Genomic DNA, 56297 nt, shown 5'->3' with positions numbered 1-56297 from the left:
TCCTTCGGTCTGGTCACCATTCCCGTCAAGGTCTTCAGCGCCACCGAGAACCACTCGGTCTCCTTCCGGCAGATCCACACCGCCGACGAGGGCCGCATCCGCTACCGCAAGGTCTGCGAGCTCGACGGCGAGGAGGTGCCGGGCGAGGAGATCGGCAAGGGGTACGTGACGGCCGACGGCGCGCTGGTCCAGGTCACCGACGAGGACCTGGACGCCCTGCCGCTGCCGAGCGCGCGGACCGTGGAGATCCTCGGCTTCCTGCCCATCGGCAGCATCGACCCCTACCAGCTCGACCGCTCCTACTACCTCGCCCCCGAGACCGGCGCCGCCAAGCCCTACGTGCTGCTCCGGGAGGCGCTGCGGCGCGCGGACAAGGGGGCGATCGCCAAGCTGGCGATGCGTGGCCGCGAGACGCTCGCCCTGATCAGGGCGCTGCCGGGGGAGCGCCGCGGCGGCGAGGCCGGCGAGGACCGCGGGGACGGGGGCGAGGAGGTGCTGGGCATGCACACCCTGCTGTGGCCGGACGAGATCAGGCCCGCGGCCGGCGTCGCGCCCACCGAGCGGGTCACCGTCCGGGAGGCCGAACTCGACCTCGCGGACACCCTGATGGAGACGCTGGGCCCGGTGGACATGTCCGAGCTGCACGACGAGTACCGCAACGCCGTCGAGGCCCTGGTCGACGCGAAGCTCTCCGGCGCCGCACCCGCGCGGCCGGGGCGGGAGCCGGCCGGGGGCCGCGTGGTCGACCTGATGGCGGCCCTGGAGGACAGCGTGCGCGGGGCCAGGCGCGGGCGCGGCGAGGAGGGCGAGCCGGGGGAGGAGGCGACCGTGACCCCCTTCAAGAAGAGCGGGCCGCAGGCCGGAAAGCGGCCGGCGCGCAAGGAGGCGGCCAAGAAGACGCAGCCGCGGAAGGCGGCGAAGAAGACCACCGGGGCGCGGGGGGACGAGACCGCGCGCAAGGCCACCGGGAAGACCGCAGGGAAGCAGGCGGCGAAGAAGGCCGCCCAGAAGAAAACCGCCCAGAAGAAAACCGCCCAGAAGAAGGCCGCCCAGAAGAAGGCGGTGGGGCGCAAACGTGCCTCATGAGGCGTACCGGTAGAACCCCGCGCCGGTCTTGCGCCCCAGGTGCCCCGCGGACACCATCCGCGAGAGCAGGGGAGGGGGCGCGTACAGCGGCTCCTTGTACTCCTGGTACATCGACTCCGCGATCGAGGCGAGCGTGTCGAGCCCGATCAGGTCGGCCAGCCGCAGCGGGCCGAGCGGATGGGCGCAGCCCAGCTCCATCCCCTTGTCGATGTCGTCCAGGCCCGCCGCCCCCGACTCCAGCATCCGGATCGCGGACAGCAGGTAGGGCACGAGCAGGGCGTTCACCACGAAGCCGGAACGATCGGGGGCGCGGATCGCGTGCTTGCCCAGCACCCCGGTGACCAGCGCCTCGACCCGCGCGATCGTCTCATCCGCGGTGGTCAGCGCGGGCACCAGCTCGACGAGCCGCTGCACCTGGGCCGGGTTGAAGAAGTGGATGCCGATCACCTGGCCGGGGCGTGAGGTGGCCACGGCCAGGTTGACCAGCGGGATCGCGGAGGTGTTGGAGGCCAGGACCGCGTCGGCCCGGGCGACCACCTGGTCGAGCACCTGGAAGATCTCGGTCTTCACCTGCTCGTTCTCGACCACCGCCTCGATCACCAGGTCGCGGTCGGCGAACTCCCCGAGGTCCGTGGTGAACCGCAGCCGGTCGAGGGCCGCGTCGCGCTCCTCCTCGGTGATCTTGCCGCGCTCGGCGGCCACCCCCAGCGAGTTCGCCAGGCGGGTCCGGCCGAGTTCCAGGGCCTCGCCCGTGGTCTCGGCGACCACCACGTCCAGGCCGGCCCGGGCACACACCTCGGCGATGCCGGCGCCCATCTGCCCGCAGCCCACCACGCCCACGCGCTCCACGCCCGCCGCGTGGACCGCCGCGGGACCCGTCACACGGTCGGTCACCGGCCGCCCCTTCCCTGCTCGTGCCTGTGCCCCGACGTTACCCCGGCCCAGGCGGCCGCAGGCGGCCGGGGAGGACCGGGCGGCGCGGCCCTCCCCGGCCGTGGCTCAGCCCGTCCCGCAGGCCGAGCCGTTCACCGTGAAGCCGCCGGGCGTGCCGCTGCCGGGACCGGTGGCCAGGAAGCCCACGGAGACCGAGGAGCCGGGCGGGATCGACGCATTCCAGGCGGCCGGGGTGACGGTGACCGCGGCGCCGCTCTGCGTGAAGCTCCCGTTCCACATCTGGCTGATGTGCTGGGCCCCGGGGAACGTCCAGGCCAGCTGCCAGTCGCCGAGCGTCGCGGTCCCGGTGTTGCGCACCGTCACCTCGCCCTGGAAGCCGTCCTGCCACTGGTTGGTGACCCGGTAGTCGACCGCGCAGGCACCCTGGGCCGGCGGATCGCCGTCATCGCCGCCGTCGTCGCCTCCGTCACCTCCGTCACCGTCGTCCCCGCCGTCGTCGCCCCCGTCACCTCCGCCGGTCTCGCTGGTGTCGCCGTAGATCACGCCGCGGCCGTTGGTGCTGACGTACACCCGGCCGAACACCCGCGGGTCGCCGGTGATGGCCGCCCCGGTCCACGCCCACTGGTGCTCGTCGTCGTTGATCCGCACCCAGGTGCCGCCCGCGTCCACGGAGCGGTAGATCCCGCGGGTGCCGTCGACCACGCCGCTGCTGTAGAGGGTCTGGTACGAGGAGCCGGAGGCCGCCTTGCCGAAGCCGATGGTGTCGGCCTCGATCCCCTCCACCTCGGCGAACGTCGCGCCGCCGTCCGTGGAGTGCCACAGGCCGCCGCCCGCGAGCCACACGTCGCCCTCCGCGCCGGGGACGGCGGCGAACCGCACGTCGCCGGTCGGCAGCCCGCCGGCCGAGGAGGCGCGGAACGTCGCGCCGCCGTCGGTGCTGACGTAGAAGGTGCCCTGATGGAAGCCGTAGAAGGTGTTCGGGTCCACCCGGTCCGCCTCGACCCTGGCCCCCTGCGGGATGCCCTGGGACGCCGTCCATGAGCTGCCGAAGCCGACCGAGTAGTACACGCCGGTGTTCTCCGGCGCCCACACGTAGCGGCTGCCGTCGGCCGCGGCCGCCACCGTGCCGCCGTGCGCCCCGCCGGGCGGGGTGCTGCTGAACCAGTTGGCGCCGTTGTCGGTGGAGAAGGTGATCGTCGGCTCGGTGCTGTCGCCGACCTGGTTACCGACGCGGACCACGTCGTTCGGCGCGAGTTCCGCGAAGTCCAGGCTCGTGGTGCTGCCGAAGGTCGGGAAGTTGCTCTCCGGCACCTCGGCGAGGTCGGTGTGCCGGAAGCCGCCGATGTCGCCGAGGCCGCTGAGCAGCGAGGCCCCGCTCGGCGGACTGGCCAGGTCGAGGACCGCCGTCTCCTCCAGGCCGTCGACGAACGGGCGGATGGTGAAGGTCTGGTCGCTGTCCCAGTTCGTCAGCTCGGTGGTGCCGTACAGGGTGGCGCCGGTGCCGTACAGCAGCCGGTCGGAGTCGAAGGGGTCGATCTCCATCGCCTCGGTCATCCAGCCGAGCTTGGGGGCCTGCTCCGGCGGCTGTGGATTGGCGCCGAGGTCGAGCCAGGGCACCGAGGAGATGTCCATCGTGAAGCGGTTGTCGCGGTTGGGATAGCCGGCCCAGTCCCAGCTCCTGGTCCAGGTCTCGCCGCTGTCGGTGGAGCGGAAGATCTGCGTGTCCGGCCACCAGGAGCTGTAGCCGGTGACCATCACCGTCCCCGGGTGCTGCCGGTCGACCGTCAGGCCGCTGAAGCCGAAGTACCGGTCGCTGCCCGAGGGGACCGGGGAGATGTCCGTCCAGGTCCCGGTCCCGGTGTCAAGCCGCCAGACCTCGCCGTCCGTGCCGTCGTACGGGCCCTCGTTGTCGCTCGTGGCCACGTACAGGTCGCCGGTCTCCTCGTCGAGGACACCCTTGTGCGGCAGGAAGCCCGTCGGCTGCCCCGGCACCGCCTCCCAGGTCGCGCCGCCGTCGGTCGAGCGGTAGATGCCCTCGCCGAGGTCGGCCACGCCCGCGTAGAGCGTCCGCGTGGGGCTGCCCGGCGTTCCCGAGTCCGGGTCGAAGGTCACCCAGGAGACGCCGATGATGTCGCTCTGGTAGCCCGTCGAGTCCGAGGGGTCGGGCACGTAGTCGCCCGGGTTGGGGAAGGAGGCGACCTCCGACCAGGTCGCGCCCGCGTCGGTGCTGCGCCACAGGCCGTGGCCGCTCGGGGCGCCGAAGTACAGCACGTCGTTGTCGTTGGGGTCCACGACGAGGCGCTCGCCCATGCCGCGGCCCGGCATGTTTCCGCCGAGCTTGAAGGGCAGTTCGGTGGTCTGCCAGGTCTCGCCGCGGTCGGAGGAGCGCAGGATCGCGCCGTTCTCCGGGTCCCAGTCGTTGGTGTAACTGCCCACGGCGGCATAGACGTTGTCCGGGTCGACCGGGTCCGTGGCGATCGAGGCGACGCCGGTGTGGCCCCAGTCGTCCCAGCCGACGTGGTCGAGGATCGGTATCCAGCGCCCGCCGGACTCGTCCCAGCGGTAGGCGCCGCCGATGTCCGTCCTGGCGTAGATCAGGCCGGGCTCCGTCCGGTTGAAGACGATGCCGGGTATGAAGCCGCCGCCGCCGATGGCGGCGTTCTGCCATGTGTAGTCCTCGGCGGCCGTGGTGGCGGCCGTGGCCGCGGCGCGCACCGCCGGCGGGTCGGCCTGGGCGGCGGACACGCTCGCGGTGAGCAGGCCGCCCGTCAGTGCCAAGCCCGCCAGCAAGGCGGTGGCAGGTCTCCCTCTGCGCACGCTGGCGCTCCTCTCCGTACTCGACCGCCGGCAAGGGCGGTTGGGGGTGGCGAAACGGTGGAACACGGGTGGGAGCGCTCCCAATTCGCGCGTGCCGATGATGCTAACTGTCGAATGTTGTTCGCATAAGGGTGTGTCACGAGGGGTATTGCCGCAGAGATTTGGCCACCCTTGACCGCAATCGGTCGGGGAATCGGCCGGGTCATGCCTGTGTGGCGGGGCCGCCGGTCCTCGCCGAAGACGCCGCCTCCCGCCCGGGAGGCGGCGGCGCGATCGCCGTGCCCGCCTGCCGGGCGCGGCGGGAGCCGGGCCCACAGTCGGACTGCAAGGGGGCAGTACATGGGACGAATCACGCGGCGGGACCTGGGCGTCGGGACGGTGGGCTCGCTCGCCGGCCTGCTGACGCTGCGTCAGGCGAGCGTGGCGGCCGCGGACCAGCGGCGCGCCGGGCCGCACCCCGGCGCGCACGCGGGCGGCCGGGCGCGCACGCAGGTGCGCGGCATGTGGATCGCCACGGTGGCGAACGTCGACTGGCCGAGCGCGCCCGGCCGTTCCCCCGCCGATGCGAAGGCGGAGCTGAGGGCCCTGTTCGACGCGGCGGCCGGCTGGCGGCTGAACACCGTGTTCTTCCAGGTGCGCCCGACGGCCGACGCGCTGTGGCCCTCGCGCTTCGAGCCCTGGTCGCAGTGGCTGACCGGAACCCAGGGGCGCGACCCCGGCTGGGACCCGCTGGACTTCGCCGTGCGGGAGGCACACGCGCGCGGCCTGCGGCTGCACGCGTGGTTCAACCCGTACCGGATCTCGCTCCAGGACGATCCGGAACTGCTGGCCCAGGGGCATCCGGCGCGCCGGCACCCGGAGTGGGTGGTGCCCTACGGCGGCAAGCTGTACTACAACCCGGGCATTCCCGAGGTGCGCGCCTTCGTGCAGGACGCGATGGCCGACGCGGTGGCGCGCTACGAGATCGACGGCGTGCACTGGGACGACTACTTCTACCCGTACCCGGTGGCGGGCCAGGAGTTCGACGATGCGGCGGCCTTCGCCGAGTGGGGCGGGGAGTTCGCCGACCGGGCCGCCTGGCGGCGCAACAACGTGGACCTGCTGGTGCGCGAGATGGCGGGCCGGGTGCGCGGGGAACGGCCGGGAATCCCCTTCGGGATCAGCCCGTTCGCCGTCTGGCGCAACCGGGCCACCGATCCGCTCGGCTCGGACACGCGGGCGGGCGTGCAGACCTACGACGACCTGTACGCCGACACCAGGAAGTGGGTCAGGCGCGGCTGGATCGACTACGTCCTGCCGCAGGTCTACTGGAACATCGGCTTCGAGGCGGCCGACTACGCCGAACTCGTCCGGTGGTGGTCGGACGTCGCCAGGGGCACGGGCGTCGAGGTGTACATCGGGGAGGCGATGTACAAGGTGGGGGACCCGGCGCAGCCCGAGGCGTGGCAGGACCCGGCCGAGCTCTCGCGCCACCTCACGCTGTGCGCCGGGTACCCGGAGGTCCGCGGGAACGTCTTCTACTCGGCGACGCAGGTCGTCGCCGACCCGCTCGGCGCGATGAGCCGCGTGTACGAGGACCACTACCGGCGCGGCGCGTAGCCGGCCCCGCGGAGGCCCGTGCGCCGTCGTGCGCCGTCGTGCGCCGCCTGCCCGCGGCCTGCGGCGGACGGCGCACGCCGCGATGGTGCGGCGTGCGCCGGCGCGCGCTGGCTCTGTGCTGTTTCTGTGCTGGTTCTGTGCTGGTCTGCGCTGGTCTGGGGCTGCGCGTGCCGCGGGCGGGTGGAGTGCCGGGCCGGTCAGGTGCGTTGCCCGGCGCGGGCGCGGCGGCCGAGGACCACCAGGCCGCCGGCCAGCGCGAGGGCCGCGAGCACCCCGGCGAACGTGGTGGCGCCGGCGGTCAGCCCGGTCGCGTCGCTGAGGTAGCCGGCCGCCACCGGCAGGGTTCCGGCCGGCAGGTAGCCGCCGACGTTGAGGGCGGCGTTGGCCTCGGCCAGGCGGGCCCGCGGCACCGTGGAGTTGAGCAGCGAAAGGCCGCCGAGCTGCCCCATGCCCTGGCCGGCCCCCGCGAGGGCCGCGGCGGCCAGGAGCGCGGCGACCGAGGAGGCGCACACCGCCCAGACCAGCGCGGCGGCGCCCGCGAGGGTGCTCGCCGCCCCGGCGAGGAGGATGGCGTGCGGGCGCAGCCGCCGCACCAGGAACTGGGCGGCGGTGGCGACGAGGAACATCAGGAAGGCCATGCCGCCGGCGAGGGCCCGGCTGTCCGAGTGGAGCAGGCCGGACAGCAGCGAGGGGCCGAGCGAGAGAACGAACGAGGTGGCGGTGATGCCCGGGCCGAACACCGCGATTCCCAGGGCGAGTTCGGTGCGGTTCTCGCGTGGTGCCCGGGGCGGCCGCAGCCAGGGCCCGCGCCGTGGCCCCGCCGGCCGGCCGATCGGCAGGCGCAGCACGACGACCACGGCCGTGGCCAGCGCGACGGCCTCGACGGCGAAGACCGGGACGATCGGCGCGGACAGGGTCTCGGAGAGCACCCCGGACAGGAGGGGCCCGAGGCCGGCGCCTAGGACCATCGCGCAGGAGGCGAGCAGGGCGCCGAGGCGCGCCCGGCTCGCCCCCGCGCCTCCCGCACCGTCCGCCGTGCCGGTCGCGGCGGCCACGTCCGTCACGGCGGCCATGCCCGCGGAAACCGCGGCGCCCACGGCGAGGCCGGTGAAGAAGCGGGCGATTATCAGTGCGGTCACCGACTCCGCGGTGGCGAAGATCAGGCAGGCCGCCAGCGCGAGGCCGAGCGCGGGCAGCAGCACCGGCTTGCGGCCGAGCCGGTCGGAGACGACGCCGGAGACCAGCAGCGAGCCCAGCAGGCCCAGGATGTAGCAGGCGAAGATCACCGTCAGCGTGCCCCGGGAGAAGCCGATGTCCTCCTGCCACAGCACGTAGAGCGGGGTGGGGGAGTTCGACAGCACGAAGACCGCGGTCACCGGCCATGCGGCGAGCCACACCCACCAGAGGGGAGGGGCCTGCTTCCGTGGCGCGCCGGGCGCCGGTGCGGGGGACTGCGCGCGGGGGCGTGCGCCGGCCGGCGCGAGGCCGCCGGCCCGCCCTCCCTGCGCGGGGGGCGGGGAGCCTGGGGTGGTTCGGGTGCGATGCACGGGCGTTCCCTTCGCCGCTCTAATACGAGAAAAGTCGAACTAGGTTCGAGGGGAACATAGCATGCTGTACGATAGAACTCGTACTAGCGGGGGTCGAGGTGAAGGAGCCGCCTGTCATGCCGTCGATCGCGCGCACCGAGCCGGCCGTCGTGGAGCTGCCCGAGCCGCCTGGGCTCCCCGGGCCGCTTCCGGAGCCGCGGGTGGAGGACCTGAGGCTGGAGATCGTCCTCGGCGCCCTGAGTGATCCGCTGCGGCTGACCGTCGTGCGGAAACTGCTGCTGGAGCGCGAGGAGTTCGACCACCCCTGCGGCTGGTTCGGGTTCGACCGCCCGAAGTCGACGCTCACCCACCACTTCAAGGCCCTGCGCGAGGCGGGCCTCATCAGGCAGCGGCAGTACGGCCTCGAACGCCGCAGCCACGTGCGCGTCGACGACCTGGAGGCCCGCTTCCCCGGCCTGCTCGCCCTCGTCGCGGCCTGGACGCCGCGGGAGGGCTGAGCCGGGGGGCGACGGCGCACCTGGTTCCTGTGTCCTCGCGGCGGCGCGGCGCGGCGTGGTGCGGTGTGGCGGCATGTGGGGGCCCGGCGCCGGGGTCCCGCGGGTCCTCGCCGGCCGTCTCGATCCGGTCCTCGTCCGGGCTTCGGCCGGTCCTCGTCCGGTCCTCGGCCGGGCTTCGCTGCCGAGGCGCGGGCGGGGCGTGGAGCGGCGGCGCGTTCCCCGCGCCGGGTGACGTCGGGTGACGTCGAGTCGCGGCGGGTGACGGCGGGTCGGGGCGGGCGGGGGTGGCCGCCGGGCTCATCAGCGCGGGCCGCGCAGGCCGTTCAGCAGCAGCGAGGTCAGGGTGTCCACGATCTCCTCGTCGGGCGCGGCGGGCGTCTTCGAGGTGAGGACCGCGTAGGCCAGCATCGACAGCATCCCGCCTATCGCCGCCGCCACCAGCTCGGGCTCGCCCGGCAGCTGCCTGCCCTCCTCGCGCAGGTACTCCAGGTGGTCGCGGATCATGCTCGTGTTCTCCGCCAGGCTGCGCCAGGCCGCCCCGGTGCCAGGGCCGCGGGCCACCGCCGACTCGAACAGGGCGATCGTCACCGGGAGGTTCTCCCGCATGACCTGCCAGGCGATCTCCAGGTGCGTGTGCAGCTGTGCCTCGTCGGTCAGGTCGTGTTCGCGGGGGTGATCCCGCTCGTGGATGTGCTCGTGCGCCTGTCCGTGCATGTCGCCGAGCAGCTCGGCCAGCAGGGCCTCCTTGTCCGTGAAGTGGTCGTAGAAGGAGCCCGTCGCGCGGCCCGCCGCCCGCGTGATGTCGGTGATCTTCGTGTTCAGGTAGCCGCGCTCCACGAACGTGCGGCGCGCCGCCTCCATGAGGGCGGCCCTCGTCTCGGCGGCCTTCTCCTTCCGCACGCCCATCCGCAGAACCTCCCTTGACGCCCGGCTTCGGGAGTCAGCATACTGAGGGAGATTCGGTGAATGCAGATTCAGTGAGCTATGATTCGGTGAAAGCGGGTTCGGTGGTGGGCCGGACCGGAGGGGAAGGGCGTGGACATGAGGGTCGTCGTGGTGGGTGGCGGAGTCGCGGGTGCCGCGAGCGCGGTGGCGCTGCGCAGGATCGGCGCCGAGGTGACGGTGTACGAGGCCTACGAGGACCCGGCGGGCCCCGTCGGCTCCTTCGTGAGCCTCGCGGTGAACGCGCTGCGCGGCCTTGACGCCCTCGGCTGCCTGCCCGCCGTCCAGCGGGCCGGGTTCCCCGTGGAGCGGCAGCGCATGTGGTCCGGCGGGGGCAAGCTGCTCGGCGACGTGCCCCGCGGCCGCCCGGAGGGGGAGCCGCTGCGCAGCGTCACCCTGCTGCGGGCCGATCTCGTCCGGGTGCTGCGGGCCGAGGCGCGGCGTGCGGGCGCGCGGATCGTCACCGGCAGGCGCCTGACCTCCTTCACCGGGGAGCCCACGGCCGGGGCCGACCTGCTGATCGGGGCCGACGGCCTGTGGTCCGCGGTGCGGCGTGCCGTCGACCCGGCGGCCCCCGAGCCGGCCTACGCCGGCCTGTACGGCGTGGCAGGCGTCTCCCGGGAGGCCCCGGGGCAGGCGCCCGCCGAGAGCGCGTTCCACATGATCTTCGGCAGGCGTGGGGCGTTCATCCACCTGCCCCGGCCCGACGGGACGGTCTGGTGGTCGGCGCAGATCGCCGCCGCGGCCCCGCCGCCGGACCTCGCCGAGGTGGACGCGGCGAGACTGGCGGCCCTCTTCCGCACCGAGGAGCGCGCCGTCGAGGTGCTGCGGGCCGCCGAGGGGAAGCTGACCTCCACGCTCTTCCACGTGCTGCCCCGGCTGCCGCGGCGGTACCGCGGGCGGATGGTGCTGATAGGCGACGCCGCGCACCCCGTGGGCGCGGGGCAGGGCGCGGCGATGGCGATCGAGGACGCCGTGGTGCTGGCCCGGCAGCTGCACCGCACGGGCGAGGTGGCGGCGGCCCTGGCCGCCTGGGACCAGGAGCGCGAGGCGCGCCTGGGCAAGATGGCGAGGGCCGCCGCCAGAAACCGGGAGGCGAAGACGGCCGGGCCCCTCGCCTCCCGCCTGCGGAATCTCGTGATGCCCGTCGTCTTCCCACGCGTCTACCCGCGCGCCACCGGCTGGCTCTACGCGCACGAGCTCGGCGAGCTGCCCGCCGCGGACGCGGAGGGGGCGCGGGGATGACCGCCGGCGCGGGGCCGGCCGAGGGGGAGGCTACCGGCGCGGCCAACGCCGCTTGCCGCGCTCCACCACCGAGTCGGGGCCGGGGGAGAGGACCTTCTCGGTTCCGTCGGAGGAGCGCACCCGGTAGGGCGGCTCCCCGTCGCGTCCGAGGACCTCCACGATCTCGCTGACCTGGTCGTTCTGTCCCACGGTCCTGCCGTGGGTCACCACGCGGTCGCCCGTCTTGGCCTGCATCAGGAGTGCCCTCCTGTCCCTCTCGCCGTTGTGTCCTGCCCGCCTCGGGTACCCGTTTTTCCCCGCCTGCCTCGCGCCGGGCCGCCGCGTTTCCGGGGACCTCGGGGACTTCCGGGAAGGGGTCCTGGGCGCAGGCGGGAGTGCCGGGAGGGAGGGATGGGGCGCCGGGGCCTTGGGTCCGGGGTTTCCCCCGGACGTCCGCAGGGCGTGCGGTGGGGCCGGGAAACCCACGCGGGTTTTACGTCCGTGTAGTGGTGTGGCAATTCGAGTCCTCGTACGATCCCGCCATGCTGGTCACGCTCGTCGCCGCCGCACGGAGTTCCACGCTCCTCGACGCACGTTTCGGTGATGACCGCCCCCTCGACACCGCGGGCTGGCAGGCCCTCGAACGCGCGATCCCGGCCTTGTTGCCGCTCGCCGCGGCCGATCTGCGGTACTGCTCGCCCACGCCCTGCAGCCGGCAGACCGGCGACGCGATCGGCCTGTCCCCGCTGTCCCAACTGGCCCTGCGCGACTGTGACATGGGCCGCTGGCGGGGCCTGACCCTGCAGGAGGTGGCGGCCAGGGAGCCCGCCGCGGTGGACGCCTGGCTGGCCGACCCGCGTTCGGCGCCGCACGGCGGGGAGCCGCTGCTGTCCTTCGTGACACGGGTCGGGGGCTGGCTGGACACCAGGCCCATCGAGGGGGACGGCCGGGTGGTCGCCGTCACCGAGCCCTCGGTGATCCGCGCGGCCATGCTGTACGCCCTCAAGGCGCCGCCGCAGTCGTACTGGCGGACGGAGGTGTACCCGCTGTCCGTGGTCACCCTCAGCGGCGGCCCCGGACGCTGGAGCCTGCGGCTCGGCTGAGCGCGGCGGAGGCCGCGGCTATCGTGGGCGGATGACCGGATCAGCTGTCGACGGTGGGCGCGAGCGGCGCGGCGTCGACGACCAGGGGCACGCCGGCCCCGGGGACGAGGGGTGCCCGGGGGACGCCGGGGTGGCGAGGGCTGCGGCCCTGGCCGGTGCGGAGGTGGTGCGCGCCGGATACGGTCAGCGGCTCGGCCGTGTCGACAAGGGCGCGGGGGACTTCGCCACCACCGCGGACGTCGAGGCCGAGCGGGCGATCCTCGCCGTCCTTCGCGCCGCCAGGCCCGACGACGCCGTGCTCGGCGAGGAGGGCGGGCGGCGTGGCCCCGCAGGTGCCGTCCGCGAATGGCTGGTGGACCCCCTGTGCGGGACGCTGAACTACGCGGCAGGCACCCCGCTGGTGGCCGTCAACGTGGCACTGCGCGGCGGGGCGGCGGCCGTGGCGGACCCGTTCGCCGGCGAGGTCTTCCTCACCGACGGCGCGACCGCGCAGGTGCGGGGTGCGGGGGGCGGCGCGCGGCTGGTGCCCAGCGCCGCGACCGGCCTCGTGGACCTCAATCTGGACCCCCCGTTCCCGAGCGCGCCGGGTTTTCGGGCGGCGGACCTCGCGGCCCGTCCCGGGTTCGCCGAGCGGTTCCGGCCGCGGGTCCTCTCCACGACGCTGGCCCTGGCCTGGGTCGCGGCCGGGCGGCGCGCCGCATACGTCACCGACGGGGACGGCCTGAGCGAGAGCGTGCACTTCGCCGCGGGCGTCGCCCTGTGCCGGGCCGCCGGCTGTGTGGTCACCGGGCTCGACGGCGCCCCCGCCGGGCCGGGCTCCCGCGGGCTCGTCGCCGCCGCCGACGCGCAGACCCACCGGCTGCTGATGTCGCTGATTCGCGGTCCCGGCCGAGCCTGAGGGCCCAGGACCCGCCCCGGACCCCGTGCCACTGCCCCTGTCGCCGTCCCCGTGCCCCTCTCCCGTCCGCCGGGCCGTGGCCGCGTGCGTGGGTGGCCCGGCCCGCGGGTACGGTGCGCCCGCCCGCCGCGTTCTTCCACGGGTGCCGGGGGAGGGGGCGCGGGCCTGCGGGCGCGGTCAGGGTTCGCGGGGGGTGGGGGAAGGGGCGGCGGGTTCGGGCGCCGGCGCTCCGGCGTCCCCGGCGCTGCCGGCGTAGAGGGCGGCGATCGCGGCGGCGGCCGCGGCGAGTTCGGCGCGGGCCCAGGCCGGTTCCAGCACCTCCACGGCGGTTCCGAACTGGAGCAGCTGGCGCAGCGCCCCCGGCGCCTCGTAGGCGAGTGCGACCTCGGCCCACTCGCCCTCCCCGGCCGCCCCCTCCGGACCCGCGGTACGCCCGGCGTCCGTCTGCCCGGCGTCCGTCTGCCCGGCGTCCGTCTGCCCGGCGTCCGTCTGCCCGGCGTCCGTCTGCCCGGCGTCCGTCTGCCCGGCGTCCGTCTGCCCGGCGTCCGCCTGCCCGGCGTCCGCCTGGACGGCGCTTCCGCTGATCCGCAGGAACATGCCGAGCCGCTCGCGCCGCACCCGCACGGTGACCCGCACCGGCAGGGGCCGTTCCTCGACCTCCCGGCGCACCACCTCCCAAGCGTCGGCCAGTTCGACGCCCGGCCGGCGCCGCGCCGGTTCCGCGGTGAGGGTGGCCTGGGCCACCCGGTCCGCGCGGAACAGCCGCGGCGTGCCGCGCAGGTCGGCGACGAGGTACCACACCCCGGCCTTGGCCACCAGCCCGTACGGATCGACGGTGTACGTCCGGGGCCGGCCGATGCCGCCGTGCCGGTAGCGCAGGCGCAGTCGCCGGTCGCCGAGGGCCGCCTCGTGCAGCGCGCCGAGTTCCGCCGCGGCGACCGGCGGGGACAGCCAGCGACCCGGGTCCACGAGGATGCGCCTGCTGGTCAGCTCCGCCGTCGGCCGGTGGGCCGCGGGCAGCGCCGCCATCACCTTGCGCAGCGCCGAGCCGAACGCTCCCTCAAGGCCGAGGGCCGCGTGTGCGCCCTGGGCGGCCAGCACGAACAGCGCCCGCGCCTCGTCCGAGGTGAGCCCGGTGACATCGGTCCTGAAGCCGGGCAGCAGCGCGATCCCGCCGTGCCGCCCGCGTTCCGCGTACACCGGCACACCCGCCGCGGACAGCGAGTCGACATCGCGATAAATCGTCCGGACCGAGACCTCCAGGCGTTCGGCCAGCTCCGCCGCGCGCACCCGCCCCCGCGCCTGCAGGAGCAGGAGGATCGACAGCAGCCGGTCCGACTTCACGAGGTACCCGCCCCCCTCCTCCTTGTCTCTCCCGCTGTCTCTCCCGCTGTCTCTCCCGCTCTGTCGCGGGCCGCTCCGCGCAGCCGCCCCGGGGTTTCCGGTCTCGCCGCAGATAACGTGACGGCGCCTGTCATGTTAAGGCGGCAGGCTTCTCTCGCTCCCCGCCGGGGAGGCCGCCCCGCCGGACCGTGGCCGGGCGGGCCACGGCGGCGCGGGGCCGAAACGAGAAGAAGCAGCGAAAGGGCCAGCAGATGAACGACGCCGTGAACGCCCTGCGCACCAAGGTGCGCGGCGCCGTCCTCCTCCCCGGCGAGGAGGGCTACGACCGGGAGCGGGCCGCGTTCAACACGGCACTCGACCACCGCCCCGCCCTGATCGTCGGGGCCGCAGAGGCCGCGGACGTCCGCGAGGCCGTGGCCTTCGCCGGGTGCTGCGGCCTGCCCGTCGCCGTCCGCGGCACCGGGCACGGCGCCTCGGTGCCCGCCGACGGCGGCCTGCTGATCACCACCGCGCGCCTGAAGGGAGTGCGGGTCGACGCGCGGAAGGCGACCGCCCACGTCGCCGCGGGAAGCCGCTGGGAGGAGGTGACCGCGGCCGCCGCCGCGGCGGGGCTGGCCCCGCTCAGCGGCTCCGCCCCCTTCGTCGGCGTCACCGGCTACCTGCTGGGCGGCGGGCTCCCGCTGCTCGGGCGCACCTTCGGCTGGGCCGCCGACCGGATCAGGGCGATCGAGGTGGTCACCGCCGACGGGGTGCTGCGCCGGGTCTCCGCCCACGAGGAGCCGGAACTGTTCTGGGCGCTGCGCGGCGGGCGCGACAACTTCGGCGTGGTCACCGCCCTGGAGATCGAGCTTCTTCGGCTGCGCGAAGTCTGGGGCGGCGGCCTGTACTTCGACGCCGAACGCCCCGGGGAGGCCGCCCGCCTGCTCACCGCCTACCTGCGCTGGACCAGGACCGTCCCCGAGGAGATGAACTCCTCCCTCGCCCTGGTGCCCTTCCCCGCCGCACCCGCCGTGCCGGAACCGCTGCGCGGCAGGTACGCCGCGCACCTCCGCATCGCCTGCGTCTCGGACGCGCGGACGGCCGAGCGGCTGGTGGCCCCGCTGCGCGCGCTGGGCGAGCCGCTGCTCGGCGGCCTGGGACCCGTGCCCGTCACCGAAACCGGCCGCATCCACGCCGAGCCCTCGCGCCCGATGCCGTGGCACGGCGACAACGCCATGCTGGACGACCTCGACGAGGAGGACGCGCGCCTCCTGGCCGAGACGGCAGGCCCGGCCGCACCGGCCCGGTGCGTTGTCGAGATCCGCCACCTCGGCGGGGCCCTCGCCCGCAGGCCGCGGGACGCGGCTCCGGCCGGCCACCGCGCGGCGCGTTACCTGCTCGGCGGGCTGGTCAGGCTCGGCGCGCCGGACGCCGAGGCGGCAGGCAAGGTGGGGCAAAGCCTCTTCGAGGCGCTCGCCCCGCGCACCCTGGGGCGTTTCGCGAACTTCCTCGGCCACGGGCCCCAGGCCGCCCCGGAGCAGGTCGCCACCGCCTACGAGCCGGGAGACCTGCGGCGCCTCGCGGAGCTGAAGGCGGTCTGGGACCCGGCCAACCTCTTCCGCCTCAACCACAACATCCCGCCCACCGGATGAACCGGCCGCCGCCTCGCCACGAGCGGGTGAAATGGGATGGCGGGGCCCCGGGCGGTGGTGAAGAGTACCGACTATGGGAGATCTTGAGACGATACGGGCCAGAGTGCGGCAGGAGATCAGGGAGGCCGCGGCCGACCCGCCGCGCGCGGCGCGCCTGGCCAGGTCGCAGTCGGCCGAGGGCACCTGGCCCGACATCGACTACGCCGACGGGGAAGGCGCCGAGTACCCGCCGCTCGAGCACCTGTCCCGCGCGCTGTGCCTGGCCTGCTCCGCGCCCTACCTCGCGGAGGGGCTGGCGGCGCTGGCCGCGTGGAGCCACCTCGCCCCGCGCAGCGACAACTGGTGGTTCAACGAGATCGGCGCGCCCCGGCTGGCCGGCGACGCCCTGCTCCTGCTGCGCGAGGGACTCGGCACGGAGGAACGCGCCGCGTGGGGCACGTGGCTGGCGCAGACGGCGGGTTCGACGGAGATGACCGGCCAGAACCTGGTCTGGAGCCAGTCCATCGTGCTGCGCCGCGGCCTCCTGGTGGACGACGGAGAGCTGGTCGCCTCGGCGGTCCGGCGGATGTCCGAGGTCCTCACCCTCACCGAACGCGAGGGAATCCAGAGCGACTTCAGCTTCCACCAGCACGGCGCGCAGCTGTACTCGGGCGGCTACGGCGCCTCCCTGACCGCCGACCTCGCGCGCTGGGTGCACGCGGTGCACGGCACGGACTGGGCCTTCGGGGAGGAGGAGGTCGCGCTGTTCACCGACTTCCTCCTGGAAGGCCAGCAGTGGGCGGTGCACGGCGGCGGCTTCGACTTCACCACGATGGGCCGCGAGATCACCCGCGCCCCCGCGCACCGGGCCTGGCCGGTGCTGCGCCCGGTGCTCGCGAAGCTGCTGGCCCTCGGCGCCCCCCGCCGCGCGGAACTGGCCGCCTTCGACGCCCGCCTGGCCGCGGCCGAGGCCGCCGCGGACGGCGCCGGCGCCGGGGCCGCGCCGCCGCCGCTGACCGGCACCCGCTACTACCCGCGCTCCGACTACCTCGTGCACCGGCGCCCCGCCTGGTCCCTGACGGTGCGGATGTCCTCCACCAGGACGGCCCCCACCGAGAGCATGAACGGCGAGAACCTCCGCGGCAGGCACCTGGGCGACGGGGTCGCGGCGATCCGCCTCGGCGACGAGCCCGAGGACGGGTACCGCGGCGTCATCCCGCTGTGGGACTGGGCCCGGCTGCCCGGCGTCACCGCGGAGCTGCCGCCCAGCCCCGAGGCGCTCTTCCCGCGCCCCAACGGGACGCACGGCGCCTCGCCCGACGTCGCCGGCTGGACCGACGGCCGGCACGGCATCGCGGTCATGCGGCTGGCCGGCACCGATCGGTTCGAGGACGGCTGGAAGGCGTGGTTCTGCTTCGAGGACGCGTTCGTGGCCCTCGGCGCCTGCATCAGCGCCCCCGAGGCCGAGCACCCCGTCGCCACCACCGTCGACCAGCGGCTCGCCGTGGGCCCGCCCCTCGTCGAGGGGCGGCGTTACGCCCATCACGGCCGGATCGGCTATGTGCCGCTCGGCGAGCAGGACCCGGTGCGCGCCGCGGTCGAGCGGCGCACCGGCAGGTGGTCGGACCTCACCACCACCGGCTCGGCCGAGCCGCTGTCCGCGGAGGTGTTCACCTTCGGCTTCGACCACGGCCACCGGCCCGAGGGCGCCGCCTACGCCTGCCTGGTCCTCCCGGACACCGACGCCGCGGCCACCGCGGAGCGGGCCGCCGCCCCCGGGTTCACCGTCCTGTCCAACGACGCGGCGGCGCAGTCCGTGCGCTGCGAGCGCACCGGCGTCACGCTCACCGCGCGGCACGACGGCAGGCAGGTGGTGCTCGGCAAGGAGGGCTGAACCGGGCCGGGAGGCGCGGGCGGGCGGCGGCCGTGGCCGGGCGTCACCTCCGCGGCAGGGATCCGATCACAGCGGGAGGGCGACCTCCACCGTGCACAGCGGGTCCGCGCGGAAGGGGGCGAGCCGCTCGGCGGGGGCCGAGGCGTCGGTGATCAGCGTCCAGGGCCGGTCGAACGTGGCCCACCAGTGCGAGTCGGCGCGGCCCAGCTTCGCCGCGTCGGCCAGCACGTAGATCTCCCGGGAGCGGTCGATCATCAGCTGCTTCAGCGCGGTCTGCTCGGGCCGCGCCTCGCACAGCCCGCGCCCGGCCACCACCCCGTCGGCGCCGAGGAAGACGGCGTCCGCGGTCAGCCTGGCCACCGCGGACTCCGCCAGCGGGCCCACCATGCCCAGGCTCAGCGGCCGCACCGTGCCGCCGAGCACGATCAGCTCGATGCCGGGCACCCCGGCCAGTATGTTGATCGAGGTCAGCCCCGGGGTCGCCACCGTCAGCCCCCCGCGCGCCGCCAGGCGCGCCGCCAGCGCCCCCACCGTCGTTCCCGCGTCGAGCAGCACCAGCCGGCAGTCGGCGGCGTGGCACTCGGCGGCCCTGGCGATGGCCGCCTTCTCCCGGGCCGCCAGCTTCTCCCGCTCGCCCAGGGACTGTTCCTCGGGCGGGGCGGAGGACAGCGCGCCGCCGTAGGTGCGCACCACGGCGCCCGAGGCCGAGAGACGGGCCAGATCCCGCCGGATCGTCGACTCGGACACCCCGTAGCGCGCGGCGAGTTCGGCCACCGCGACCGGGCGGACCTGCAACAGGTCCCTTATCTCGCTGCGCCGCGCGGAGGCGTTCACCCGCGGCTCCCCCCCGGTGCCAGCTCCACGGCCTGGCGCAGCGCCTCGACCATGCTCGCCTCGTCGGCCTTGCCGGTGCCCGCGATGTCGAAGGCGGTGCCGTGGTCCACGCTCGTCCTGATCACCGGCAGGCCCACGGTGATGTTCACCCCGGCGTCCAGGCCGAGCACCTTCACCGGGCCGTGCCCCTGGTCGTGATACATCGCGACCACCAGGTCGAAGTCGCCGCGGACCGCGCGGAAGAACACCGTGTCCGCCGGCAGCGGGCCCTGCGCGTCGATGCCCGCCGCGCGCGCCGCCGCCACGCCCGGCACCACCTTGGACTCCTCCTCGCCGTGCCCGAACAGGCCGTTCTCGCCGGCGTGCGGGTTGATGCCGCACACCGCGATCCTGGGCCGCTCCAGGCCGGCCGCCACCAGGGTCTCGTGCCCGCGCCTGATGGTGCGCTCCACCAGGCCGGGCTCGATCCGCGCCACGGCGTCGACCAGGCCGATGTGCGTGGTGACGTGGATGACCCGCAGCCTGGGCGCGGACAGCAGCATCGACACCTCCTCGGTGCCGGTCAGCCGGGCGAGCAGCTCGGTGTGCCCGGGGAACTTGTGGCCCGCGGCGTGCAGCGCCTCCTTGTTGAGCGGCGCGGTGCAGATCGCCGCGACGCGCCCCTCCGAGGCCAGCCTGGTGGCCTCGGCGACGTACTGGTAGGCGCCCTCGCCCGCCACCGGAGACAGCCTGCCGAAGGGCAGGTCCTCCGGGATGTTCGCCAGGTCGACGCAGTCGACGGTGCCCGGCTGCCAGGCGGCCTCCTCGGGGGAGCGGACCGCGTGGATGCCGAGCCGCACGCCGCACAGCGCCGCCGCGCGCCGCAGCCTGGCCGCGTCGCCCACCACCAGGGGGCGGAACGGCAGGTCGGCCGCGGCGCCGGCCAGGGCCTTGACGATGACCTCGGGGCCTACTCCCGCGGCGTCTCCCATGGTGAGGGCGACGACGGGGCGGGGGGTGGATGCGGACATGGGGCAAGCCTTCCGGAGTGGGTGGGGAAAGGACAAGTCACGCCGGCCGCGGTACGGCCGGGGGCAGGGAGCGGACGACGCGCAGCAGGGTTTCCGGGTCGCCGAACGCCCCCGCCTTGGAGATCACGGGCAGGCCGTCGCGGGCGTGGGCGAGGACCACGCCCGGCTCGCGCTCGCCCGCGACGGTCAGGATCGGCACGCCCGCGGCCAGCAGCACGGCCCGCGCGGTCTCGCCGCCGGTCACCACGAGCGTGCCGGCCAGGCCGAGTCCGGGCCGGGCGGCGGCGGCCAGCCCGGCGGCGACCTCCGCGGCCCGCGCCGGGTCGACAGGCTCGGCCGGGTCGGGGTGCACCACGACGTCCTGGCCCGCGGCCAGCGCCGCGCGGACCTGCCGGGCGGCCGCGGCGGGACCTGCGGGCCCGGCGGGGACGGGCACCGGGCGGGCGGGCAGCTTCTCCACCAGCGCCGCGCACTGGGCCCTGGCGATCTCGCTCCTGCTGCCCACGCAGATCAGCGCGGGCCCGCCGTGCCGCGGCGGGGGAGCGGGGCGCCCGGCCGCCGGGTCGGGCGGCACCGGCAGGTGGTGCGCGAGGCCGCCCGAGCCGGCCAGCAGGAGCGGCAGCTCCGGCTGCGCCCGGGTGCAGGCCAGGGCGAGCCGGGCCAGGTCGTCCTCCTCGACGGCGTCCACGACGACCGCGTCCGCGCCCTCGGCCGCCGCGGCGCGCAGGGCGGCGGCCGGGCCGGGAGAACGGAGTGCCGAGCGCGGCAGCGCGGCGACGCGCAGCCCGGCCTCGGTCAGCTGCCGGGTGAGCGGCCGGCGCCCGGGGTTGCGCTCGCTCAGCGGCACGCCGTCCACCAGCACCTCGCCCGCGAGGACGGTCCGGCCGGTGGCGGGGAACGCGGGGGTCACCACCGCCAGGTGCCGGTGGCCGCCGCGGCGTTCGGCGAGGGCGGCGAGGCAGGCGGCGATCTCCGGGCCGATGTTGCCGCGCAGGGTGGAGTCGATCTTCTTGTAGACCAGCGTCCCGGGCGCCGCCCGGCCGACGGCCGCCGCCACCCTGGCGGCGGCCTCCCGGCCCGCCAGGTAGCGGCTGTCGGTGTCGACCGCGATCACCCGCGCCGCCGGCCAGGCCGCGGCCGGGTCGAGCACCACCGAGGTGGCGGCCCGCGGGGCGAGCGCCACCGCGCTGTCCGCGGCGCCCGAGAGGTCGTCGGCGACGATCAGGACGTCGGGGCCGCCCGACGGGGGGCCCGTGGGGGCGGGGGCCGGGAGGCCGGCCTGCGACGTCGTCACCGGTGCTCCCCCGGGGCGTCCGCGGCGGGGCGCGGCCCACCCGGGTGCGCGCCTCCGGGGTGCGCGGCGGCATTCGCGTCGGGGCTCGCGCCGGGTTCCGCGCCGGTGTCCGGGGCGGATGGCGCGCCGGGCTGGTCGCCGGTCCGCGCGGCGGACTGCGCGTTTCGCGCATCTCGGGGCGTGCCCGAGGCGGGGGCGCCCGCCTCCGCGTCCCGCGCGCCGGGCGCAACGACGGCCCGCGGTCCCTGCGCGCGCTCGGCGCGGCGCTCCAGGCGGCGGTGGTAGGCCAGCGTCACGACCGGCACCAGCAGGGAGGTCACCACGACCGAGGCGGCCACCAGCACCGTGGCCTTGTCGGCCGCCGCCTCGTAGTCCGGGTTGGCCGCCGCGACCAGCGCGGGCACCGCGGCGGCGTTTCCCGCGGTGCTTGCGGCGGCCAGGCCGGCCAGGCCGCTGCCGCCGACCAGCCGGTCGGCGACGAAGAGCGTGCTGCCGCTGACCACGAGGACGAACAGCCCGAGGCCGATGCCGAGCAGGCCGGCCGTCCACACCGTGCCGAGGTCGATGCCGGTGCCGAGCGCGAAGCCGAAGAAGGGGATGCACACGGGGACGGCAGGGGCGAGGAAGCGGCGCATCTCCGGGTCGAGGTTGCCCAGCACCATGCCGAGGACCAGCGGCAGGATGGCACCCAGCATTGTCTGCCAGGGGAAGGCCGACAGGCCCGCGACGCCGAGCGTCACCATGGTCAGGAACGGCCCGGACTCCAGGCTCATCAGCGAGTAGGCCGCGGCGTCCTTGGACCGGTTGAACTGCCCCATCAGCGCCATGTACAGGCCACCGTTGGTGTCGTTCATGGCCGCCACCACCGCGAGGGTGGACAGGCCCGCGAAGGCCCCGCCGTGCACCGGGTCCTCGCCGAGGAAGTGCCCGAGCACCACGCCCACCACGACCGCGACGGCCGCCTTGGTGACCAGCAGCGTGCCGCCCTTCTTGAGGATGAACGGCGTCGTGCGCAGGTCGATGGTGGCGCCCATGCACACGTAGAAGACGGCGAGGATGGTGAGCGAGCCGGAGAAGAGCGCGCCGGTGAACGAGCCGAAGAACTCCCCGGTGCCCTCGTGCGCGGTATTGATCACCGCCCCGATGAACAGGGGGACCAGCATCATGCCGCCCGGCACGCGCTCCAGGCTCGCCTTGATCGGTATGGACATCTGCATCGACATCTGCGGGCGCCTTCTTTCCCTACGTGCCTTGGCCCGCCGCGACCCTGCGCGGTCTTGCCATACTCTGGCCGGAATCCTCCCCAACTGACCGGCGTCGCCCGCGACCCTACGCCGCGATGCGCGTTTCGTGCAAGGTGCTCGATTCACGCACTGAGGAGGCGACCCCTAGCACCCCGGCCTCAGGCCCCGCCCCGCCCGCCTCCGGCGCCCCGCCCGCGCCCGCCCGCCCGCGCCCGCGGCGCCACGCGCGCCCTGGCACCCGCCGGTGCGCCCCGCGTCGCGGGGGATGCCGCCCGCCCCCGAAGGCGGCTGCCGTACGCTCACGCCATGCCGAAGTCCGCCCCGGCCCGGGACGCCACCGGGCCGCGTCCCGACGGGTCCGCCTGACCGTGGCCGCGGGCCTGGGACCCGGGACCGCCTCCCCGGCGGCGAATGACGAGCGCCGCCCACCGGCGCGCCTGGCGGCCCTGGCGGCCGCCGTGGCCGGGCTCAACCCGGGCGCCTTCGCCTACGTCATGGCCACCGGCATCGTCTCCACCGCCCTGGCGGCCGAGGGCGCGCACGCCGCCTCGGCCCTGCTCCTCGTGCTCGCCCTGGCCGGTTACGCGCTCCTGCTCGCCGCGTACGCCTGGCGGCTGGTGCGCTGGCGCCGCCGGTTCCTGGCCGACGTCGTGGGCGCGGGCGGCTTCGCCTTCCTCACCTCGGCGGCGGCCCCGGACGTGCTCGCGGCGCGCCTCGCCCTCGACCGCCACACGGCCCTGGCCGCCGGGCTGCTTGCGGTCGGCGTCACGGCCTGGGTGCTGCTCGGCTACGGCGTCCCGCTCGGCATGATCTCCGCCGCGGCCCGCCGGCCGCCCTCCCTGGACCAGGTCAACGGCACCTGGTTCGTGTGGGGCGTCGGCACCGAGTCCGTCGCCGTGGCGGCCGCCACGCTCAGCCCCCACGTCCTCGGCGACGGGCTGGCCGCCCTCGCCTCCGTCTGCTGGGCGATCGGCCTGCTCCAGTACCTGCTGACCGCCGGGCTCGTGCTGGCGAGGCTGCTCCTTCGGCCCCTCGCCCCGGCGGGCCTCGCCCCGCCCTACTGGATCTTCATGGGCGCCGCCGCCATCACCGTGCTCGCCGGCGCCCGGTTACTGGGGCTGCCCGCGGGCGCAACTCCCTTGCCCCGCCCCGCCGTTGCCGCGCTCTGCTTCGTCCTGTGGTCCTTCTGCACCTGGCTGATCCCGCTGCTGCTCGCCCTGGGCGCCTGGCGGCACCTGCTGCGGCGGGTGCCGCTGCGCTACGAGACGGGCCTGTGGGGCATGGTCTTCCCGATCGGCATGTACGGCGTCGCCACCAGGGAACTCGGGAACGCCACCGGCACCTCGTGGCTGACCTCCCTCGGCTCGGCCGAGGGCTGGCCGGCCGCCGCCCTCTGGTCGGCCGTCTTCCTGCTGATGCTCGCCGCGGCCCCCCGCGCCCTGCGCCCGCCCACCCACCCCGGGCCGTCCCCGGAGCCACCGGGATCCCCCGGGCCTGAGGCGCCCCCACGGCCCCCCGGCTCCCCGGAGGCACCGGCGTCCCCGGGACCCGGGGGATGCGCCCCGCCCACCTGACCTGAGTTGCGGTGGGCGGGCCGGGCGGGGGCGCGGGGCTCGGGTGGGGCGCCGGCCGGGCCGGTTCGCCGCGGCCTGGCGGACCCCCGTGTCGGGGCCGGGCCCGCGCCGGGCGGGGCGCAAGGGCGGCGGGCGCCTGCCGTGCCGCGCCTCACACCCCCAGCGGCTCGGCCTGCGGGGGCCGTTCGCCGCGCACCCGGCGCCGGTAGCGCAGCGGCGATTCGCCCACCTCCCGCTTGAAGGCGGTGCTGAACGCGCTCTCCGAGGCGTATCCCAGCGCGGTGGCCAGCGAGCCGACGCGGACCTCGCCCTCGCGCAGGGCCCGCCGCGCCCGCAGCATCCGCCAGCGGTGCAGGTACGCCAGCGGCGGCACGCCCGCCACCTCCCGGAAGCGTTCGGCGAAGGAGGTCCGCGACATCGCCGCGGCCCGCGCCAGCTCCGCCAGCCGCCAGGACCTCCCCGGCTCGGCGTGGAGCAGGGCGACCGCGGGGCGCAGCCGTTCGTCGGTCAGCAACCGCAGCCACCCCGGGGGCAGTTCGGCCTGGCCGACGTAGGCGCGCAGCACCTCGAGGAGCAGCAGCTGGCCGTACTGCCGCAGCGCGAAGGCCGAGCCGAGCCGGTCGCCTTCCGCCTCCTCGAGCAGCCGCTCCAGGCCGGCGCGCAGCTGGGGCGCGGCGGCGGCCGAGGCCCGGACGTGCCCCACCGGCGGCAGCGCCTGCAACAGCAGCGCCCGGCCGGCCTGGTTGAGGTCGACGTGGCCGCCGAGGACCACGTCGCCCGGGTCCCCGGCGTTCCCGGGATTCCCGCCGCCTGAGCCGCCGCCTCGGCCGGGGGAGCGGAGGGCGGCGAACCCGGGCTCGGGCACCACCTCGCGGGGCGGCCCGTCCCCGGTGCCGCCCTCGACGCGCAGCCACCTCCGGCCGTTCAGGATGGCGACGTCGCCTGGCTCCAGCCCGATCGGGCCCTCGATGCCGTCCGTGCTCAGCCGCGCCCGGCCGCGCACCATCGCGACGAGCTTCATCGGGTCCTCGACCGGGGAGCGCGCCACCCAGGGGCCCCGCACCGCGAACCCGCCCGTCATCTGCCCCCGGATCTCGACGAGGTCGAACACCTCCGACAGCTGATCACCCGCCATGTCCGTACTCTCACGCAAGAAATGCGGACTGGCAAGGATTCAGCGTACGGGCGGTGGCCCGCAGAGTGGTGACATGACGCAGCAACAGCACCCCCTGGGCTCCGGCTTCACCGCGGCCTCCACGGCCGGCGAGGTCCTCCGGGGCATCGACCTGACCGGCCGGCACGTCCTCGTCACCGGCGGCCACTCCGGGATCGGCCTGGAGACCACCCGCGCGCTGAGCAAGGCCGGCGCCACGGTCACCGTGGGCGCGCGCAACCCGGACCGTGCCGCCGCCGCGCTGGCCGGAATCCCCCGCGTCGAACTGGGCCGGCTCGACCTCCTCGACCCGGCGTCGATCGACGCCTTCGCCCGCCGCCGGCTCGACTCGGGCCGCCCGCTCCACGTGCTGATCAACAACGCCGGCATCATGAGCGGCCCCCTGTTCCGGGACGCGCGCGGCTACGAATCGCAGTTCGCGACCAACCACCTCGGCCATTTCCAGCTCACCCTGGCCCTGCTCCCCGCCCTGCGCGCCGCGCACGGCGCCCGGGTGGTCAACGTGACCTCCGGCGGCCACCGGCTCTCCGACATCCGCTGGGACGACCCGCACTTCGCGACCGGCTACGACGGCATGCTCGCCTACGGCCAGTCGAAGACCGCCAACGTCCTGTTCGCCGTGGAGCTGGATCGCCGCTGGGCAGCCGAGGGAATCCGCGGCTACGCCGTGCACCCCGGCATCATCGCCACCACCGGCCTGGGGCCCTCCCGGGAGGAGGACGGGCCGGCGGTGACCCGGGAGGAGCTGCGGGCCATGGGGCTGATCGACGCGGCAGGCCGGCCGGTCATCGACCCCGCCCGGGAGCTCAAGACCCCCCAACAGGGCGCGAGCACCAGCGTGTTCGCCGCCACCAGCCCGCTGCTGGCCGAAGTCGGCGGCGTCTACCTGAAGGACAACGACGTCTCCCCGCTGGACACCCCGAGGCCCATCGCCTTCGGCGTCGAGCGGGACATCCCCTCCGACGTCGTGCCGCACGCCCTCGACCCACGGTCGGCCCGCCGCCTGTGGGAGCTGAGCGAGCGGCTGCTGGCCGCCTGAGGCCCCGCCCGCCTCTCGGCCCCCCGGCGCCGGCCCGCGAGGGCACGCCCCGCGGCGGGCGGGCGCCGGCCGGAACGGGCGGGCCGGCCGGCCGCGTTGCCGCCCAGCGCGCCCCGCCACCCCTACGCCCCGGGCTCGCCGCCCCGCACGCCACCCGGCACGGCGCCCTGCACGCCGCGCAGCTTGTCCGGGTTGAGCTGGAAGCGCAGGTGCCGGACGAGGCCGTCCGCCACCTCGAGCGACACGGTGCCGACGGGCCGTCCGCCCAGGGTCAGGAGCAGGCCGGGCTCGGCGTTGATCACGGCCGGCTCCAGCACCACGCCGGCCGACACCGGCTTGGCCAGCACGCCGAGCACCCAGCGCGCCACGTGGTCGGCGCCGTACAGCGGCCGGCGGGCCGCCGTGACCTTGCCGCCGCCGTCGGACCAGGCCACGACGTCCGGCGCGAGCAGCTCCATGACGGCGTTCAGGTCACCGCCCGCACAGGCCGTCAGGAACCGCGCGGTGACCTCCTGGTGCCGTGCGGGGTCGGCGTCGTGGCGTGGCCGGCGGTCCGCCACGTGCCGGCGGGCCCGGTGGGCGATCTGCCGCACGGTCGGCTCCGGCCGGCCGAGGATCTCCGCGATCTCGGCGTGCGAGAAGGCGAAGGCCTCGCGGAGCACGAACACGGCGCGCTCCACCGGCGTCAGCGTCTCCAGCACCACGAGCAGCGCCATCGAGACGGTGTCGGCCAGCTCGGCCTCGTCGGCGACGTCCGGCGAGGCCAGCAGCGGCTCGGGCAGCCACGGCCCGACGTAGGTCTCGCGGGTGACGCGGGCGGAGGTGAGCCGGTTGAGGGCGAGATTCGTGACCGTACGCACCAGGTACGCGCGGGGGTTGCGCACCGTGGCGCGGTCGGCGCCCTGCCAGGCCAGCCAGGCGTCCTGGAGCACGTCCTCGGCGTCGGCGACGCTGCCGAGCAGCCGGTACGCGGTGCCGAACAGCAGCCGCCGGTGGGCCCCGAACGGCTCCCCGCCCGGGCCCCGCTCACTCCCCGCATGGATCATCGGCCCATGCTCCCAGCGCCCCGAACGGGGCGGCAAGGCGATTCCCGCGGTCACGGCACCTGCGCAGGCACCGCCGGCCTGCGGGTCGCGCGGCCGCCCCGGGAGAGGGTGGCGCCGACGTTCAGGCGCCTGCTCAGCCGGTACAGCTTCAGCGGGCTGCCGCTGATCGTCTCCTTGTATCTGATCGCCCAGGCACCCCTGAGGTACCAGCGCCGCGGGCTGTCGTCCGCGTGCGTGAACTGGATGACGGCGTCCCGCCGCCCGAGGCTGACGGGCTGGTGGACGTAGCCGAACCGGAACGGCTTCGGCCGCTTCCCGCGCAGCCGGGCCGCGAGGGCGTCGGCGACGTGCTGGGCCGTGGGCAGGCCGCTCTGGCAGGTGCCGTGGACCGGCCCCCACGCCTGGCGGGTCGCCGCGGCGTCGCCGATCGCGTAGATCTCGGGGTGCGACACCGACCGCAGTTCGGCGTCCACGGTCACCAGGCCGCGCGCGTCGGTCGCGATCCCCGACTCGGCGGCCAGCCGCGGCGCGCGCACCCCGGCGGTCCACAGGGTGAGGCCGGAGGGCAGCAGCTCGCCGTCGGCCAGCTCGACCGCGTCGGCCCGCACCGCCGTGACGGTGGTGCCCGTGCGGACGGTCACGCCGAGCCGGTCGAGGGCGCGGCGCAGATGTGCGCGCGCCCGCTCGCCCATCATGGCGCCCGGCGCCTCCCGGCCGACGAGGGTGACCCGCAGGCCCGGGTGGCTCTCGGCGATCTCGGCCGCGGCCTCCACGCCGGTCAGGCCCGCGCCGCAGACCACCACGGTGCCCTGGGCGGCGGCCAGGGCGGGCAGCCGGGTGGCGAACTCGTGCGCGGTGCGCGGGTCGTCGAGAGTGAAGGCGTGCGCGGCGGCGCCGGGCACGAGGCTCGTGTCGGCGCCGCTGCCGAGCGCGTAGACGAGGGTGTCGTAGGCGAGGGTGTGGTACGCCGGGCCGGCGGGCCCGGCCGCGCCGGCCCCCGGGGCGCCGGCGGGCGCCACGGCGGGCGCCTCGATCGACACCCGGCGCGCCCGCGGGTCGATCGCGGTGGCCCGGCCCCGGACGAACGCGACGCCGGTGCCGGCCAGCAGCTCGGGGATGCGGTGGTCGGCCAGCTCCTGGCCCGCCGCGACCTGGTGCATCCGCAGCCGCTCGGTGAACCGGGCCGAGGGATTGACCAGCGTGATCCGCGCGCCCGTCCTGCGGGTGCGGCGGGCCAGGCGGAGGGCGGCCAGCATGCCGGTGTAGCCGGCGCCGAGTATGACGATGCGGTGGTCGGTCTTCATCCTGCTCACTCCGGTACTCGCGTGCAGGAACGCCCATGGGACAGGTGGGCCCCCGCATGCGTGACAGCGCTCAGAGTGATCCACGTCACAGTCGCCGCCTCGTTCCGCCCGCCCCGCCGGCGCCCGCCGCGGTGCCGGCCAGGAGGGCGCCGGGAGGGCCCCGAAGTCCCCGGGGACGGGCCCCGACGTCCCCGGGGACGGGCCGGGAGGGGCGGCTCGACCGGGCCGGGGGCGCCGCCGCACTCGCGCGCCGGTGCCGTGCCCACCGGGCCCCTTGACGGAGCGTGCCGGAGTTTCGACACTCGGTGGGGGAGGTCATGGGAGCGCTCGGACCGGTCCACACCGCGCCAGCCAGGAGGCCACACCGCCATGCCCCCCAGCCGCACCGGAACCCGTCACCGCAGCCCAAGGCCCGCCGCCCTGGCGGCCCTTGGCACCGCCCTGGTCGCCGCCACCGTCCTGACCGGCGGGGCCGGCGGCTCCGCCGCCGCCACCGGCCCCGCCGCCACCGGCCCCCTCGACCTGGCCGCCGCCCAGCGCGTGGACAACCCCTACGCCGGCGCCCGGGTCTACGTGAACCCCGAGTGGTCCGCCCGCGCCGCCTCCGTGCCGGGCGGCGAGGCCGTCGCGGACCAGCCCACCGCCGTCTGGCTGGACCGGATCGCCGCGATCGGCGGCTCCGGCGGCCGGATGGGGCTGCGCGAGCACCTCGACGCGGCGCTGGCGCAGGGCGCAGGCGTCGTGCAGCTCGTGCTCCACGACCTTCCCCTCCGCGACTGCGACCGCATCTCCCCGTACGGCGAGCTCGGCCCGGACGACCTGCCGCGCTACCGCGAGAGCTTCGTCGACCCGATCGCGGACATCCTGGCCGACCCCGCCTACGCCGACCTGCGGATCGTCACCGTCGTCGAGCCGAACTCCCTCTCCCGGCTGGTCACCCACGTCGAGCCCAGGGCCATCGCCACGCGGGCCTGCGAGCAGGCCAGGGACACCGGCGTGTACGTCGAGGGCATCGGCTACGCCCTGGCCACGCTCGGCGCGCTCCCGAACGTCTATCCGTACCTGGACCTCAGCCACCACGGCTGGCTCGGCTGGGACGAGGACTTCCACGCCGCCGCGCGGCTCCTCCGCGACGCCGCGACCTCCGCGGGCAGCACCACCGCCGCCGTCCACGGCTTCGTCTCCAACGTCGCCGACTACTCGGTCCTGGACGAGCCCTACCTCGACGCCGGCGACGTCGTCGCGGGCGTGCCCGTCCACCAGAGCCGATGGGTCGACTGGAACCCGTACCTCGACGAGCTGCCGTACGTCGCGGCCTTTCGCGCGGAACTGACCGGCCTCGGCTTCGACGCGGACATCGGCATGCTGATCGACACCTCCCGCAACGGCTGGGGCGGCCCGAACCGCCCCACGGGCCCCGGCTCCGCGGTCAACGTCGACGAGTACGTCAACCAGAGCCGCACCGACCGGCGGATCGTCGCCGCGAACTGGTGCAACCAGGCCGGCTCGGGGCTCGGCGAACGCCCCACGGCCGCCCCGGCCCCCGGCGTCGACGCCTACGTGTGGGCCAAGCCGCCGGGCGAGTCCGACGGCAGCCCGCTGGAGGGCCAGTCCGGCCTGCGCGGGGAGCCGATGTGCGACCCCGAGTACCTCGGCATGGGCGCCAACCCCCCGAGGACCGGCGCCCTGCCGGACGCGCCCCCGGCCGGGGCGTGGTTCCCCGCGCACTTCGCCGAGCTGCTCAGCAACGCCTGGCCGCCCCTGGAGTGACCTCCCCGGGCTCCGCCGGGATCATGGTGGGACCCGCCGGTGCCGATTGGCCCCTTGTCTGTCACCGCCGACCGGCCGGGCGAGGTGGGCTCTCAGTCGGCCGGGTGGAGCACAGGGGCGAGACCGCGCAGACCGGCCCAGCGGGAGGAGCGGCGGAGCCGTCTCGTTGCCCGTGCCCAGATCCCTGACCGTGATCCGAAGGATGTCGTTGGCGTCGCAGTCGGCCGTCACCTCGATCAGGGGCACGCCGCGGGGAGCGGGAGGCAGGGCGAGTTCGAGGACCGCGAGGGTCCAGTTGCGCGCGGCGTCCTCTCGCTCCCCCTCCACGATGTGGACCACCACCGTGGGTTGGTCGTCCGTGTGCGTGGTGAGGATTTCGGAGCGCTTTGTGGGGATGGTCTCGTTCCGCAGGAGCAGCTTCCATGTGACCCCACCGTGCATTTCGATACCGATCGAGTGGGGGGCGACGTCGAGGAGCAACACGTCCTTCACCGCGCCGGTCAGGACGCCCGCCTGAAGGGCGGCGCCGCCGGCGACGGGCCCAGGGATCAGGCCCCGGTAGGGCTCACGGCCGTCCGTGAGCCGGCGGATCAGGTCGCCCACGGCGGGCATCCGGGCGGCGCCGCCCGTCAGGACGACCCGGTCGATGTCGGCGAGTGTGTGCCCGGCGTCGGCGAGGACGCGTTCGACGGGGGTCCGGCAGCGTTCCAGCAGGTCCCGGGTGAACGCCTCGAACTCCTCGCGGGTCAGTTCCTCTTCGAGGTGGACGGGGCCGTCCGGCCCCGTGGCGAGGTAGGGCAGCCTGAGGGTCGTGGTGCGCGCCGCCGACAGTTCGATCTTCGCCGTCTCGGCCGCCTCGCGCAGCCGCTGGGCCGCGGCGACGTCGCCGGTGAGATCCACGCCGTGCCGCCGCCGTACGAGCCCGGTCAGGTGCTCGACGATCCGCAGGTCCCACTCGTCGCCGCCGAGCCGGCCGTCGCCCGCAGCGGCCATGACCTCCACGACACCGTCGCTGAGCGCGATGAGGGAGACGTCGAGGGCGCCCGCGCCGAGATCGAAGATCAGGACGGTGCAGTCGTCCCGGTGCAGGCCGTAGGCCATCGCCGCGGCCGAGGGCTCGTTGATCAGCCGCAGGACGTTGAGCCCGGCCCGTTCACCGGCCCGGACCAGCGCGGCCCGCTGGTCGCGACGGAAGCCGGCGGGCACCGCCAGCACCACGTCGGTGACCGGCGTGCCGAGGTAGTCCTCGGCGTCCCGGCGAAGGCGGGCGAGGACCAGTCCGGCGACGTCCTCGGCGGTCAGCCGGACGGCGCCCCGCGTGATGCTCCAGTCCGTGCCCAGCTTCAGCTTGACGGCGTGCCAGGTGTGGCCGGGATGGGTGAGTGCCTGCCGCTCGGCGGCCGCGCCGACGAGGACATCCCCCTCGGCGGTGAGGGCCACCAGGCTGGCAGTGGTGTGCGCGCCCTGGGCGTTGGGGACCGGCGAGACCCCGCCGCCTTCCATGACGGCGACGGCCGAGTTCGTCGTGCCGAAGTCGATGCCGACGGGCCTACGCGCCCCCTCCGGTCCGCTGTCCGGCGGCGCCGTGGCCCCGGCGGCTTCGGTGTAGGGGGCCGTCGGGGGTGTGGCACGCCGCTGGATGAGGGTGGTGACGGCATCGGGCCAGGGTGAGTCGCCGCGGACATCGTCCGCCGGCTCCCAGTGCGCGCCGATCCGCTCCAGCAAGGCCGCGAGCGTGGGCCGGTCGCGGGGGTCTTTCGCCAGGCACGCGTCGACCAGCTCGCGCAGCGGCCCCGTGAGCCCGTCCAGCCGTGGCCGCCCGTTGACCACCCGGTGGAGCACCGCCAGCGGCGGGCCCTCGCCGAAGGGCCCGGCCCCCGTGGTGGCGAAGGCGGCCACCGCCCCCAGCGCGAACACATCGCAGGCCGGGCCGACCTCGCCGCCCTCGGCCTGCTCGGGCGCCATGAAGCCCGCCGTCCCCACCACCAGGCCGGTCGCCGTCAGCGCGGTGTCCTCCAGCGTCCGCGCAATCCCGAAGTCGATCACCCGCGGCCCGTCGGCGGCCACCAGTACGTTCGACGGCTTCAGATCCCGGTGCAGCACCCCCACCGTGTGGATGGCCTGCAACGCCTCCGCCAGCCCCGCCGCCAGCCGCCACACCGCGTCCTCCGGCAACGGCCCCGCCACCCCGACGGCCTCCGCCAGATCAGGCGCCGGAATGTAGACGGTCGCGATCCACGGCCGGTCCTCCTCCGGACCGGCGGCCATCACCGGAGCCGTGAACGCCCCGCCCACCGCCCGCGCCGCCGCCACCTCCCGCGCGAACCGCCGGCGGAACTCCCCCTGCCGCGCCAGGTGCGGATGCACCACCTTCACCGCCACCGCGCGACCACCCGGTGACCGGCCCAGGAACACCTCGCCCATCCCCCCGGCTCCCAGCCGGCCCCGCAGCACGAACCCGCCCACCGACTCCGGGTCCCCGGCCCTCAGCGGCTGCACCCCGGCCCCCCTTCCGCCCCCGGCATCACGGCCCGGCATCAACGTAGCGTCGCGCCGCCCGTCACGGCCAGGGGCACCCACCGGATCCCCGGGCCGGGGGTCGGCGAGGGGTGCACCGAGTGCGCCGACGCCCAGGGCGGCAGGTACCCGGCGGCCGTCCGGTCGTGGGAGCACCCGTGGGCAGAGGTCACCCCCGTCCCGCGGTGCGATGCCGAAATCCGCCGCATCGCCGGTACGGCCGACGCCCTTGTGACAAAGGCCGACAGGTGGCCCCGCGACTTTCGGTGGCAGGCCACGGAATCGGCAGGCGGCCCGGGCGCCGGGCCCCGGAGGCGCCATTGCATAAAGCTGCTGAGCTACGTATAGTCATGCCATCGGGTCGGGGATGGGCCGGAGTGAGGAGAGGGCCGTGCGGGCTGCGGTGGCGGGAGCGAGCGGATACGCCGGGGGAGAGATCCTGCGGCTGCTGATGGGGCACCCCGAGGTCGAGATCGGCGCGCTCACCGGCAACGCGCACGCGGGCGAGCGGCTCGGCGCGCTCCAGCCGCAGCTGGTCCCGCTGGCCGACCGGACGCTGGAGCCCACCTCGGCCGAGACGCTCGCCGGACACGACGTCGTCTTCCTGGCCCTGCCACACGGCCAGTCCGCCGCCGTCGCCGAGCAACTCGGCGACGGCGTCCTGGTCGTGGACTGCGGCGCCGACTTCCGGCTGGCCGACCCCGCGGACTGGGAGCGCTACTACGGCGGACCGCACGCCGGCACCTGGCCCTACGGGCTGCCCGAGCTGCCCGGCGCCAGGGACGCGCTGCGCGGCGCCCGGCGCGTCGCCGTCCCCGGCTGCTACCCCACGGCCGTCAGCCTGGCCCTCTTCCCGGCCTACGCCGCCGGGCTGGTGGAGCCGGAGGCCGTGGTCGTGGCCGCCTCCGGCACCTCGGGCGCGGGCCGCTCGCCCAAGCCGCACCTGCTCGGCAGCGAGGTCATGGGCGCGATGAGCCCCTACGGCGTGGGCGGCGTGCACCGGCACACCCCCGAGATGGCGCAGAACCTCTCCGCGGTGGCCGGGGAGCGGGTCACGGTGTCCTTCACCCCCACCCTCGCGCCGATGCCCCGCGGCATCCTCGCCACCTGCTCGGCCAAGGCGAAACCGTCGGTCACCGCGGCCGCCCTGCGGGAGGCGTACGCGAAGGCGACGGCGGGGGAGCCGTTCCTGCGGCTGCTGCCCGAGGGCCAGTGGCCCACCACGGGAGCCGTCCTCGGCTCCAACGCCGTGCTGCTCCAGGTCGCCCTGGACGAGACGGCGGGACGGGTCATCGCGATCAGCGCCATCGACAACCTGACCAAGGGCACGGCGGGCGGCGCCGTGCAGAGCATGAACATCGCCCGGGGACTCCCCGAGGAGCTGGGCCTGCCCACCACCGGGGTCGCCCCGTGACCCTCCCGCACGGGACTCCGGCACGCACCGAGCGGCCCGCGCCCCGCGCGCCGGCCACCACAGACAGAGGGGTTGAGCAGTGAGCGTCACCGCGGCAAGGGGATTCACGGCGGCCGGCGTCGCCGCCGGGATCAAGGAGAACGGCGATCCGGACCTGGCCCTCGTGGTCAACGAGGGCCCGCGCTTCGCCGCGGCCGGGGTCTTCACCTCCAACCGCGTCAAGGCGGCCCCCGTGCTCTGGTCGGAGCAGGTCCTGCGCGGCGGCCGGGTCACCGCGGTCGTCCTCAACTCCGGGGGCGCCAACGCCTGCACCGGCCCGCTCGGCTTCCAGGACACCCACGCCACCGCCGAGCACGCCGCCCGGGTCCTCGGCCACAGCGCGGGCGAGGTCGCCGTCGCCTCCACGGGCCTCATCGGCACCAGGCTCCCGATGGACAGGCTGCTGCCCGGCGTCGACGCCGCCGCGGGCGCGCTGTCCGCGCACGGCGGCGAGAAGGCGGCCATCGCCATCAAGACGACCGACACCGTGCACAAGACCGCGGTCGCCGAGGGGTCCGGCTGGACCGTGGGCGGCATGGCCAAGGGCGCCGGCATGCTGGCCCCCGGCCTGGCCACCATGCTCGTGGTCCTCACCACGGACGCCGACCTCGACGCGCCCGCGCTGGACGCGGCCCTGCGCACCGCCACCGCCGCCACGTTCGACCGGATCGACTCCGACGGCTGCATGTCCACCAACGACACCGTGCTGCTGCTCGCCTCGGGCGCCTCGGGCGTCACCCCGGACGCCGCCGAGTTCGCCGGGGCCCTGCACACCGTCTGCGCCGACCTGGCCGGGCAGCTGATCCGCGACGCGGAGGGCGCCTCCAAGGACATCCGCGTCGAGGTCGTCAACGCGGCGAGCGAGGCGGACGCCCTGGAGGTCGGCCGCTCCATCGCCCGCAACAACCTCCTGAAGTGCGCCGTGCACGGCGAGGACCCCAACTGGGGCCGGGTGCTCGCCGCCATCGGCACCACCTCGGCCGCCTTCGAGCCCGACCGGCTGAACGTCGCCATCAACGGCGTGTGGGTGTGCAAGAACGGCTCGTTCGGCGAGGACCGCGACCGGGTGGACATGCGCTTCCGCGAGGTCACCATCACCGCCGACCTGGCCGCGGGCGGCGAGTCCGCCGTCATCTGGACCAACGACCTCACCGCCGACTACGTACACGAGAACAGCGCCTACTCCTCATGACCGCACCCGCGCGCAAGCACACCGCGCTGCCCAAGGCCCGCATCCTCATCGAGGCGCTGCCCTGGCTCACCCGCCACCACGGCAAGACCGTCGTGGTCAAGTTCGGCGGCAACGCCATGGTCGACGACTCGCTCAAGGCCGCCTTCGCCCAGGACATCGTCTTCCTGCGCCACGCGGGACTGCGCCCCGTCGTGGTCCACGGCGGCGGCCCCCAGATCAACGCCCAGCTCGAACGGCTCGGCCTCACCTCGGAGTTCAAGGCCGGACTGCGCGTCACCACCCCGGAGACCATGGACGTGGTCCGCATGGTGCTCGCCGGTCAGGTGCAGCGCGAACTCGTCGGGCTGCTCAACCGGCACGGCCCGCTGGCCGTCGGCATGACCGGCGAGGACGCGCACCTGATGACGGCGACCAAGCGCTTCGCCGACGTCGAGGGGGAGCGGGTCGACCTCGGCCGGGTCGGCGAGATCACCGCCGTCGACACCGGGGCCATCGAGGCGCTGCTGGACGACGGCCGCATCCCCGTGGTCTCCTCCATCGCCCGCAGCACCGACGACGACCACGTCTACAACGTCAACGCCGACACCGCGGCCGCCGCCCTGGCCGCCGCGCTCCGCGCCGAGACGCTGATGGTGCTCACCGACGTCGAGGGCCTGTACGCCGACTGGCCGGCCAGCGACGAGGTGATCAGCCGCCTGACCGTCAGCGAGCTGGAGAAGCTGCTGCCCGACCTGGCCAGCGGCATGGTGCCCAAGATGGAGGGCTGCCTGCACGCCGTGCGCAGCGGGGTGCGCACCGCCCGGGTCATCGACGGCCGCGTCCAGCACTCGATCCTGCTGGAGATCTTCACCGACGAGGGCGTCGGCACCATGGTCGTCCCCGACCCCGCGGAGCCGCCGCCCGCGGCGGCCGGGCACCCCACCGCGGCCAACGGGGCAGCGGGAGACCGGCCGAACGGCGCGCCCGGGCAGGCAGCGGGCGAGGTGCCGGGGCAGGCGCCGGGAAACGCAGCGGCGGGCACCACGGGAAGCGCAACGGGAAACGCAACGGGAAGCGCAAGCGGAAAGGGACAGCCGTGACGGGCAACGAGGCACTGACCGCGCGCTGGCAGGGCGCGCTGATGAACAACTACGGCACCCCGCGCCTGCCCGTCGTCCGCGGGGCGGGCGCCAGGCTGTGGGACGCCGACGGCAAGGAGTACCTCGACTTCCTCGGCGGCATCGCCGTCAACTCCCTGGGCACCGGCCATCCCGCCGTGGTCCGGGCGGTCTCCGAGCAGATCGCCCGCCTGGGCCACGTCTCCAACCTCTTCGTGGCCGAGCCCCCCGTGACCCTCGCCGAGCGGCTGCTGTCCCTTGACGGGCGCCAGGGCCGGGTCTACTTCTCCAACTCCGGGGCGGAATCCGTCGAGGCGGCGTTCAAGATCGGCCGGCTCACCGGGCGCCGCCACATGGTGGCCACCCAGGGCGGCTTCCACGGCCGCACCATGGGCGCCCTCGCCCTCACCGGGCAGCCCGCCAAGCAGCGGGGGTTCCAGCCCCTGCCGGGCGAGGTGACCCACGTGCCCTACGGCGACGCCGAGGCGCTGCGGGCCGCCGTCACCACGGACACCGCGCTGGTGATCCTCGAACCCATCCAGGGCGAGAACGGCGTCGTCGTGCCGCCCGAGGGCTACCTCGCCGCCGCCCGCGAGATCACCCGGGCCACCGGCACCCTCCTGGTCCTCGACGAGGTGCAGACCGGCATCGGCAGGACCGGCCACTGGTTCGCCTGCCAGGCCCAGGGCGTCGAACCCGACGTCGTCACCCTCGCCAAGGGCCTGGCGGCCGGGCTGCCCATCGGCGCCACCCTCGCCTTCGGGGAGGCCGCCGACCTGCTCGCCCCCGGTGGGCACGGCTCCACCTTCGGCGGCAACCCGGTCTCCTGCGCCGCGGCGCTCGCCGTGCTCGACACCATCGAGTCCGAGGGTCTGCTCCAGCGGGTCAAGGAGACCGGCGAACGGCTGCGCGACGGCATCTGGAACCTGGGACACCCCCTCGTGGAGGGTGTCAGGGGCGCGGGCCTGCTGCTCGGTATCGTGCTCACCGAGCCGCTCGCGCCCCAGGTGCAACGGGCGGCCCAGGACGCGGGTCTCCTGGTGAACGCCGCCGTGCCCGACGTGGTGCGGCTCGCTCCGCCGCTGATCATCGGCGAGGCCGAGGTGGAGGCGTTCCTCAGGGTGCTGCCCGCCGTGCTCGACGACGCGGATTCCTCCGCGCCGTGACCCGATGACCCGGAGGGGGACATGAGCGACGAGCGCCGGCCGGCGGGGGGATCCGCGAGACCCGCCGGCGGTCCCGCGGTGCCGCAGACCCGCACCGCGAGGCACCGCAGGATCGTGGAGTTGCTCAACCGGCAGCCGGTGCGCTCCCAGAGCCAGCTGGCCAAGCTGCTGGCGGACGACGGGCTGAGCGTCACGCAGGCGACGCTCAGCCGCGATCTCGACGAGCTGGGCGCGGTGAAGATCCGCAACGCGGCGGGCGAGCTGATCTACGCCGTGCCGAGCGAGGGCGGGTTCCGCACCCCCCGCGCCCCGCTGGGGGAGTCGGCCAAGGAGGAGCGGATGGCCAGGCTCGCCGGCGAGCTGCTGATCTCGGCGGAGGCCTCGGCCAACCTGGTCGTGCTGCGCACCCCGCCCGGCGCCGCCCAGTTCCTCGCCTCCGCGATCGACCAGGCCGAGGTGCACGACATCCTCGGCACCATCGCGGGCGACGACACGCTGCTGCTGATCAGCCGCGATCCGGTGGGCGGGCAGTCGCTCGCGGACCACCTGCTGCGGCTGGCGCAGAAGCAGAAGGAGGAGCAGCCGGAGGGGGCCCGCCCGGCGCGGGGGAGCGCGGGCTGAGCGCCGCGAGCGGCCGCGGCATCGCGAACCGCAGCGTCTCCGTGGCGACCTGCACCTCCTCGACGTCCCGGTAGCCGCGTGCGGCGAGGGCGGCCACCAGCTCGGTGACGAGCACCTCGGGCACGGAGGCGCCCGAGGTGACGCCGACCGCGCGCACGCCCTCGAACCACTCCTCGGCGACCTGCCCCGCGTGGTCGACGAGGTGGGCGGCGCGCGCCCCGGCCCGCAGCGCGACCTCCACCAGGCGCGCGGAGTTGGAGGAGTTCGCGGAGCCGACCACGAGCAGCAGCTCGCACCGGGCGGCGATCGCGCGCACCGCGTCCTGCCGGTTCTGGCTGGCGTAGCAGATGTCGTCGCCCGGCGGGTCGGCGAGCAGCGGCAGCCTGTCCCGCAGCGCCCCTGCGGTACGCGTCACCTCGTCGACGGCGAGCGTGGTCTGCGAGAGCCACACCACGCGCGAGGGGTCGGACACCGAGAGCCGCCCGGCGTCCTCGGGCGACTCCACGATGTGGATGTGGCCGGGCGCGTGGCCCACGGTGCCGGTCACCTCCTCGTGGCCGGCGTGGCCGATCAGCGCGATCTCGTAGCCCTCGGCCGCGAACCGCTCGGCCTCCCGGTGGACCTTGGTGACCAGCGGGCAGACCGCGTCGATCACCCGCAGGCCGCGGGCGGCGGCCTGGGCGTGGACCGCGGGGGAGACCCCGTGCGCGGAGAAGACCACGAGCGCCCCCTCGGGGACCTCGTCGAGCTCCTCGACGAACACCGCGCCGCGGGCCGAGAGTTCGCCGACCACGTGGGTGTTGTGCACGATCTGGCGGCGCACGTACACCGGCGGGCCGTGGCGGAGCAGCGCCTGCTCCACGGTGCTCACCGCACGCTCCACGCCGGCGCAGAAGCCCCGGGGGGCGGCGACGAGCACCTTCCCCCTCGTCCGCTCACCTGTCTGCCCACCCGTCTGCGCCCCCGCCGGCGCCTGCGTCCGAGGGTCGTGCCCCGGCCGCCGCCCTCCCGCCGGGTCCCGCGGCGGCGTTCCCGGCACGGCCTCCGGCGCCGTTCCCGGCCCCCCTTGCCGGTTCCCGGGCGGCCTCTCCTGCGGCCTCGGGGAACCGGCCCCCTTCCGCTGCTCCGTCTGTGCCCTCGGTCCCATCGGCTGGAAAGCCCCTCTCGGCGGATCGGAAGACGGCGCCGGTCGCTCCGGCGCCGGGTACGGCGTGGATGTGCGCATGGCGTGGCGGGCGCGGCTCCCGCCCCGGCCGCGTGCCCCGGCGGACGGGCCCGGGCGGGCGCGCCCCGGTGTGGCGGGCGGGCCCCGGTGTGGCGGGCCGGCCCGCGAGGAGCCGGGTCAGTGGTCGCGGCGGGCGGCGAGCCTGGCGAGCGCCGCGAGTTCCGCGGCGGCCGACCGGGCCGGGCGGGCGGCCTCCAGGCAGGCGAGGGCGAGGTCGAGTTGCTCGCCCGCGGCCCGCTCGGCCCAGGCCCTGCCGCCCGCCTCCTCCACGAGCGCCGTCAGCTCGGCGACCTCGGCCGCCTGCGCCGCCGGGCCCCCGGAGAGCCGCTCGTCCGGCCCGCCCGCCGCCTGCCCGGCCCGCGGCCCGGCGTAGCGCTCGGCGAGCCGCCGTCCCGCGGCGGTGCCCGAGTCGAGGGCCGCGGCCACCGGGAGGGACTTCTTCCTCGCGGCGAGGTCCGCCCCCGCGGGCTTGCCGGTCACCTCGGGCGCCCCCCAGATGCCGAGCAGGTCGTCGGCGATCTGGAAGGCGAGGCCGAGGTGGGTGCCGAAGCGGCGCAGCGCGTCGACCTGCTCGGGGGCGCCGCCGCCCCACAGGGCGCCGAGGGCGCAGGCACAGGACAGCAGCGCGGCCGTCTTGCGCTCGCTCATCGCCAGGCACTCGGCGAGCGTGACGTGCGCGCGTTCCTCGAAGGCGAGGTCGCTCTGCTCCCCCTCGATCAGCTGCGTGGTGGCCTCGCTCAGCCAGCGGACGCCGGTCACGGACAGCGGATGCCCCGGCTGGTCGGACAGCACCCGCCCGGCGTGGATCAGCAGGGCGTCCCCGGCCAGCAGCGCGGCGGAGGCGCCGAACACCTTCCAGGCGGTGGGCCGGTGCCTGCGGGTGGCGTCGCCGTCCAGGATGTCGTCGTGCAACAGCGAGAAATTGTGCACGAGTTCGACGGCCACCGCGGGCGGCAGCGCCGCCTGGGCGGTGCCGCCGACGGCCTCGGCGCAGCCGATGACCAGCGCCGGGCGCAGCGCCTTGCCCGCCGTGCCGCTCGCCGGGCGCCCCGCGCCGTCGGTCCAGCCGAAGTGGTAGGAGGCCACCCGCGCCACCGGCCCCGGCAGCCGGTGCACCCAGGCGCGCAGCGCCGGGTCGAGCAGCGTGCGGGCGCGTTCCAGCGCGGCGCGCGCGGTGCGGTCCTGCTGCGCCGTGTCGGGCAATGTCGTCATGACGTGGCCTCCGCCTCCTCCTCGCCCCCGGCGCGCGCGCTTGCGGCTCCGGCCTCCCGGGCTGCGCGCGGCAGGGCGCGCCCGGCGGAGTGGCCGCCGAAGGCGAGGCCCTGGGCGGTGGCCCGCGGAGGAGAGGCCGGAGGGCCGAGGGCAACGGACATGCGGGGCTCCCTCCCACGCGGCGGTCGTGTTGTCAGCTTGGCCGCTGAGTGTGGGGGCCGGAACGGCGCATTCCCGAGCGCACGCGCGCCGGGCGAAACCAACGCGCGCTGTTGCCGGGACGGGCAACCGTGCTGACCAGGAGGTCTGTTAGGGCCAAAGGTGTCGACGCAGCGTTCCGCGCCAGGGGTAAATCACCCGTGTGGGTGATGCGGGCTGAGGAGCCCGACTGCCGCCGCGCCCCGGGGGCGGCGGAGGGGAGAAGAGGGGGCCGGGGGCTCAGGCGGGCGGCTGGTGCAGGCCGAAGGGGGAGCCCTGGTCGTCGCGGCACAGCACGAAGCGGCCGAGGCGCGCCTGCAGGTGCGGGTCGCCGTCGGGGGCGACGCTCTCCACGGAGCCGCCCAGCTCCCGCACCTTCCGCAGGGCGGCCTCCATGTCGCCCGCCCGGAAGTAGACGAGGGGCGGCGCGTCCGGGTCCTGCCCGTGCAGGCCGCCCGCGACGCCGAGGCCCGAGATCAGCAGGCCGCCCTCGGTGGGGCCGGGGCTGAAGGTCCACCCGAAGAGCCCGGCGTAGAAGGTGCGGGCGAGGGTGGGATCGGCCACGCCCAGCTCGACGAACGCCACCTCACCGGCCATGGAGACTCCCTCCGCCCGCAGTCGCTGTGACGTACGTCACGGTACCGGCCGCGGGGGAGGCCCGCCCGTCGCCGTACGCCCGGCCGGGTCCGCGCCGGGACCGGCGGGGGTTGCGGGGGTTGCGGGGTGTGCGGCGTGCGCCCGGCCGCCGCGGGCCCCGTGCCCCGGAGTGCACCGGATTGACGAAACATACGGGCTGCCGCATACTTATTCCTGTCAGCGCATGCTTCCTAAGGAGACACCCGTGACCCAGCGCGTCGTACTCGCCTATTCGGGCGGCCTGGACACCTCGGTCTGCATCGGCTGGATCGCCGAGGCCACCGGGGCCGAGGTGATCGCCGTCGCCGTGGACGTCGGCCAGGGCGGCGAGAGCCTGGATGTCATCCGCAAGCGCGCGCTGGCCTGCGGTGCCGTCGAGGCCGAGGTCGTCGACGCCAAGGACGAGTTCGCGCAGGAGTACTGCCTGCCCGCGATCAAGGCCAACGGCCTCTACATGGACCGCTATCCGCTGGTGTCCGCGCTCTCCCGGCCGCTCATCGTCAAGCACCTGGCGGCCACCGCCCGCAAGCACGGCGCCGGCACCGTGGCCCACGGCTGCACCGGCAAGGGCAACGACCAGGTCCGCTTCGAGGCCGGCATCGCCTCCCTGGCCCCCGACCTCACCTGCATCGCCCCCGTCCGGGACTACGCGATGACCAGGGACAAGGCCATCGCCTTCGCCGAGGAGAAGGGCCTGCCGATCGTCACCACCAAGAAGTCGCCCTACTCCATCGACGCCAACGTCTTCGGCCGCGCCATCGAGACCGGCTTCCTCGAGGACATCTGGAACGCCCCGATCGAGGACATCTACGACTACACCCAGGACCCGGCCGCCCCGCGCGAGCCCGACGAGGTCGTCGTCACCTTCGAGCGCGGCGTGCCCGTGGCCGTCGACGGCAACGAGGTCACGGTGCTCCAGGCCATCCAGGAGCTCAACGAGCGGGCGGGCGCGCAGGGCGTCGGGCGCATCGACATGGTCGAGGACCGGCTGGTGGGCATCAAGTCCCGCGAGGTGTACGAGGCCCCGGGCGCCATCGCGCTGATCACCGCGCACCAGGAGCTGGAGAACGTCACGGTCGAGCGGGAACTCGCCCGCTACAAGCGGCAGGTCGAGCAGCGCTGGTCCGAGCTGGTCTACGACGGCCTGTGGTTCTCCCCGCTGAAGCGGGCCCTCGACGGCTTCGTCGAGGAGGCCAACGCGCACGTCAGCGGCGACATCAGGATGACGCTGCACGGCGGGCGCGCCCAGGTCACCGGCCGCAGGTCGGCCTCCTCCCTGTACGACTTCAGCCTGGCCACCTACGACACGGGCGACGCCTTCGACCAGTCCCTCTCCAAGGGCTTCATCGAGATCTTCGGCATGTCCGGCAAGATCGCCGCGCGGCGGGACCTGGCCCAGTGACCGAGGCGCAGGGGCGGCCGGCCGCCGACGTGCGGCTGTGGGGCGGCCGGTTCGCGGACGGGCCCGCCGAGGCCCTGGAGCGGCTCAGCGCCTCCGTCCACTTCGACTGGCGGCTGGCCCCCTACGACATCGCGGGCTCCCGGGCCCACGCCAGGGTCCTCCGGCGGGCCGGGCTGCTCACCGAGGAGGAGCTGACGCGGATGCTGGAGGGGCTCGACCGCCTCGCCGCCGACGTGGCCGACGGCTCCTTCACCGGCACCGTGGCCGACGAGGACGTGCACACCGCGCTGGAACGCGGCCTGCTGGAGCGGCTCGGCCCCGCCCTCGGCGGCAAGCTGCGCGCCGGGCGTTCCCGCAACGACCAGGTGGCCACCCTCTTCCGCATGTACCTGCGCGACCACGCCCGCGTCATCGCCGGGCTGATCGCGGACCTGCAGGAGGCGCTGATCGCGCTGGCCGACGCCCACCCAGCGCTGCCCATGCCCGGCAGGACCCACTTCCAGCACGCCCAGCCCGTCCTCTTCGCCCACCACGTGCTCGCCCACGCCCAGGCCCTGCGGCGGGACGCCGAGCGGCTGCGGCAGTGGGACCGGCGCACCGCCGTCTCGCCCTACGGCGCCGGCGCGCTCGCGGGCTCCTCCCTCGGCCTCGACCCGGAGGCGGTGGCCGCGGACCTCGGCTTCGAGGGCGGCTCGGTGGCCAACTCCATCGACGGCACCGCCTCCCGCGACTTCGTCGCCGAGTTCGCCTTCGTCACGGCCATGATCGGCGTGGACGTCTCCCGCATCGCCGAGGAGATCATCGTCTGGAACACGAAGGAGTTCTCCTTCGTGACCCTGCACGATGCGTTCTCCACCGGGTCCTCGATCATGCCGCAGAAGAAGAACCCGGACATCGCCGAGCTCGCCCGCGGCAAGTCGGGGCGCCTGATCGGCAACCTCACCGGGCTGCTCGCCACCCTGAAGGCCCTGCCGCTCGCCTACAACCGGGACCTGCAGGAGGACAAGGAGCCCGTCTTCGACTCCTGCGACCAACTCGAGGTGCTGCTCCCGGCGTTCACCGGCATGCTCGCCACGCTCACCGTCAACGCCGAGCGGATGGCCGCCCTCGCCCCGGCCGGCTTCTCGCTCGCGACCGACATCGCCGAGTGGCTGGTGAAGCAGGGCGTCCCGTTCCGCGACGCGCACGAGATCGCCGGGGAGTGCGTCAAGGTCTGCGAGGCGGAGGACATCGAGCTCGACCAGCTCTCCGACGAGCAGTTCGCCAAGATCTCCCCGCACCTGACGCCCGAGGTCCGCTCGGTGCTCAGCGTGGAGGGCGCGCTGGCCGCCAGGTCCGCCCGCGGAGGCACCGCCCCGGCGGCGGTCGCCGCCCAGCTCGCCGAGACCAAGGCCGACCTGGCCAGGCAGCGGCAGTGGGTCGCCGCCCACCGCAGCCCGGTGGCCTGAAGCCGTCGCGGGCCCGCAGGGTCCGCACGGGGCCGGTGCCGCCGCCTTGCCCGGCGGCGGCACCGGCCCCGGCCTCACTCCCCGGGATAGCGCAGGCCGATGCGTTCGCGCACCGCGTCCAGGGTGCGCATCACGGCCAGGCTCCCCTCCCAGGGCACGAGCGGCGACTCCCGTTCGCCGGCCCGCAGGCAGCGCACCACCTCGGCGATCTGGTGCACGAAGGTGTCCGCCGGCCCCGGCACGGTGATCTCCTCGGGCTCGCGCCCCTGCCGGTGCAGCACGAAGCCGCCCGCGCTGAAGAAGCCGCGCGCGAACTCGATGCGCCCGGCCGAGCCGGTGACCGCCGCGGTCCGCGGCGTGTCCGCGGTCAGCGAGCAGCTCAGCGTGGCCCAGGCGCCCGAGGCATGGCCGAGCACCATCCCCGTGGTGAGGTCCACGCCGCCACGCAGCCGCGCCCAGGCCGCCACCTCGGTGGGCTCGCCGAGCAGCAAGTGCGCGAACGAGACCGGGTAGACGCCGAGGTCGAGCAGCGCGCCGCCGCCCAGGGCCGGGTCGAGCAGCCGGTGCGCCGGGTCGTAGGGGAGGTCGATCCCGAAGTCGGCCTGCACCGCCCGCACCTCGCCGATGGCGCCCTCGCGCACCAGCTCCCGCATCCGGCGCACGGCGGGGTTGCAGTACATCCACATGGCCTCCATCAGGAAGACCCCGCGCCGTTCGGCGAGCGCGACCAGCTCCTTGGCCTGCGCGGCGTTCAGCGTGAAGGGCTTCTCGCACAGCACCGGCTTCCCCGCCTCCAGGCAGGTCGCGACCGCCCGGTGGTGGGCGCTGTGCGGAGTGGCCACGTACACCACGTCCACCTCGGGGTCGGCGGCGAGCGAGGCCCAGTCCCCGTGGGCGCGCGGGATGCCGAAGCGCCGCGCGAACGCCTCGGCCGCGGCCGGGGAGCGGGAACCCACCGCCACCGCCTCGGCGTCGGGCAGCCCGGCCAGGTCTCCGGCGAGCCTGGCCGCTATGGAGCCGGTGGCCAGAATGCCCCAGCGGACCGGACGCGCCGCCAGGTCTCCGCGCTCGCTCATCCTCGGCACCCCTCCTCGAACCCCGCCCGGAACGGGCCGTCCACCGCGCTCGCGGCCGGATCATCGTAGTCACGGCCGGCCCGCGCACCGCCCGGCGCCCCCTGCGCGCGCCCCTCCCGCGCCGTCCCGGCGCCCCAACCCGGCCGCGCCGCCCTGGCCTTCCGCCGCCCGGGCGCGGACGCCGGATACCGTAAGGGCGCCCCCTGCCCACCGGCCCCGCAGGGCCGCGACACCCCGAGGAGCGAGGTCCGTCATGGCGTTCTCCCGCTTCGACCCGGGCGCCACGCCCACCGCCAGGATCGGCCTCGGCCTGGCCGCCGTCGGACGCCCCGGCTACCTGAACCTCGGGCGCTCGCGCGACCTGCCGGCCGAGCGCACCCCGGAGGCGATGCGCCGGCGCACCCACGAGGTCCTCGACGCCGCCCACGCCGGGGGCGTGCGCTACGTCGACGCCGCACGCTCCTACGGCCGCGCCGAGGAGTTCCTCGCCGGGTGGCTGGAGGCCCGCGGCCCCGCGGCCCGCGACGTCGTGGTCGGCAGCAAGTGGGGCTACACCTACACCGCAGGCTGGCGGGTGGACGCCGAGGTGCCCGAGGTGAAGGACCACGGCGCCGCCGCCTTCGAGCGGCAGGCGGCCGAGAGCCGCGGCCTGCTCGGCGAGCGCCTGGACCTGTACCAGATCCACTCCGTCACCCCGGACAGCCCCGCGCTCGCCGACCGGGAGCTGCACGAGCGCCTGGCCGCGCTCGCCGCCGAGGGGGTGACGATCGGGCTGAGCACCAGCGGCCCGCGGCAGGCGGAGGCGGTGCGTGCCGCGCTCGACGTGACGGTGGCGGGCCGCCCGCTGTTCCAGACGGTGCAGTGCACGTACAACCTGCTCGAACCCTCCGCGGAACCGGCCCTGGCCGAGGCGCACGCGGCCGGCAGGACCGTGCTGGTCAAGGAGGCCCTGGCCAACGGCCGCCTGGCCGGGGAGGCCGCCCCGCCCGAGGTGCGCCGGATCGCCGCCGGGCTCGGCACCACCCCGGACGCCGTGGCCCTGGCCGCCGTCCTCGCCTGCGGCTGGGCAGGCGTGGTCCTCTCCGGCGCCGCGAGCGCCGCCCAGGTGCGGGCCAACCTGGCCGCGGCCACGCTCCCGCTGGAGGAGGGGCAGCGGGCCGCGCTCACCCGGCTGGCCGAACCCGCCGAGGAGTACTGGGCACACCGGGCCGCCCTGCCCTGGGGATGACGGCCGGCCCGGCCTCACTCCGGCCGGCGGGCTTCGGCCGTTTCCCCGGCACCGGTGCCGGCAGGCACCGGTGCCGGCAGGCACCGGTGCCGGCAGGCTCAGGCCGGCGGGCTCAGGCCGGGCCCCGCGCCCGGCGCAGGGCCGGGCCGCCGCCACCGCGCGGCTCAGGCCGCCTTCACCTTGGTGGCGTACATGTCGACGTACTCCTGGCCGGAGAGCCGCATGACCTCGGTCATCACCTCGTCGGTGACCGCCCGCAGCACGTAGCGGTCCCGGTCCATGCCCTCGTACCTGGAGAAGTCGAGCGGCGCGCCGAACCTCACCGTGATCTGCCGCCCGCGGCCCACCCGCGGCAGCCCCCGGCCCCCCGGCTGCACCCGGTCGGTCCCGATCATCGCGAAGGGCACCACCGGCGCCCCCGTCATCAGCGTCAGCCGGGCGATGCCGGTGCGCCCCCGGTACAGGCGGCCGTCGGGGGACCTGGTGCCCTCCGGGTAGATCCCGAAGACCTTGCCCTCCTCCAGCACGCGCCGCCCGGTCATCAGCGCCGCGACGCCGCCGTGCCCGCCGTCCCGGTCCACCGGAATCATCCCGACGGAGGTGAAGAACAACGCCATCAGGCGACCCTTGAGGGAGGTGCCCTTGACGTACTCGTTCTTCCCGATGAAGAACACCTGCCGCTTGCTGATCAGCGGCAGGATGATCGAGTCGATGAAGGTGAGGTGGTTGCCTGCCAGGATCACCGGGCCGCTCTCGGGTACGCGTTCGAGCCCCTCGACCCGCGGACGGAAGAACAGCTTGAGCAGCGGGCCGATCAGTACCTTCATCAGCACGAATCGGGACAACTTCCCCTCCGGTCGTTCATGGTCTCGAGGGCCCCGCCGATCCGGGAGCCGGCCGGGGAGTTCCGCGAGCGGCGCTCCGCGCCCGGCCGACGTTCGGCCGGTGTCCGGCCTGCGTCCGGCCGCACGGTAGGTGACGATACCCGGGCCCGCGCCGCCTCGCGCACAGGGTTCACACGCTGGATACTCAGTTTTGATGTGCCTTCGTCAGCCGTTTCCTCGCCCGTACCGGTGAGGACAGCGCGAGAGCCTTGGATCGGGCGCGATCAAGGGGCCGCGCCCGGCGCGCGGCCACCCCGGCGCGAGCTCAACGGAGAAACCATGGCAGCTCAGCAGGTGACAGGGGCGGACGGCACCCGCACGCGACACGTGGGCCGGCGCGCCCTCCTCGGCATGGCGGCGGCGGGCGCGGGCGGCGCCGCGCTGCTCGGCACCGCGGCGCCCACCGCCGGCGCCGCCACCACCCTGCGGCCCCGCGGCCGCGGCGCGCTCGGCGACCTCCCGGCGCCCACGGTCATCGGCCACCGCGGCGCCCCCGGCTACCGGCCGGAACACACCCTCGGCTCCTACCAGCTGGCCCTCGACCTCGGCGCCGACGTCATCGAGCAGGACCTCGTGCCCACCAAGGACGGCCACCTCGTGTGCCGCCACGAGAACGACATCACCGGCACCACGGACGTGGCCGACCACCCCGAGTTCGCGGACCGGCGCACCACCAAGACCGTCGACGGGCAGGAGCACACCGGCTGGTTCACCGAGGACTTCACCCTCGCCGAGCTCAAGACCCTCAGGGCCACCGAGCGCATCCCGGACCAGCGCCCCGACAACACCCTCTACGACGGCCGCTGGCAGATCCCCTCCTACGAGGAGGTGCTCGACTGGGCCGAGGAGCAGGGCCGCCGCCGCGGGCGCAAGGTCTGGCTCTACACCGAGACCAAGCACCCCACCTACTTCCGCTCCCTCGGCCTCGGCCTGGAGGAACGGCTCGCCCGCCTGCTGCGCGGCCACCGCCTCGACCGCGCCGACTCCCCCCTGATCCTCCAGTCGTTCGAGCCGAGCAGCATGCAGCGGATGGCGACGCTGGTGCGGACCCCGCGCGTCGTCCTCCTCGACGGCAAGGACACCCGCCCCTGGGACTTCGTGGACCAGGGCGACCGGCGCACCGTCGCCGACCTGGTGACCCCCCGCGGGCTGCGGGAGATCTCCGCCTACGCCCAGGGCATCGGCCCGACCACCCAACTGGTCATCCCGCTGCGCTCCGACGGCACCCTCGACCGGCCGACCTCCCTCGTCGGCGACGCCCACGAGGCCGGCCTCCTGGTCCACCCCTACACCCTGCGCAACGAAAACAGCTTCCTGCCCAGGGAGTTCCGCAGGGGGGAGGACCCGAACGCGTACGGGGACGTCTTCGGGGCGGCCCGCGCGTTCTTCGACACCGGAATCGACGGCATCTTCGCCGACCAGGCCGACACCGCGCTGCTGGCCGCCGCCGACCACAGGGCGCGCTAACCACAGGGCGCGCTGACCGGGGCCTTCGAGTCGGAAATCTCACAAGCCAGTTGGGGCGCACGCATTCCCCCGGCACCCGGCTCCCTAGCACAATGCTGACGGCGCGGGTCTGACCTGCGCCGTCAGGGCAATCGCCGGCCGGACGACCCTCCACGCACGCCCGGGCGGCTCGACACCTCGCTTGGGAGGCGTGTGCACATGGGCATGAGCGTCACGATCGACAACGCTACCGACCAGGATGCCGAGCAGATCCTCAAACTTCAGTACCTCTGTTTCCAGCCGGAAGCCGAGCTGTACGGGGACTACGGCATCGAGCCGCTCACCCAGACCCTGGCCGAACTGCGCACCGAGGTACGCGAGACCTGCGTGCTGGTGGCCAGGCTCGGCGCCGAGGTGGTCGGCTCGGTGCGCGGCACGGTGGACGCCGACGGCACCGCCTGCATCGGCCGGCTCATCGTGCACCCGAGGATGCAGCGCCACGGCCTCGGCGGCCGCCTGCTCGCCGCCATCGAGGAGCGCCTGGCCGCCGAGCGCGACGCCGCCCGCTACCGCCTGTTCACCGGCCACCGCAGCGCGGCCAACCTCCGCCTGTACCGCAGGCTCGGCTACGCACCCGTCTCCACCGAGGAGGTCTCGCGCCACCTGAGCATGATCACGCTGGAGAAGGAGGCGCCGCCCTCCCTGGCCGCCAGCGCCTGATCCCGGCGCTGCCACCGCCCTTCCGCGGCGTTTCCGCGGCGCCTCCCGAACGGTCTCCCGGCCGCCGCCCCGGCCCCCAACGGGCCCCGGGCGGCGGCCTCTTGCGTCACCGGGGTGAGGCGGCCGGCGCAGCCGGGCCGTGCTCCATGCGGGAGCGGCGCAGCCACAGCAGGCCGGTCACCGGCAGCACCACGGGGAAGAACACGTAGCCGAGGCCGTAGTCCGACCAGACCGTCGCGTCGGGGAACGCCGAGGGGTCGAGGAGCGTCCAGGTCCCCACCGTCAGCACGCCGGTCAGCTCCGCCGCGCAGCACACCATGGCCACCCGCCGCGCCGTCCGGCCGCCGCGCACCAGCGAGAGCGTGATGAAGGCGTACACCAGGGCCGCCAGCGCCGACAGCAGGTAGGCAAGCGGCGCCTCGTGGAACTTGGTGCTCAGCTGGTACGCCGACCGGGAGGCGGCCCCCACGGTGAACACCCCGTACAGGGTCACCAGCAGCCGGCCCGGGCCCTCGCGCAGGCTGCGCCGCGCCGCCTCCGCGCCCCGCTCCCGTTGCCCGGCCGCGCCCGCCGGGCCGGCCGCCTCGCGCACGTCCTCAGCCACCGACGCCTCCCGACCAGATGTCGACCAGCCGCAGCTGGAGCACCGCGAGCACCACCGCCCCCGCCGAGACCGTCGCCGAACCCCAGCGCGTCCGCTCGCTCAGCGAGACGATCCCGACCACGGGCAGGCACAGCAGTACCGCCACCAGGTAGGCCAGGAAGACGGCCGTGCCCTCGCCGGCCGGCCGGTCCCCGCCGGCCAGCCGCACCACGCCGACCACCAGCTGCCCCAGGGCCAGGAGCAGCACCACGGCCATGCCCCCGTAGTGCCAGTCCTTCACCGGCTGGTTCCTCGAAGCCGCGAGTCCGCACCAGGCGGCGAGCAGCAGGGCGGCCACCGCGACCGCGACCGTCAGCGGCGTAAGCATGCCGCCGACTCTACGGTGCGGCCCCGGCGGCCGGGCAGCCGGGCCCCGCGGAGCTGCGGAACGTGGCATCGGCCACAGCGCACCTGGTGGACGGGCCACCTGCTGCGTACGTCTGTTTTACTTGTGCACATGACGACGACGAGCGGACTGTTCGCGGCGACCGAGGCAGTGCTGATGCCCGGTGCGCGCTGTCGTTGTCGAATGTGCGCCCGCTGACGAGCCGCCTCAGGACCGGGACGCCGCCGCCCCGGCACCCCGCCCGCGGCTCCTCCCCGGCCGCGCCCTGACTCTCGCGGTCGCCCCCTCGCCCTGCCGCGCCCCGGCGCGAGCCTGCCCCCAGAAGTGCCCCGCGCCCGGGGCCGCGCCCCGCCGCGCCCCGGGCGCCCGACAGTGACGGAACCCAGTGATCACCACGACGGATCTCACCAAGGTCTACCGCTCGCGCGACCGCGAGGTCACCGCGCTCGACGGCGTCAGCCTGCACGTCAGGCCGGGCGAGGTCTTCGGCGTCATCGGCCGCAGCGGCGCCGGGAAGTCCACCCTGATCCGCTGCCTCAACCTGCTGGAGCGCCCCACCTCGGGCACGGTCACCGTGGACGGCGTCGACCTCACCGCCCTCGGCGGGCGCGGCCACCGCGCCCGCCGCCCGCTGCGCCAGGCCCGCGCCAGGATCGGCATGATCTTCCAGCACTTCAACCTGCTGTCCTCGCGCACCGTCAAGGGCAACGTCGAACTGCCCCTGGAGATCCTCGGCCTCGGCCGCCGCGAGCGCTCCCGCAAGGCCCTCGAACTGCTGGACCTGGTCGGCCTGGCGGACAAGGCCAAGGCGTACCCGGCCCAGCTCTCCGGTGGCCAGAAGCAGCGCGTGGGCATCGCCAGGGCCCTGGCCGGCGACCCCAAGGTGCTGCTCTCCGACGAGGCCACCTCGGCCCTCGACCCGGAGACCACCCGCTCGGTGCTCGGCCTGCTGCGCGACCTCAACCGGCAGCTCGGCCTGACGATCCTGCTCATCACGCACGAGATGGACGTGGTCAAGACGGTGTGCGACTCCGCGGCGCTCATGGCCGAGGGCCGGATCGTCGAGTCCGGCGCCGTCTCCGAGCTGCTCGCCACCCCGGGCTCCCGGCTCGCGCACGAGCTGTTCCCCGTCGGCGGGCCGCAGGGCGCGGCCGGCCGCACCACCGTCGACCTCACCTTCCACGGCGCCACCGCCGGGGACCCGGTCGTCTCCCGGCTCGCCCGCACCCACGGCATCGACGTCTCCATCGTCGGCGCCGCCCTGGACACCGTGGGGGGCCACCAGGTCGGCCGGATGCGGATCGAGCTGCCCGGCACCTTCGAGGACAACGTCCTGGCCATCGGCTTCCTGCGCGAGCAGGGGCTCACCGTGGAACTCCCCGCGCAGGCCGGCCTGCCGGGCCAAGGCGCCCCACCGCCGGACGGCGCCCCACCGCCCCCGCCCGCCTCCGGCCGGACCGCGGCAGCCGGCCGAGCCGGGGAAGCCGGGGAAGCCGGGGAGGGCGCGGAGACCGTGGGCGCCGAGGGTGCCGAGGGAGGTGCCGCATGACCTGGGAAGAGATGCGCCCCCTGCTGGAACAGGGCACCATCGACACCCTCTACATGACCTTCTGGTCGACCCTGGTCGCCGTCCTCGGCGGGCTCCCGCTCGGCGTGCTGCTGGTCCTCACCGACCGCGGCGGCCCGCTGCAGAACCTGCCGCTCAACCGGGTCATCGGCGTGGTGGTGAACGTCGGCCGCTCGCTGCCGTTCATCATCCTCATGGTCGCCCTGATCCCGGTGACCCGGTCCATCGTCGGCACCGCCATCGGCCCGACCGCCGCCATCGTGCCCCTGGCCATCGGCGCCATCCCCTTCTTCGCCCGGCTGGTGGAGACCGCCGTGCGCGAGGTGGACCACGGGCTGGTCGAGGCGGCCTGGGCGATGGGCGGCGGCACGTGGACCGTGGTGCTCAAGGTGCTGCTGCCGCAGGCCCTGCCCTCCCTCGTCGCGGGCCTGACCACCACCGTGATCGCCGTCATCGGCTACTCGGCGATGGCCGGCGCGGTCGGCGGCGGCGGCCTCGGCACCCTCGCCCTCACCTACGGCTACCAGCGCTTCGAGCACGGCTTCACCCTGATCACCGTCGCCGTCCTCGTCCTCGTGGTGACCGCGGTCCAGCTGCTCGGCGACGGCGCCGTGCGGCTCCTCGCCCGCCGCACCCGCACCTCGGGCTGACCCCCGGCGCCCTCCCGGGCGCGGCCACGACAGAAGACCTCCCGGAACCCCGGGACCCACCACCGACAACGACTCGCCACACCAGCTCAGCGAAAGGCACTTTTCGTGCGTACCTCCCTCAGGACCAGCGTCCTCCTCGCCTCGGCCACCGCCCTCGCCCTGGGCCTTGCGGCCTGCGGCACCGACTCCGACCCCGGCTCCGGCTCCGGCGGCGACGGGGCCCAGGCCGACCCCTCGGAGCCGCTGGTCGTCGGGGCGACCCCCGTCCCGCAGGCCGAGATCCTCGACTTCGTCAAGGACAACCTGGCCGAGGACGCCGGGCTGAACCTGGAGGTCAGGGAGTTCACCGACTACGTGCTTCCCAACACCGCCGTCGAGGACGGCGAGGTGGACGCCAACTACTTCCAGCACAAGCCGTACCTCGACGACTTCAACGAGAGCAACGGCACCCACATCGTCCCGGTGGTCAACGTCCACCTGGAGCCCCTCGGCCTGTACTCCGACGACCTCACGGACGCCGGCGAGCTGGTCTCGGGCGACACCATCGCCCTCCCCAACGACACCACCAACGAGGGCAGGGCCCTGCAACTGCTCGCGCGGAACGGCGTCATCGACCTCGCCGAGGGCGTCGGCGGCGACGCCACCCTGGCCGACGTCACCGACGACCACGGCCTGAAGTTCCAGGAGCTGGAGGCCGCCACCCTGCCGCGGGCCCTGGAGGACGTGGACGCCGCCGTCATCAACGGCAACTACGCCCTGGAGGCGGGCCTTTCCCCCGCCGACGACGCGCTGCTGATCGAGGATGCGGAGAATAACCCGTACGCGAACTTCCTGGCCGTGAAGGAGGGGAACGAGGACGACCCGCGGGTGCAGAAGCTCGCGGAACTGCTCAACTCCGACGAGGTGCGGCAGTTCATCGAGGACACCTACCAGGGCTCGGTCGTCCCGGCCTTCGGCACCCCCGCCTCCTGAGCACCCTTCCCGTCCGGGCCCCGGCCGCCTGTGGCCGGGGCCCGGCGCTGCGCGCGCGCCCGCCATGCTGCATGCTGATCTGCGCAGACCACAGGTAGGAGCGGCGCATGACACCCACCTTCCCCGACATCTCCATCAGCACGGAGCGGCTGGTGCTGCGCCCGTTCGAGGAAGCGGACATACCCGAGCTCGCCGACATGATGAACGACGAGCTCACCGTCGCCTGGACCTCGGTGCCCCACCCCTACACCACCCTTGAGGCCCGCGACTGGATCGCCCGCCAGGCCCCCGCGGAACGCCTCGAGGGCCGCGGCATCGTCCTGGCCGTCACCGAGCACCTCACCCACCGCCTGGTCGGCATCGTCCACCTGATGCACACCAACTGGCGGGCGCTGACCACCGAGGTCGGCTACGTGATCGCGCCCTGGGCCCGCGGCGAGGGCTATGCCGCGGAATCCGTGCTGGCCCTGGCCCAATGGCTGTTCGGGGACCAGAAGTTCGAGCGGCTGGAACTGCGCACCGCCGCGGGCAACACCGCCTCCCAGCAGGTGGCCCAGAAGATCGGCTGCATCAGCGAGGGAATCCTGCGCAACGCCGTCATCGTCCGCTCCCGCACCGAGGACGGCGGCTGGACCGACATCCGCAGCGACCTCATCGTCTGGGGCCTGCTGCCCGAGGACCTGGAGGAGCCGGGGCACCCGATGGGCAACCCCGCCCGCTGAGCCCCGCCGGCCGCCCACCCGGATGCGGCGCAACCGGCCTTGACGGTTTAGGCTCTTGCGCGTCCCGACCTGCGACGACACCGGGAGTCTGACACCATGGCCGACCGCGTCACCGTGATCGGATGGGACGGCTCCCCGCTGGACCCGGCCGCCAGGTCGGCGCTCCAGGCCGCCACCCTGGTCGCCGGCGCGCCGCGCCACCTGGCCCTCCCGGAAGTCCCCGCCCGCGCCGAGCGGGTGCAGCTGGGCAGCGTGTCCGTGGCCGCCAGGCGCATCGCCGCCCACCGCGGCACGGCCGTGGTGCTCGCCGACGGCGACCCCGGCTTCTTCGGCGTCGTCCGCGCCCTGCGCAACCCCGCCCACGGCCTGGAGGTCGAGGTGGTCCCGGCCGTCTCCGCGGTGGCCGCCGCGTTCGCCCGGGTCGGCATGCCCTGGGAGGACGCCCGCGTCGTCGTCGCCAACCGCCGCACGCTGCGCCGCGTGGTGAACGTCTGCCGCGCCCACCCGAAGGTCGCCGTGCTCACCTCGCCCGGCGCCGGGCCCGCCGAGATCGCCCTGCTGCTCGGCCAGGTGCACCGCACCTTCGTCATCTGCGAGTCGCTGGGCACCGGCCGGGAGCGGGTCTCCGTCCTCACCTCGGACGCCGTCTCGCAGCACCGCTGGAGCGACCCGAATCTGCTGATCGTCATAGGCGGCAGCGGCGTGACGCACACCGAGGGCGGCAGCTGGCTCGCCGGGGCCGACCCGGCCGCCGCCGCCCAGCCGCGCGGCTGGGGCCTGCCCCCCGCCGCCTACGCCCCCCGGCAGGGGGAGGGGCCGGAGCCGCAGGAGGCGCCCGCGTCTCTCACGGCGGGCCAGAGCCCGCAGCTGCGCGCCCTCGAACTCGCCGCCCTCGGCCCGGGCATCGGCGACCTGATGTGGGACGTGGGAAGCGGCGCGGGACTCGCCGCGGTGGACGCGGCCCGGCTCGGGGCGGCCGTCATCGCGATAGACCGCGACGGGGAGGCGCTGACCCGGGCGCAGGGAACCGCCCGCAGGCTCGGCGTCCAGCTGCACACCCTGCACGGGGTCGCGCCGCAGGCGCTCGCCGACCTGCCGGAGCCCGACGTGGTGCGGATCGGCGGCGGCGGCCCGCGCACCCTCGTCGCCTGCGCCGACCGCAGGCCGCAGCGCATCGTCACCCACGCGATGACGCGGGATCAGGCCGAGGCGGCGGGCCGGGTGCTGGCCGGCGCGGGCTACGCCGTCGAGTGCACCCTGCTGCAGTCGGTGCATCTGGACACCGGGGACTGGTCGGAGCGGGGCCGGACCGTCGTCTTCCTGCTGTCCGGAAGCCGGCTCGGAACCCACCGGTGACGAACCGGGATCATCCGGGATCACCCGCCCACCCGTGACCGGCGTCGCGCGACGGCACGGGTAGGCTGATGGACCGTTGTGCCGTCGGCCGGACTTGACGTTTCGTCCGTCATGTCCGGAGTGGGAAGGAGCTCGTGCGATGAGCTGTGCCAGGGGCCGCGGGATGGGCAAGGTGGAGGCATGACGGACACCGGTCAGGTGCCCGAGGCGGGAGCGCCGGAGCGGGCGGACGCCCGGCAGGAGGCCCACGACCAGCCGGAACTCGCGCCGGAGCAGACCGGCGAGCGGCACCCCCGACCCGGGCAACCCGTGGCGGCCGCGCCCGCGTTCCCCGTCCCAGGCGAGTATCAGGACGCGTTCCCGGGCGAGTTCCCCGGCGAGATCGACGAGTCCGCGGACGAGGCGGCCGAGGAGGAGGACCTCCTGATGCCGGGGTCGAGCGGCGCCTGGGCCGAGGGCGCCTCCCGGCCCGCCGTCATCCGCCCGCCCGCCCCCGTGCGGCGCCCCGCGGGAACGCCGACCGAGCCGGAGTACCTCGACATCGCGGCCGAGGTGGGCGAGGCGCCGCCCCGGCTCTCCGGCACCCTCCCGCCGCAGCCGGGCGCCTGGGCCGGGGCCCGCCAGGCCGGCGAGCCAGGGCCCGCGGGAGGGGCCCAGGCCGTCCGGCCCGCCGCGGCACCCGCCGCTCCCGCCCATCCGGCGGCCCCGGCACCGCCCAGGCCCGCCGCCGCGCCCGCGCCGGCCCGCCGGCCCGGCGCCGACCGCGGCGCTAGATC

General features: G+C 75.3%; 48 protein-coding genes and 1 pseudogene (1 of these 49 running past the window's edge). 27 read left to right on the top strand and 22 right to left on the bottom strand.

Features of this window, described 5'->3' with window-relative positions:
- Positions 1-1086, top strand: partial view of a non-homologous end joining protein Ku gene (ku, locus tag D7294_RS25270; RefSeq protein ID WP_120683673.1) — the 3' portion only. The gene continues 27 nt to the left of window position 1, outside the view; only the last 1086 of its 1113 coding nucleotides appear in the window; its start codon lies beyond the left edge, outside the window; it ends in the stop codon at positions 1084-1086.
- Here ku and D7294_RS25265 read toward each other — a convergent pair.
- Complete coding sequence (locus tag D7294_RS25265; RefSeq protein WP_277751115.1) at positions 1081-1980, bottom strand: 3-hydroxybutyryl-CoA dehydrogenase; 900 nt, start codon at positions 1978-1980, stop codon at positions 1081-1083. The genes ku and D7294_RS25265 overlap by 6 nt on opposite strands.
- 105 nt (positions 1981-2085) lie before the next feature.
- On the bottom strand, positions 2086-4797 hold the full coding sequence (locus D7294_RS25260; RefSeq protein WP_120683669.1) for a cellulose binding domain-containing protein: 2712 nt from the start codon (positions 4795-4797) through the stop codon (positions 2086-2088).
- A 339-nt stretch (positions 4798-5136) separates the two neighbouring features.
- Here D7294_RS25260 and D7294_RS25255 point away from each other — a divergent pair, with 339 nt between their 5' ends.
- A complete protein-coding gene (locus tag D7294_RS25255; RefSeq protein WP_120683667.1) occupies positions 5137-6396 on the top strand; it encodes a glycoside hydrolase family 10-like protein in 1260 nt (419 codons plus the stop codon).
- A gap of 197 nt (positions 6397-6593) precedes the next feature.
- Here the strand turns inward: D7294_RS25255 and D7294_RS25250 are convergent, their stop codons facing one another.
- Complete coding sequence (locus D7294_RS25250; RefSeq protein WP_338325694.1) at positions 6594-7793, bottom strand: MFS transporter; 1200 nt, start codon at positions 7791-7793, stop codon at positions 6594-6596.
- 266 nt (positions 7794-8059) lie between these two features.
- On the opposite strand from D7294_RS25250, the gene D7294_RS25245 reads away from it, so the two are divergent.
- Complete coding sequence (locus D7294_RS25245) at positions 8060-8440, top strand: ArsR/SmtB family transcription factor (protein WP_120683665.1); 381 nt, start codon at positions 8060-8062, stop codon at positions 8438-8440.
- Between the two features lie 300 nt (positions 8441-8740).
- Here the strand turns inward: D7294_RS25245 and D7294_RS25240 are convergent, their stop codons facing one another.
- Positions 8741-9346 carry a TetR/AcrR family transcriptional regulator gene (locus tag D7294_RS25240; protein WP_120683663.1) on the bottom strand — a complete coding sequence of 202 codons (606 nt, stop codon included), beginning with the start codon at positions 9344-9346 and terminating at the stop codon, positions 8741-8743.
- A 135-nt stretch (positions 9347-9481) separates the two neighbouring features.
- Here D7294_RS25240 and D7294_RS25235 point away from each other — a divergent pair, with 135 nt between their 5' ends.
- Positions 9482-10627: an FAD-dependent oxidoreductase gene (locus D7294_RS25235; RefSeq protein WP_120683800.1), complete on the top strand. Its 1146-nt coding sequence runs from the start codon at positions 9482-9484 to the stop codon at positions 10625-10627.
- A gap of 30 nt (positions 10628-10657) precedes the next feature.
- On the opposite strand, the gene D7294_RS25230 is transcribed toward D7294_RS25235, so the two are convergent.
- Positions 10658-10861, bottom strand: coding sequence for a DUF1918 domain-containing protein (locus D7294_RS25230; protein ID WP_120683661.1), 204 nt, complete (start codon positions 10859-10861; stop codon positions 10658-10660).
- Positions 10862-11148: 287 nt separating this feature from the next.
- Between D7294_RS25230 and D7294_RS25225 the strand changes: the two genes are divergently transcribed.
- Both D7294_RS25225 and D7294_RS25220 read left to right on the top strand, forming a co-directional pair.
- Positions 11149-11709 (top strand): histidine phosphatase family protein, encoded by a 561-nt coding sequence (locus D7294_RS25225; protein ID WP_120683798.1) that lies wholly within the window; start codon positions 11149-11151, stop codon positions 11707-11709.
- 31 nt (positions 11710-11740) lie between these two features.
- Positions 11741-12607: an inositol monophosphatase family protein gene (locus D7294_RS25220; protein WP_120683659.1), complete on the top strand. Its 867-nt coding sequence runs from the start codon at positions 11741-11743 to the stop codon at positions 12605-12607.
- Between the two features lie 177 nt (positions 12608-12784).
- On the opposite strand, the gene D7294_RS25215 is transcribed toward D7294_RS25220, so the two are convergent.
- Positions 12785-13951 (bottom strand): helix-turn-helix transcriptional regulator, encoded by a 1167-nt coding sequence (locus D7294_RS25215; protein WP_120683657.1) that lies wholly within the window; start codon positions 13949-13951, stop codon positions 12785-12787.
- A 251-nt stretch (positions 13952-14202) separates the two neighbouring features.
- Here D7294_RS25215 and D7294_RS25210 point away from each other — a divergent pair, with 251 nt between their 5' ends.
- Together D7294_RS25210 and D7294_RS25205 are read left to right on the top strand one after the other, a co-directional pair.
- Positions 14203-15582 carry an FAD-binding oxidoreductase gene (locus D7294_RS25210; protein WP_120683796.1) on the top strand — a complete coding sequence of 460 codons (1380 nt, stop codon included), beginning with the start codon at positions 14203-14205 and terminating at the stop codon, positions 15580-15582.
- Between the two features lie 73 nt (positions 15583-15655).
- Complete coding sequence (locus D7294_RS25205; protein ID WP_120683655.1) at positions 15656-17455, top strand: polysaccharide lyase family 8 super-sandwich domain-containing protein; 1800 nt, start codon at positions 15656-15658, stop codon at positions 17453-17455.
- A gap of 66 nt (positions 17456-17521) precedes the next feature.
- On the opposite strand, the gene D7294_RS25200 is transcribed toward D7294_RS25205, so the two are convergent.
- The 4 genes from D7294_RS25200 to D7294_RS25185 are packed head-to-tail and all read right to left on the bottom strand — an operon-like array spanning position 17522 to position 21816.
- Positions 17522-18289, bottom strand: coding sequence for a DeoR/GlpR family DNA-binding transcription regulator (locus D7294_RS25200; RefSeq protein ID WP_120683653.1), 768 nt, complete (start codon positions 18287-18289; stop codon positions 17522-17524).
- A complete protein-coding gene (pdxA, locus tag D7294_RS25195; protein ID WP_120683651.1) occupies positions 18286-19299 on the bottom strand; it encodes a 4-hydroxythreonine-4-phosphate dehydrogenase PdxA in 1014 nt (337 codons plus the stop codon). Before pdxA ends, D7294_RS25200 begins: the two co-directional genes overlap by 4 nt.
- Before the next feature lie 37 nt (positions 19300-19336).
- Entirely contained in the window at positions 19337-20593 is a 1257-nt protein-coding gene (locus D7294_RS25190; protein ID WP_158674691.1) for a four-carbon acid sugar kinase family protein, read from the bottom strand.
- The gene (locus D7294_RS25185; protein ID WP_206619566.1) at positions 20590-21816 is read right to left on the bottom strand and encodes a 2-keto-3-deoxygluconate permease; all 1227 of its coding nucleotides are present in this window, start codon (positions 21814-21816) and stop codon (positions 20590-20592) included. The genes D7294_RS25190 and D7294_RS25185 overlap by 4 nt, the downstream gene beginning before the upstream one ends.
- A gap of 389 nt (positions 21817-22205) precedes the next feature.
- On the opposite strand from D7294_RS25185, the gene D7294_RS25175 reads away from it, so the two are divergent.
- Positions 22206-23411, top strand: coding sequence for a tellurite resistance/C4-dicarboxylate transporter family protein (locus D7294_RS25175; protein ID WP_241562608.1), 1206 nt, complete (start codon positions 22206-22208; stop codon positions 23409-23411).
- A gap of 151 nt (positions 23412-23562) precedes the next feature.
- On the opposite strand, the gene D7294_RS25170 is transcribed toward D7294_RS25175, so the two are convergent.
- Positions 23563-24546 carry an AraC family transcriptional regulator gene (locus tag D7294_RS25170; RefSeq protein WP_120683645.1) on the bottom strand — a complete coding sequence of 328 codons (984 nt, stop codon included), beginning with the start codon at positions 24544-24546 and terminating at the stop codon, positions 23563-23565.
- A 73-nt stretch (positions 24547-24619) separates the two neighbouring features.
- Between D7294_RS25170 and D7294_RS25165 the strand changes: the two genes are divergently transcribed.
- Positions 24620-25624 (top strand): SDR family NAD(P)-dependent oxidoreductase, encoded by a 1005-nt coding sequence (locus D7294_RS25165; RefSeq protein WP_120683643.1) that lies wholly within the window; start codon positions 24620-24622, stop codon positions 25622-25624.
- Between the two features lie 122 nt (positions 25625-25746).
- Here the strand turns inward: D7294_RS25165 and D7294_RS25160 are convergent, their stop codons facing one another.
- Both D7294_RS25160 and D7294_RS25155 read right to left on the bottom strand, forming a co-directional pair.
- On the bottom strand, positions 25747-26670 hold the full coding sequence (locus D7294_RS25160) for an RNA polymerase sigma-70 factor (protein ID WP_120683641.1): 924 nt from the start codon (positions 26668-26670) through the stop codon (positions 25747-25749).
- Between the two features lie 50 nt (positions 26671-26720).
- Positions 26721-27974 (bottom strand): NAD(P)/FAD-dependent oxidoreductase, encoded by a 1254-nt coding sequence (locus tag D7294_RS25155; RefSeq protein WP_120683639.1) that lies wholly within the window; start codon positions 27972-27974, stop codon positions 26721-26723.
- A gap of 369 nt (positions 27975-28343) precedes the next feature.
- Between D7294_RS25155 and D7294_RS25150 the strand changes: the two genes are divergently transcribed.
- A complete protein-coding gene (locus tag D7294_RS25150; RefSeq protein WP_120683637.1) occupies positions 28344-29744 on the top strand; it encodes a glycoside hydrolase family 6 protein in 1401 nt (466 codons plus the stop codon).
- A gap of 21 nt (positions 29745-29765) precedes the next feature.
- Here the strand turns inward: D7294_RS25150 and D7294_RS25145 are convergent, their stop codons facing one another.
- Complete coding sequence (locus D7294_RS25145; protein ID WP_241562607.1) at positions 29766-32243, bottom strand: Hsp70 family protein; 2478 nt, start codon at positions 32241-32243, stop codon at positions 29766-29768.
- A 385-nt stretch (positions 32244-32628) separates the two neighbouring features.
- Here D7294_RS25145 and argC point away from each other — a divergent pair, with 385 nt between their 5' ends.
- The 5 genes from argC (at position 32629) to D7294_RS25120 (ending at position 37790) form a co-directional block, all read left to right on the top strand.
- Positions 32629-33675 (top strand): N-acetyl-gamma-glutamyl-phosphate reductase, encoded by a 1047-nt coding sequence (gene argC / locus D7294_RS25140; RefSeq protein ID WP_120683635.1) that lies wholly within the window; start codon positions 32629-32631, stop codon positions 33673-33675.
- Positions 33676-33754: 79 nt separating this feature from the next.
- Entirely contained in the window at positions 33755-34906 is a 1152-nt protein-coding gene (gene argJ, locus D7294_RS25135; protein ID WP_120683633.1) for a bifunctional glutamate N-acetyltransferase/amino-acid acetyltransferase ArgJ, read from the top strand.
- The gene (gene argB, locus D7294_RS25130; RefSeq protein ID WP_174248439.1) at positions 34903-35985 is read left to right on the top strand and encodes an acetylglutamate kinase; all 1083 of its coding nucleotides are present in this window, start codon (positions 34903-34905) and stop codon (positions 35983-35985) included. The genes argJ and argB overlap by 4 nt, the downstream gene beginning before the upstream one ends.
- Positions 35982-37169 (top strand): acetylornithine transaminase, encoded by a 1188-nt coding sequence (locus tag D7294_RS25125; RefSeq protein ID WP_120683631.1) that lies wholly within the window; start codon positions 35982-35984, stop codon positions 37167-37169. Before argB ends, D7294_RS25125 begins: the two co-directional genes overlap by 4 nt.
- 21 nt (positions 37170-37190) lie before the next feature.
- Complete coding sequence (locus tag D7294_RS25120; protein ID WP_120683629.1) at positions 37191-37790, top strand: arginine repressor; 600 nt, start codon at positions 37191-37193, stop codon at positions 37788-37790.
- Here the strand turns inward: D7294_RS25120 and D7294_RS25115 are convergent.
- The 4 genes from D7294_RS25115 to D7294_RS25105 all read right to left on the bottom strand — a co-directional run bounded on the left by D7294_RS25115 (position 37675) and on the right by D7294_RS25105 (position 41022).
- The gene (locus D7294_RS25115; RefSeq protein ID WP_338325693.1) at positions 37675-38829 is read right to left on the bottom strand and encodes a 4-hydroxy-3-methylbut-2-enyl diphosphate reductase; all 1155 of its coding nucleotides are present in this window, start codon (positions 38827-38829) and stop codon (positions 37675-37677) included. The genes D7294_RS25120 and D7294_RS25115 overlap by 116 nt on opposite strands.
- Before the next feature lie 303 nt (positions 38830-39132).
- On the bottom strand, positions 39133-40227 hold the full coding sequence (locus D7294_RS25110; RefSeq protein WP_120683625.1) for a polyprenyl synthetase family protein: 1095 nt from the start codon (positions 40225-40227) through the stop codon (positions 39133-39135).
- Complete coding sequence (locus D7294_RS32070) at positions 40224-40388, bottom strand: hypothetical protein (protein WP_158674690.1); 165 nt, start codon at positions 40386-40388, stop codon at positions 40224-40226. The genes D7294_RS25110 and D7294_RS32070 overlap by 4 nt, the downstream gene beginning before the upstream one ends.
- A gap of 277 nt (positions 40389-40665) precedes the next feature.
- Entirely contained in the window at positions 40666-41022 is a 357-nt protein-coding gene (locus D7294_RS25105; protein WP_120683623.1) for a VOC family protein, read from the bottom strand.
- A gap of 244 nt (positions 41023-41266) precedes the next feature.
- Between D7294_RS25105 and D7294_RS25100 the strand changes: the two genes are divergently transcribed.
- Positions 41267-42463 (top strand): argininosuccinate synthase, encoded by a 1197-nt coding sequence (locus D7294_RS25100; RefSeq protein WP_120683621.1) that lies wholly within the window; start codon positions 41267-41269, stop codon positions 42461-42463.
- Complete coding sequence (gene argH, locus D7294_RS25095) at positions 42460-43911, top strand: argininosuccinate lyase (RefSeq protein WP_120683618.1); 1452 nt, start codon at positions 42460-42462, stop codon at positions 43909-43911. Before D7294_RS25100 ends, argH begins: the two co-directional genes overlap by 4 nt.
- Before the next feature lie 74 nt (positions 43912-43985).
- Here argH and D7294_RS25090 read toward each other — a convergent pair whose 3' ends face one another.
- The gene (locus D7294_RS25090; protein ID WP_120683616.1) at positions 43986-44987 is read right to left on the bottom strand and encodes a Gfo/Idh/MocA family protein; all 1002 of its coding nucleotides are present in this window, start codon (positions 44985-44987) and stop codon (positions 43986-43988) included.
- A gap of 253 nt (positions 44988-45240) precedes the next feature.
- Here D7294_RS25090 and D7294_RS25085 point away from each other — a divergent pair, with 253 nt between their 5' ends.
- Positions 45241-46215: an aldo/keto reductase gene (locus D7294_RS25085; protein ID WP_120683614.1), complete on the top strand. Its 975-nt coding sequence runs from the start codon at positions 45241-45243 to the stop codon at positions 46213-46215.
- Between the two features lie 164 nt (positions 46216-46379).
- Here the strand turns inward: D7294_RS25085 and D7294_RS25080 are convergent, their stop codons facing one another.
- Positions 46380-47060, bottom strand: coding sequence for a lysophospholipid acyltransferase family protein (locus tag D7294_RS25080; RefSeq protein WP_120683612.1), 681 nt, complete (start codon positions 47058-47060; stop codon positions 46380-46382).
- Positions 47061-47378: 318 nt separating this feature from the next.
- Here D7294_RS25080 and D7294_RS25075 point away from each other — a divergent pair, with 318 nt between their 5' ends.
- Both D7294_RS25075 and D7294_RS25070 read left to right on the top strand, forming a co-directional pair.
- On the top strand, positions 47379-48566 hold the full coding sequence (locus D7294_RS25075; RefSeq protein WP_120683610.1) for a glycerophosphodiester phosphodiesterase: 1188 nt from the start codon (positions 47379-47381) through the stop codon (positions 48564-48566).
- A 198-nt stretch (positions 48567-48764) separates the two neighbouring features.
- Positions 48765-49265: a GNAT family N-acetyltransferase gene (locus D7294_RS25070; RefSeq protein WP_120683608.1), complete on the top strand. Its 501-nt coding sequence runs from the start codon at positions 48765-48767 to the stop codon at positions 49263-49265.
- A gap of 106 nt (positions 49266-49371) precedes the next feature.
- Here D7294_RS25070 and D7294_RS25065 read toward each other — a convergent pair whose 3' ends face one another.
- The gene (locus tag D7294_RS25065) at positions 49372-49869 is read right to left on the bottom strand and encodes a hypothetical protein (RefSeq protein ID WP_422070739.1); all 498 of its coding nucleotides are present in this window, start codon (positions 49867-49869) and stop codon (positions 49372-49374) included.
- Positions 49862-50236 carry a hypothetical protein gene (locus D7294_RS25060; protein ID WP_120683607.1) on the bottom strand — a complete coding sequence of 125 codons (375 nt, stop codon included), beginning with the start codon at positions 50234-50236 and terminating at the stop codon, positions 49862-49864. Before D7294_RS25060 ends, D7294_RS25065 begins: the two co-directional genes overlap by 8 nt.
- Positions 50237-50639: 403 nt before the next feature.
- Here D7294_RS25060 and D7294_RS25055 point away from each other — a divergent pair, with 403 nt between their 5' ends.
- From D7294_RS25055 to D7294_RS25030, 6 genes and pseudogenes are all read left to right on the top strand, one after another.
- Positions 50640-51803, top strand: coding sequence for a methionine ABC transporter ATP-binding protein (locus D7294_RS25055; protein WP_120683605.1), 1164 nt, complete (start codon positions 50640-50642; stop codon positions 51801-51803).
- Entirely contained in the window at positions 51800-52471 is a 672-nt protein-coding gene (locus D7294_RS25050; protein ID WP_120683603.1) for a methionine ABC transporter permease, read from the top strand. Before D7294_RS25055 ends, D7294_RS25050 begins: the two co-directional genes overlap by 4 nt.
- Before the next feature lie 105 nt (positions 52472-52576).
- A complete protein-coding gene (locus tag D7294_RS25045) occupies positions 52577-53443 on the top strand; it encodes a MetQ/NlpA family ABC transporter substrate-binding protein (protein ID WP_120683601.1) in 867 nt (288 codons plus the stop codon).
- 107 nt (positions 53444-53550) lie between these two features.
- Positions 53551-54165: a GNAT family N-acetyltransferase gene (locus D7294_RS25040; protein ID WP_120683599.1), complete on the top strand. Its 615-nt coding sequence runs from the start codon at positions 53551-53553 to the stop codon at positions 54163-54165.
- 96 nt (positions 54166-54261) lie between these two features.
- On the top strand, positions 54262-55521 hold the full coding sequence (gene cbiE / locus D7294_RS25035) for a precorrin-6y C5,15-methyltransferase (decarboxylating) subunit CbiE (RefSeq protein WP_120683597.1): 1260 nt from the start codon (positions 54262-54264) through the stop codon (positions 55519-55521).
- A gap of 180 nt (positions 55522-55701) precedes the next feature.
- Positions 55702-56297: pseudogene (locus D7294_RS25030) on the top strand (hypothetical protein); the annotation flags it as partial.

It is taken from the genome of Streptomyces hoynatensis (genome assembly GCF_003626535.1).
Lineage (GTDB): Bacteria > Actinomycetota > Actinomycetes > Streptomycetales > Streptomycetaceae > Streptomyces > Streptomyces hoynatensis.
Note: the sequence above shows the minus strand (reverse complement) of the source record. Positions and strands in the feature narration are given on the sequence as shown.

Excerpts from the sequence above, each read along its gene's own strand:
- D7294_RS25255 (WP_120683667.1), top strand. The coding sequence starts at position 5,137 with ATGGGACGAATCACGCGGCGGGACCTGGGCGTCGGGACGGTGGGCTCG.
- D7294_RS25245 (WP_120683665.1), top strand. The coding sequence starts at position 8,060 with ATGCCGTCGATCGCGCGCACCGAGCCGGCCGTCGTGGAGCTGCCCGAG.
- D7294_RS25240 (WP_120683663.1), bottom strand. The coding sequence starts at position 9,346 with ATGGGCGTGCGGAAGGAGAAGGCCGCCGAGACGAGGGCCGCCCTCATG.
- D7294_RS25235 (WP_120683800.1), top strand. The coding sequence starts at position 9,482 with ATGAGGGTCGTCGTGGTGGGTGGCGGAGTCGCGGGTGCCGCGAGCGCG.
- D7294_RS25230 (WP_120683661.1), bottom strand. The coding sequence starts at position 10,861 with ATGCAGGCCAAGACGGGCGACCGCGTGGTGACCCACGGCAGGACCGTG.
- D7294_RS25225 (WP_120683798.1), top strand. The coding sequence starts at position 11,149 with ATGCTGGTCACGCTCGTCGCCGCCGCACGGAGTTCCACGCTCCTCGAC.
- D7294_RS25220 (WP_120683659.1), top strand. The coding sequence starts at position 11,741 with ATGACCGGATCAGCTGTCGACGGTGGGCGCGAGCGGCGCGGCGTCGAC.
- D7294_RS25210 (WP_120683796.1), top strand. The coding sequence starts at position 14,203 with ATGAACGACGCCGTGAACGCCCTGCGCACCAAGGTGCGCGGCGCCGTC.
- D7294_RS25205 (WP_120683655.1), top strand. The coding sequence starts at position 15,656 with ATGGGAGATCTTGAGACGATACGGGCCAGAGTGCGGCAGGAGATCAGG.
- pdxA (WP_120683651.1), bottom strand. The coding sequence starts at position 19,299 with ATGTCCGCATCCACCCCCCGCCCCGTCGTCGCCCTCACCATGGGAGAC.
- D7294_RS25185 (WP_206619566.1), bottom strand. The coding sequence starts at position 21,816 with ATGTCGATGCAGATGTCCATACCGATCAAGGCGAGCCTGGAGCGCGTG.
- D7294_RS25170 (WP_120683645.1), bottom strand. The coding sequence starts at position 24,546 with ATGGCGGGTGATCAGCTGTCGGAGGTGTTCGACCTCGTCGAGATCCGG.
- D7294_RS25165 (WP_120683643.1), top strand. The coding sequence starts at position 24,620 with ATGACGCAGCAACAGCACCCCCTGGGCTCCGGCTTCACCGCGGCCTCC.
- D7294_RS25160 (WP_120683641.1), bottom strand. The coding sequence starts at position 26,670 with ATGATCCATGCGGGGAGTGAGCGGGGCCCGGGCGGGGAGCCGTTCGGG.
- D7294_RS25155 (WP_120683639.1), bottom strand. The coding sequence starts at position 27,974 with ATGAAGACCGACCACCGCATCGTCATACTCGGCGCCGGCTACACCGGC.
- D7294_RS25150 (WP_120683637.1), top strand. The coding sequence starts at position 28,344 with ATGCCCCCCAGCCGCACCGGAACCCGTCACCGCAGCCCAAGGCCCGCC.
- argC (WP_120683635.1), top strand. The coding sequence starts at position 32,629 with ATGGGCCGGAGTGAGGAGAGGGCCGTGCGGGCTGCGGTGGCGGGAGCG.
- argB (WP_174248439.1), top strand. The coding sequence starts at position 34,903 with ATGACCGCACCCGCGCGCAAGCACACCGCGCTGCCCAAGGCCCGCATC.
- D7294_RS25120 (WP_120683629.1), top strand. The coding sequence starts at position 37,191 with ATGAGCGACGAGCGCCGGCCGGCGGGGGGATCCGCGAGACCCGCCGGC.
- D7294_RS25110 (WP_120683625.1), bottom strand. The coding sequence starts at position 40,227 with ATGACGACATTGCCCGACACGGCGCAGCAGGACCGCACCGCGCGCGCC.
- D7294_RS32070 (WP_158674690.1), bottom strand. The coding sequence starts at position 40,388 with ATGTCCGTTGCCCTCGGCCCTCCGGCCTCTCCTCCGCGGGCCACCGCC.
- D7294_RS25105 (WP_120683623.1), bottom strand. The coding sequence starts at position 41,022 with ATGGCCGGTGAGGTGGCGTTCGTCGAGCTGGGCGTGGCCGATCCCACC.
- D7294_RS25090 (WP_120683616.1), bottom strand. The coding sequence starts at position 44,987 with ATGAGCGAGCGCGGAGACCTGGCGGCGCGTCCGGTCCGCTGGGGCATT.
- D7294_RS25085 (WP_120683614.1), top strand. The coding sequence starts at position 45,241 with ATGGCGTTCTCCCGCTTCGACCCGGGCGCCACGCCCACCGCCAGGATC.
- D7294_RS25075 (WP_120683610.1), top strand. The coding sequence starts at position 47,379 with ATGGCAGCTCAGCAGGTGACAGGGGCGGACGGCACCCGCACGCGACAC.
- D7294_RS25070 (WP_120683608.1), top strand. The coding sequence starts at position 48,765 with ATGGGCATGAGCGTCACGATCGACAACGCTACCGACCAGGATGCCGAG.
- D7294_RS25060 (WP_120683607.1), bottom strand. The coding sequence starts at position 50,236 with ATGCTTACGCCGCTGACGGTCGCGGTCGCGGTGGCCGCCCTGCTGCTC.
- D7294_RS25050 (WP_120683603.1), top strand. The coding sequence starts at position 51,800 with ATGACCTGGGAAGAGATGCGCCCCCTGCTGGAACAGGGCACCATCGAC.
- D7294_RS25040 (WP_120683599.1), top strand. The coding sequence starts at position 53,551 with ATGACACCCACCTTCCCCGACATCTCCATCAGCACGGAGCGGCTGGTG.
- cbiE (WP_120683597.1), top strand. The coding sequence starts at position 54,262 with ATGGCCGACCGCGTCACCGTGATCGGATGGGACGGCTCCCCGCTGGAC.